Source organism: Pradoshia sp. Z5_111, from assembly GCF_058267535.1.
Window position 1 is genome coordinate 1 of record NZ_JBZCPQ010000015.1, and the last position, 55,307, is coordinate 55,307.

Genomic DNA, 55,307 nt, shown 5'->3' on the forward strand with positions numbered 1-55,307 from the left:
TATGACTTCCAATGTCGGAGCTCATAGTTTGAAAAAGAATCGATATGTTGGGTTCAATATGCAGGATCAAGGCCAGGTCATGGAAGAATTAAAACGCGCTTTCCGTCCGGAATTCCTAAACAGAATTGATGAGATTATTGTGTTCCACTCTCTGGAAAAAGAGCATTTGAAATCAATTGTTACGCTGCTGGGTGACCAGTTAATCAAACGCTTAGCTGAGCAGGAAATTAATCTTAAGTTGACGGAAGCAGCAAAAGAAAAAATTGTAGAAGAAGGCTATGATCCTGATTATGGAGCACGTCCTTTGAGAAGATCTATTCAAAAACATGTTGAAGACTTCTTATCAGAACAACTGTTGAAAGGAAAGATTGAAAAAGGTAAAAAAATTACTATCGATGTGGTTGATGGTGAGTTTACTGCCAAAACAGGGGATGAAGTAATAGCTGGTAAGTAACAAATAGTGGTTTGAGGGCACTGCCATAGGGTTGTGCCCTTTCCTTACAGATAGCTATAAATACTTTATAATGACAAATAATAAGAATAAGAATAGCGATATAATCCGTAAAATAAAAGAGTAAGTATATAATTAGTTAATTTATTCCCCGGAGAGGATTAAAAGAAATATGGCAAAAAAGAAAACGAAATTTATCTGCCAAAGTTGTGGTTACGAATCAGCGAAATGGATGGGGAAATGCCCTGGCTGTAATGAATGGAATACCATGACAGAGGAAATTGAAATAACAGCTAATAAAAATCAGAGACGTACAGCTTTTACCCATTCGGATCAATCAATGGCGAAACCTACATCGATTACTTCCATAGGTACGGAGCAGGAACCACGCGTTTTGACAGATTCAAATGAACTCAATCGTGTTTTGGGTGGAGGAATTGTACCAGGATCCTTGTTATTGATAGGTGGAGATCCGGGAATTGGAAAATCCACTTTATTGCTGCAAGTTTCATCCCAGCTAGCGAATAATAATTATGATGTTTTGTACATATCTGGTGAAGAATCAGTGAAGCAAACAAAATTAAGGGCTGTTAGGCTGGGTGTATCTTCAGATCATCTCTATGTTTATTCTGAAACAGATATGGGGATGATTGAACAAGCTATCAATGAAATGAACCCTAATTTCGTCATAATCGACTCTATTCAAACGGTGTTCCATCCTGATGTAACATCTGCTCCAGGCAGTGTATCACAGGTTCGTGAATGTACAGCTGAATTAATGAGATTGGCTAAGACAAAGGGAATTGCAATATTTATTGTTGGCCATGTTACAAAAGAAGGTAATATTGCCGGACCGAGACTATTGGAACATATGGTGGATACTGTACTCTATTTTGAAGGGGAACGTCATCATACTTTCCGCATTCTAAGGGCAGTCAAAAACAGATTTGGTTCTACAAATGAAATGGGTATTTTTGAAATGAAGGAAGAAGGACTGGAGGAAGTTTTGAATCCTTCGGAGATATTCCTCGAAGAACGTTCTCAGGGTGCAGCTGGTTCAACAGTCGTAGCTTCGATGGAAGGAACACGGCCCATACTTGTAGAGATACAAGCCCTCATTTCTCCATCTATTTTTCCTAATCCAAGAAGGATGGCAACAGGAATTGACCATAACCGTGTCTCTTTGTTAATGGCTGTGCTGGAGAAAAGAGTAGGTCTCTTACTTCAAAACCAAGATGCATATTTAAAGGTCACTGGTGGAGTAAAGCTGGGTGAGCCTGCTGTAGATTTGGCCGTAATAGTCAGTATAGCTTCAGGCTTTAGAGATGTACCTACTAGAGCAACGGATTGCATTGTTGGTGAAGTTGGATTAACCGGTGAAGTTAGAAGGGTATCGCGTATTGAACAAAGAGTAAAGGAAGCAGCAAAGCTTGGATTTGAGCGTATTATCGTGCCTGCCAATAACTTGGGCGGCTGGAGACCTCCATCAGAAATCAAAGTGATTGGTGTCAATTCGGTAAGCGAAGCTTTAAAATATGCATTAGGGGGTTAAGTTAATGGATAAAAAGGCAGCAGAAAAAGCCAAGGCGCAAATCATTCAATTGGTATCCCCAGGCACCCCCTTTAGAGAGGGATTAGATAATGTTTTGCGTGCCAATACGGGTGGATTAATTGTGGTTGGATATAACGATAAAGTTAAATCCCTTGTAGATGGAGGATTTAAAATCGGCTGCCCTTTTTCACCCAGCTATCTATATGAATTAGCTAAAATGGATGGAGCCATTATCCTTAATGAGAAAGTGGAGACCATTATGCTTGCGAATGCCCATCTTGTACCGGATAAAACGATACCTTCAATGGAGACCGGAATGAGACACCGAACAGCCGAGAGAATTGCTAAAGAGACGAAGGCGTTGGTAATAGCTATTTCTCAACGGAGAAATATCATTACTCTTTATCAAGGCAACTTTCGATACGTACTGAGAGAATTGTCTGTGATATTAACAAAGGCTAATCAAGCGATGCAAACGCTTGAACGGTATCGGTCTGTTTTGCAGGAAAGTATTCATAATTTAAGTAAGCTTGAATTTGAAGAGATGGTAACATATGCGGATATTCTATATGTAATGCAGAGGCTTATAATGGTTATGAGAATTAAAACCGAGCTTTTGATTTATATGAATGAATTAGGTGTTGAAGGAAGGCTGCTGCGTTTGCAATTACATGAAATGCTGCATGTGGTGGAACAGGAAGTAATGCTTGTTTTAAAGGATTACACTATTGATCCGGAGGGCCTTAAGCCAGAACAGGTTTTTCAGGCATTTGTTGATTTATCCTATTCAGAATCTGTTGAGGATACAGCTATTATGAAAACACTTGGATATACAGGGTTTGTACCGATGGAACAAATCGTCTCACCCTGTGGGTATCGTGCGCTTCATAAGATACCTAGGCTGCCCTTCAGTATCATTCATAATCTCGTAAAGAGGTTTGGGAAGCTATCTAATTTGTTGAATGCAAGCGTAGCGGATTTGGATGACGTAGAGGGTATAGGAGAAGTAAGAGCTAAAAAAATCCACCATGGGCTGAGACATATAAAAACAGAAATTGGGCAGCACAGCTTATAAGATAAAATATGGAAGTCCTGACATCTGTTTGACGTATAATCAGGTTATAATAATAGATAATGCATAAAAAAGTCTGATATATGCTTTTTGTTACAGTGTAGTTACATCTTCTTTACATCAAGTTAATTAATGGGTAAAAACTATTAAAGGATGAAAGTCCTCGTTTATAATTATTAATGGGAGGTGAAAGAATGTTAAAAAGAATTATACAACTGTGTTTCTTAATCGTAGGAGGAGCCGTAGGAATCATCGTATTGCCAGATTTATTTTCATTAATTACAGATAATTCATTTATTACTAATCCTATTTTTACTGGTTTCGCAGGTGCAATTATTTTTTATATCATTACTTTCTGGATGGTTGATCATGTAGTACATTTCATTAAATGGGTGGAAGAACAATTAATTATTGCTCCCATCACGGATATTATATTTGGAAGTTTGGGGCTCCTACTTGGCCTTCTATTGGCCTTCCTTATTGGTCTTCCGCTGAATTCAATTCAGGTACCGATCATTAACACAGTCGCTCCAATTCTCTTAACGTTAATATTTGGTTATTTAGGCTTCCAGGTAGGATTTAAAAAACGGGATGAGCTAACCAATCTTGTGACTAACTCGGTTAAAACAAAGAAAAAGGGTACAGAACAAGATGGCGATACAGAAACAGCTCCATCCAATATAAAAAGGAAAGTTCTCGATACAAGTGTGATTATCGATGGACGTATAGCAGATATTTGTAAAACTGGCTTTTTGGAAGGACCTATTGTTATCCCACAATTTGTGCTTGGTGAATTGCAGCATATTGCTGATTCTTCCGATGCTTTGAAAAGAACAAGGGGAAGAAGAGGATTGGATATCCTCAATAAAATCCAAAAAGAACTTCCAATTGAAGTCGAGATGTATGAAGGTGACTTTGAAGATATACAGGAAGTAGATAGTAAGCTCGTCAAATTAGCCAAGGTATTAGACGGAATTGTTGTGACCAATGACTTCAATTTGAATAAAGTTTGTGAATTTCAAAATGTCCAGGTGTTAAATATTAATGATTTAGCAAATGCGGTTAAACCGGTTGTTATTCCAGGTGAAGAAATGCTCGTACAGGTTATAAAAGATGGGAAAGAGCAAAATCAGGGTGTAGCTTATCTCGATGATGGAACGATGATTGTGGTAGAAGAAGGCCGAAATTATATCGGCAAGAAGATTGAGGTCATTGTTACATCCGTTTTACAGACTTCGGCTGGACGTATGATATTTGCGAAACCAAAATTAATGGAAAAAGCATTATAAAAGAAATAGCTTTGAATGATTAGGAGTAGAAGATGGACTATGAAGTGATTATCCCTGCAGCTGGGCAAGGAAAGAGAATGAAGGCAAGTAAAAATAAGCTTTGGATTGAACTGAAAAACAGCCCGATTATCGCACATACCTTGTCTGTGTTCGGCACTGATAAGTGTTGTAAACAAATTATTTTGCCAATCAATCCCGCTGAAAAAGAAGAATTTGATAGGCTGATCAAAACATTATCACTACCGATTCCTGTTGTATTGATAAACGGCGGCAGTGAGCGGCAATATAGTGTCAGCAATGGGTTGGAAGCCTTAAGTGACGAGGCAGAAATCGTCCTCGTGCATGATGGAGCCAGACCGTTTATTAATCATTCAATGTTAAGGAACTTAATTGCTGATGCAAAAGAGTTCGGTGCAAGCGTGTTAGCTGTACCTGTTAAGGATACGATTAAACAAGTCAGAGATACTATGGTAGAGAAAACAATCGATCGATCAAGCTTGTGGGCAATCCAAACCCCGCAAGCTTTTCGTGTGTCCCTATTAAAAGAGGCACATGAGGCAGCGGCTGCCGCAAATTACCTTGGAACAGATGATGCGAGTCTAGTTGAGCAAATCGGGAAGAGGGTAGCCATAACAGAAGGGAATTACGATAATATTAAAATCACCACACCAGAGGATCTATATTTTGCAGAAGCGATTCTGGAGAAAAACGTAAAAGGAGACCGCCATGTTTAGAATAGGACAAGGTTTTGATGTACATCAACTAGTAGAAGGACGACCACTGATTATTGGGGGTATCACAATTCCTCATGAAAAAGGATTGCTTGGACATTCTGATGCGGATGTTCTGCTTCATACTGTAGCAGATGCATGTCTGGGAGCTGTGGCAGAGGGAGATATCGGCAAGCATTTTCCGGATACTGACCCGGCTTTTAAAGATGCCGATTCTAAAAAGCTTTTAACTCATGTATGGGAACTTGTGAAGCAAAAGGGATATAAACTGGGCAATATTGATTGCACAATTATTGCAGAGCGGCCAAAAATGCGCCCTTATATTGACCAAATGCGTGAAGTGATCGCCGGTCTACTTGAAGGTGACATGGAACAAGTAAACGTAAAAGCTACTACAACTGAAAAGCTCGGATTTCCGGGCAGAGGTGAGGGCATAGCGGCTCAAGCTACGGTTCTTTTAATAAAAGAATAGAACTGGTGGTTTTAAACAAGATTAAAATAGTGGTAAAATGAATCCTACTTAGGTACTTTATCATTTGGGAGGAAATATTAATGACTAGCAGTATACGTGTTCGGTACGCTCCAAGTCCGACTGGACATCTTCATATCGGTAATGCCAGAACAGCTTTATTTAACTATTTATTTGCACGCAGCCAGGGTGGCAGCTTTGTTATAAGGATTGAAGATACAGACCAAAAAAGAAATATTGCCGGTGGAGAAGAAAGCCAATTAAAGTATTTGAAATGGCTGGGCATGGATTGGGATGAAAGTGTCGATGTACCAGGTGCATATGGACCTTATCGCCAATCTGAACGTACTCATATTTATGAGGAATATTATCGTGATCTTATTAAAAGAGATATGGCTTATAAATGCTATTGCACAGAAGAAGAACTAGAACAAGAACGTGCGGAACAGATGGAACGTAATGAAACTCCGGCTTATTCGGGTAAATGTCGCCATCTGACAGAAGAAGACCATGCAAGGCTCGAAGCAGAAGGCAGAAAACCAAGCATTCGCTTTGTTGTTCCAAAAGGTAAAGTATATACATTCAATGATATGGTTAAAGGTGATGTGTCGTTTGAATCTGATGGCATCGGAGACTTTGTCATTATCAAAAAAGATGGAATTCCTACGTATAACTTTGCAGTAGCAATTGATGATCATTTGATGGAAATATCTCATGTACTTCGTGGAGATGACCATATTACTAATACACCTAAGCAACTGATGGTCTATGAAGCCTTTGGATGGGAGCCCCCTGTTTTTGGCCATATGACATTGATTGTCAATGAAAGCCGTAAAAAATTAAGTAAGCGTGATGAATCTATTATCCAGTTTATCGAGCAATATGAAGAACTTGGCTATTTGCCTGAGGCTCTATTTAATTTTATTGCGCTTTTGGGATGGTCTCCAAGCGGCGAAGAAGAAATCTTCTCGAAGGAAGAGTTTATTTCAATCTTTGATGCAGACCGATTATCTAAATCACCAGCTTTGTTTGATAAACAAAAGCTTACGTGGATGAATAATCAATACATGAAAAAGGTTGATACGGAACGAGTGCTTGAATTGGCGTTGCCTCATTTACAGGAAGCAGGTCTTGTACCAACTGAAATGTCTGAGGAAGAACATCATTGGGTACAAAAGCTTATAGCTTTATATCAGGATCAAATGAGCTACGGAGCAGAAATCGTGGACCTATCAAACATCTTCTTTAAGAAAGAGATTGTTTATAATGATGAAGCGAAGGAAATACTGGGGGAAGAACAGGTTCCTGAGGTATTGAAGGCCTTCCTTGAAGAAGTAAAGAGTATGCCTGAATTTGTTGACAGTGAGATTAAGGCAGCAATTAAACGAGTGCAAAAAGAAACAGGTCATAAAGGCAAAAAATTATTTATGCCTATCCGTGTAGCGGTTACTGGACAAGCTCATGGTCCTGATCTGCCAAAAGCAATCGAGCTTTTCGGCCGTGATCGAGTGATTTCTCAAATAGAAGAACTTTTACGTTAACATTTTAACTGTAATATAATATAGTATAATTAAACATTTATACTTAAAGTGATGAATGGGGATAAGTAGGATTAAAGAAGATGTTTATTAGAGAATAACCATCATTGGCTGGAAATGGTTATAACCTCTCTTAATCTGAATGCACCCCTGAGCCCTTCTTTGAACGTCTGATAATAAGGTCAGTAGAGGAAGGCGGCATACCCATTGTCGTTATAAAGGGGAAAGTTGGAGCTCGATACTTAAGCTCAAACAGAGTGGAACCGCGCTTATAAGCGTCTCTGTCTTTTGGACAGGGCGCTTTTTTTATGCAAAAAATGGCCGGTGGTATAGAAACAGGATGTTTATTATACGATCTTTAGGGAGGAAGTTACCGTGTTCCCATCTTTCGTAAAGTACATCTCTAGATAGAGAATGTTTTTGCTTTTATGCGTTTAAGGAGGGGTAACATCATGTGGAAACGGTTAAAAGAAGATATAGATGTTATATTTGAACAGGATCCTGCAGCAAGATCGACAATTGAAATCATCCTGACCTATTCAGGTTTACATGCTATCTGGAATCATCGAATTGCTCATTTTTTTTATAAGAGAAATTTCAAATTTATTGCCAGGGTCATTTCCCAGTTTAGCCGATTTTTAACCGGTATAGAGATACATCCGGGAGCGACAATCGGCAGGCGCTTTTTTATTGATCATGGCATGGGTGTCGTTATTGGAGAAACTTGCGAGATTGGTGATAATGTGACTGTATACCAGGGGGTTACACTTGGAGGTACAGGTAAAGAGTCAGGCAAACGTCATCCAACAATTGAGGATAATGTATTGATTGCAACGGGGGCTAAAGTGCTCGGCTCCATCGTCATAGGGGAAAACTCGAAGGTTGGAGCGGGTTCAGTGGTTTTAAAAAATGTCCCTGCCAACTCAACGGTAGTCGGCATTCCCGGTAAGGTAGTTATCAAAGACGGCGTACGATTAAAACAAGATTTAAATCATCGGGACCTTCCTGACCCTGTAGAAGATCATTGCAATCGAATGGAACAGGAAATTGATATATTAAAGAAAGAGTTAATGGAATTGCGAAAGGAGTTAAATAAACGTGAGCGTTCAAATTTATAATACACTGACAAGAAAAAAGGAAACCTTTCAGCCAATTGAAGAGGGAAAGGTTAAGATGTATGTATGCGGTCCGACTGTATACAACTATATTCATATAGGGAATGCAAGGCCGGCGATCGTATTTGATACGGTCCGCAATTACTTACAATATAAAGGCTATGATGTAAAATTTGTTTCTAATTTTACAGATGTGGATGATAAGTTAATCAAAGCAGCTCGTGAACTGGGAGAAGAAGTACCGGCTACAGCTGACCGGTTTATTAAAGCTTATTTTGAGGATGTAGGGGCACTTGGATGCAAAAAGGCGGATGTGCATCCAAGGGTAATGGAAAACATGGATTTAATCATTGAATTTATTCAGGCTCTAATAGATAAAGGAATGGCTTATGAATCCAGTGGGGATGTGTACTACCGTACAAGAGATTTTAAAGATTATGGAAAGCTTTCGCACCAGTCCATAGATGAGCTGCGGGTAGGCGCGAGAATAGAAGTAGATGAACGGAAGCAGGATGCACTTGATTTCACTTTGTGGAAAGCGGCTAAAGATGGTGAAATTTCTTGGGATAGCCCATGGGGCAAAGGAAGACCGGGTTGGCATATCGAATGCTCTGCGATGGCTAAAAAATACTTAGGTGATACGATTGATATTCATGCTGGAGGTCAGGATTTAGCATTCCCTCACCATGAAAATGAAATTGCACAGACAGAAGCTTTAACCGAAAAGCCATTCGCAAATTATTGGATGCATAATGGCTATATTAATATTGATAATGAAAAAATGTCTAAATCTCTCGGTAATTTTGTAATGGTACATGATATTATTAAGCATCATGATCCGGCAGTATTAAGATTCTTTATCCTGTCCGTCCATTACAGAAATCCAATTAATTACAGTGAAGAGTTATTAGAGTCCACGAAGATTTCATTGGACCGCTTGCGAACTACTTACGAAAACTTAAAACACCGCCAAACGGCAAGCACGAATATTACTCATAACGATGCGGAATGGTTCGAGAAAATCGGAGAATTGCATGGAATGTTTGAAGAAGCAATGGATGATGATTTCAATACTGCAAATGCTATTTCGGTATTGTTTGAATTATCAAGGCAAGGTAATTATTATCTGTTGGAAAAAGTGACCTCTGATGCGGTTATTGAAGCATTTTTGAATGAGTTTCGCATTTTATTTGATGTACTGGGTATTCAGCTTGAAGTTGAACAATCGCTTGATGCTATGGTAGAAAAATTAATTGAAGAACGTAATCGGGCAAGAAAAGAACGTAACTTTACTCGCTCTGACGAGATTAGAGATGAGCTAAAAGCAATGAATATTATTTTGGAAGATACTGCCCAAGGTACACGCTGGAAACGGGGATAAAAAGAATGCTTGAGGACTTAAAGAAATTAGATGTAACGGCTTTGGGAAGTTTGGCCCTGGCCTATATTGGAGATGCGGTATATGAAGTATATATCCGCCATCATCTGCTATCTATTGGACAAGTAAAACCAAACAGGCTTCATAAAGAAGCGACTAAGTATGTATCTGCCAAATCACAGAGTGCAGTTGTACATTATTTATTAAACGAGCATCTTCTGACCGAAGAGGAAGAAGCTGTTATACGCCGAGGGAGGAATGCTAAGTCAGGCACAATCCCCAAAAATACAGATGTGCAAACATATCGATACAGTACAGCTTTTGAAGCATTAATTGGTTATCTATATGGGAACAAGAATCAGGAACGTCTTGATGAAATTATAGAGTTGGCGATTCAATTTAAAGAGAGGAGTGAAGTGCAGAGATGAGCGATGATTTAATTATGGGACGTAATACCGTCTTGGAAGCATTGCGGTCAAAACGCGATATCCATAAGATTTGGATTGCAGAAGGAGCCACGAAAGGGCAGATTCAGCAGGTAATCGCGGTTGCAAAAGAAAATAAGATTATGATACAAACAGCACCAAAGAAAAAACTGGATCAAATGATTGAGGGGAATCACCAAGGAGTTATTGCTCAGGTGGCTGCCTATCAATATGCAGAAATTGATGACATGTTTAAGTTGGCGGAATCGAGACAGGAAGACCCGTTCATTCTATTGCTTGATGAATTAGAGGATCCGCACAATCTGGGTTCTATCTTAAGGACAGCTGATGCATCCGGTGTTCATGGTATCATTATTCCGAAGCGGAGAGCGGTTGGGTTAACAGCTACAGTTGCTAAATCATCGACTGGGGCAATTGAACATATCCCGGTTGCACGCGTAACGAATTTATCACGCACGATAGAAGATTTAAAGGAACGCGGTGTATGGATTGCTGGTACAGATGCGAAGGGAAGCCAGGATTATCGGTTGATGGATGGAACGATGCCTCTTGGAATTGTGATTGGTAGTGAAGGGAAAGGAATCAGCCGAGTAATTAAAGAAAAATGCGATTTCTTATATCACTTGCCAATGGTGGGGCATGTTACCTCTCTCAATGCAAGTGTGGCGGCCAGCTTGCTGATGTATGAAGTATATCGAAAGCGATATCCGCTAGAGGGATAAAGATGGAAACCATACTGGTGGTAGATGGCTATAATATCATAGGAGCATGGCCTGATTTGCGCAAGCTGCGCGATCAGGACCTTGCTGCCGCTAGAGACCGTTTAATTGAAATGATGGCTGAGTTTCAAGGTTTTTCCGGACACCGGGTCATAATAGTATTTGATGCTTACTTCGTACAGGGAATGGAGAAAAAGTATAGAAATTCAAAAGTTGATGTTATTTTTACAAAGGAAAATGAAACAGCTGATGAATGTATCGAAAGGCTGGCTTCTAAATTAATAAAAATAAATACTCGTGTGTATGTTGCGACATCAGATTACACGGAGCAGCGAACCATCTTTGCGCAGGGGGCTTATCGGAAATCTGCCCGTGAACTGTTGCAGGAGATGGAATATGTAGAAAAAGAGATTGAAAAAAAGGTCGTGCAAACAAAGGATGAACAGCCTGTATCAAGGATCCCGTTAAGTCGAGAAGTGTCGGAAATGTTCGAAAAATGGAGAAGAGGAAATCTGTGAGGGCATTGACGCTATAAAAACGCTTACTGTATAATATTGCTATCTTTGGTATCTTACGGAGGGATCGGTGTGGCAATTTCTATCGGGGTAATGCTGGATGATGATTATGGTCATATGGAAGATGAACTGCTAGTCGACCGGGTTCATCAAGGGGACAGCGGGGCCCTGGATTTTTTGATCCACAAATACAGAAACTTTGTAAGGGCTAAAGCGAGAACTTATTTTTTAATAGGTGCAGATAAAGAAGATATTGTACAGGAAGGTATGATTGGTTTATTCAAAGCTATCCGAGATTATAAGGAGGACAAGCTTACATCCTTTAAAGCGTTTGCCGAGCTCTGTATTACCAGGCAAATTATTACGGCTATTAAAACTGCGACAAGGCAGAAACATATACCGCTCAATTCCTATGTTTCTTTGGACAAGCCTATCTATGATGAAGAATCAGATCGTACATTGATGGATGTTATAACAGGTGTTAAAGTCATGGATCCAGAGGAATTAATTATTAATCAAGAAGAATTTGATTATATTGAGCTTAAAATGAGCGAGCTGCTAAGTGATCTGGAACGAAAAGTCCTGTCTCTGTACTTAGATGGACAATCCTATCAAGAGATATCAGAGGAATTGGATAGGCATGTCAAATCAATTGATAATGCATTGCAAAGAGTAAAGCGTAAATTGGAGAGGTATCTAGAAGTCCGTTAATTTAGTATATTCATAGGGTTATATCTTTACCCCGCTTATTGACAGACAATTTCCTACATGATAAATTTGTAGTGGACTTCTTAATTAAGATAAAGGTGCATTTTATGAATAAAAAAGTTATCATCGCATGTACAAAATGCGGTTCAAGGAATTATTCAACGAATCATAACCAGTCTAACCAAGAAAAGGTGCGGCTGGAGCTTAATAAATTTTGTAAAACTTGTAATACGCACACACCTCATAAACAAACAATCTAATGACTAGGATTGTAAAACTGTATTGGCTGGAGGTTTCAAATTAATGCGACGCATTCTAGAATTCTTCCGAGGCGTTTCTCGAGAAATGAAAAAGGTAAGCTGGCCTAAGAAAAAAGAGCTTACAACCTATACGATAACTGTATTATCAACGGTCATCATTATGGCAGTGTTTTTTGCGGTTGTTGATCTAGGGCTATCCGAACTTATTCGTGTCATTCTTAAATAGTGAATAAACGACATAAAACATGGTATAATGAAAACTAGCATAAGAAAAGACTTGAAAGCCCGGAAACGGGTTTTTTAATTTGTCTAAAAAATAGATTCGATACAGAGCATTAATCTGCTGGATTTAAAATTTGCGCAAAAATTAAAAAATAACAGCTGACAAGATATATTTGAATATCACTGTTTACAAGGAGGGAAGGACGTTTAGTCCTAATAGAATATGGAGAAAAATTGGTATGTTGTTCATACGTATTCCGGATATGAAAATAAAGTTAAAGCAAACTTAGAAAAACGTGTAGAATCAATGGGTATGCAAGATAAAATCTTCCGTGTCATTGTTCCGGAAGAAGAAGAGACTGATTTCAAAAATGGTAAAAAGAAAGTAGTTAAGAAAAAAGTATTTCCAGGATATGTACTCGTGGAAATTGTTATGACAGACGATTCTTGGTATGTTGTCCGCAATACACCAGGCGTAACTGGGTTTGTAGGTTCAACTGGATCAGGCTCCAAGCCGGTTGCTTTAATGCCTGAAGAAGCAGCAGTGATTCTGAAAAGAATGGGTATGGACGAAAAAAGAATTGAAATCGATTTGTTTATTGGTGATTCAGTTAAAGTTAAGGAAGGTCCTTTCGCTGAATTTGCTGGTACAATAGAAGAGTTGGACAAGGCTAAGGGTAAACTGAAAGTTCTTGTTAATATGTTTGGCCGCGATACCCCGGTTGAATTGGATTTTGACCAGGTGGAAAAATTATAATCCTGAAAAACTTGCCTTTCATATTAAAAAGTGATAATATTTCTAGGGTCAGTATGTCTCAAGACAGAGACCTGAACTAATGGTAAATTCTTTATGAGTGAAATAAAGAATGATTGTATATTTGAGTGGGAGGGCAAAGCCCAATTACCACATCACGGACGATAAGGAGGTGTGTCTCGTGGCTAAAAAAGTAATTAAAATCGTGAAATTGCAGATTCCTGCAGCTAAAGCTAATCCAGCTCCACCGGTTGGTCCAGCATTGGGTCAAGCAGGTGTTAACATCATGGGTTTCTGTAAAGAGTTTAATGCTCGTACAGCAGAACAAGCAGGTCTAATCATTCCTGTTGAAATCACAGTATTTGAAGACCGTTCTTTCACTTTTATTACAAAAACTCCTCCAGCGGCTGTTCTTCTTAAGAAAGCAGCAGGAATTGAGTCTGGTTCTGGTGAACCAAACCGTAATAAAGTGGCAACAGTTAAGCGTGACAAAGTACGTGAAATCGCTGAATCCAAAATGCCTGACTTAAATGCAGCAAGTGTTGAATCAGCTATGCGTATGGTAGAAGGTACTGCACGCAGTATGGGAATTGTCATCGAAGACTAATTGTTGTATGGAGGTTGCGAATGTACGGTACTTCGCAACCTTTTTCGTGGGAGGTCAATTCCGTTAAAACCACAATATTAGGAGGATATAATAATGGCTAAGAAAACTAAAAAATACGCTGAAGCTATTCAGCTTATCGATCGTACAAAAGCTTATTCCGTAACAGAAGCAATTGAATTAGCGAAGAAAACAAGCTTCACTAAATTCGATGCAACTGTAGAAGTAGCATTCCGTCTTGGAGTTGATCCTAAGAAAGCTGATCAACAAATCCGTGGAGCGGTTGTACTTCCAAACGGTACTGGTAAAACACAACGTGTATTAGTATTTGCTAAAGGTGAAAAGCTTAAAGAAGCTGAAGCTGCAGGTGCTGATTATGTTGGAGATACTGACTACATCAACAAAATCCAACAAGGTTGGTTTGACTTTGATGTTATCGTAGCAACACCTGATATGATGGGTGAAGTTGGTAAATTAGGTCGTGTATTAGGACCTAAAGGTTTAATGCCAAACCCTAAAACAGGAACTGTTACATTTGATGTTGAAAAAGCAATCAATGAAATCAAAGCTGGTAAAGTAGAATACCGCGTTGATAAAGCAGGTAACATTCATGTTCCTATCGGAAAAGTTTCCTTTGAAGATAGCAAGCTAGTTGAAAACTTCACTACAATTTTTGAAACTCTTCAAAAAGCGAAGCCAGCAGCAGCTAAAGGAACTTACATGAAGAATGTAGCAGTGACTACAACTATGGGACCTGGAATCAAGGTAGATCCTTCTTCTTTCTAAGCTAAAAAATAAAATTTGACAACAGGGTATTTATTTAATATAATTACAAATGTTGTTATAAATAAATTTAACATTTATGCCATAGACAGCAGGTGCTGGTTAAAGCTTAATTTCCTGCCGAGGTATTCGATCATAATAGAACTATTTTGTTCGGACTATCATCGTACCTCCATGTCTGTCATGATATGGAGGTTTTTTTACGGGTGTGAATGGTAACATTCTACAGGAGGTGTTAATATGAGCAATGCGAATAATGTTAATGCAAAGAAACAAATTGTTGATGAAATCGCTGGTAAACTGAAAGACAGTGTATCCACAGTTGTTGTTGACTACCGTGGTTTAAACGTTGCTGAAGTTACAGAACTTCGTAAACAATTACGTGAAGCTGGCATCGAGTTCAAAGTTTACAAAAACTCCATGACTCGCCGTGCTGCTGATCAAGTTGAACTTTCTGACCTTAACGAAGCTCTTACTGGACCAAATGCGATTGCATTCAGTACTGAGGACGTTGTAGCTCCGGCTAAAATCTTGAACGACTTCGCTAAAAAACACGAAGCTCTAGAAATTAAAGCAGGTGTAATCGAAGGAAACGTTGCAACTGTTGAAGAAGTTAAAGCTCTTGCAGAACTTCCATCTCGCGAAGGTTTGCTTTCTATGTTGCTCAGCGTGCTTCAAGCACCTATCCGCAACTTGGCACTTGCTACAAAAGCAGTGGCAGAACAAAAAGAAGAACAAGGAGCTTAATTGCTTCTTGATTAGAAATACGTATACAACGATTTATTAAAAACTAAGGAGGAACTTATAATGACTAAAGAACAAATCATTGAAGCAGTTAAAAATATGACTGTTTTAGAACTTAACGATCTTGTAAAAGCAATTGAAGAAGAATTTGGCGTAACTGCAGCTGCTCCTGTAGCTATGGTTGGTGCTGCTGGCGGAGAAGCTGCAGCTGAAAAAACTGAATTTGATGTTGTTCTAGCTAGCGCTGGAGATCAAAAAATCAAAGTTATCAAAGTAGTACGTGAAATCACTGGCCTTGGTCTTAAAGAAGCTAAAGAAGTTGTTGATAACACTCCTAAAGCTATCAAAGAAGGCGTTTCTAAAGACGAAGCTGAAGAAATCAAAGCTAAACTTGAAGAAGTTGGCGCTGGTGTAGAAGTTAAGTAATTTTACACACTCATATGAAAAGGCTCGCTGCAAATACAGCGGGCTTTTTCTGACTTTAGAAATAAAAGTTGGAATTTAGGTTTTCGTTAAAACGATCCGAAATGCAATTGGTCAGGAGGGATCTGGGTTGTCAGATCATTATTTTTCCCGCAATCCTCAGGTTGATAGTAATCCTGATGAATGGAGCTATACTTTAAGAGGGAAGACATTTCGTTTTAAAACAGATGCTGGTGTTTTTTCTAAACGTGAGGTTGATTTTGGTTCAAGATTGTTAATAGAGGCCTTCGTGGAACCTGAGGCTTCCGGCAAACAGCCAATCATTGATGTCGGCTGCGGTTATGGCCCGATAGGTTTATCTTTGGCTGATTCTTTTTCTGACAGAACAATTCATATGGTAGATGTGAATGAAAGAGCTCTCCATTTGTCAGGGGAAAATGCTCGAATCAATGAGATCAAAAATGTTAAGATTTATGAGAGTACTGTTTATCAAAATGTTACGGAAACTGAGTTTGCAGCGGTTGTTTCGAACCCGCCCATCAGAGCCGGAAAAAAAGTGGTACATGAAATACTTGAAAGAAGTAAGAGTGTTTTACAGGATGGCGGCGAGTTGTGGATTGTCATTCAAAAGAAACAGGGAGCTCCATCCGCAATGGCTAAAATGGAAGATGTTTTTGGAAACGTCGAGGTCATTATAAAGAAAAAAGGGTACTATATTTTGAAGTCTAAAAAAGTTTGACTTGACAATATGCCTATGTTAATATTAAAAAATGCATATATATAATTTGGGACACCCTGCACATTTTGGTAAAGAAACAAATAAATGTGTATATGTTCTGGAAAATATGGAAAAAATAAACCAATACTATGCGTTTTTGAAATTGAGGTTTTCAGATTGAAACCCTTTTTCTTTTTTGTTCTATCAGCTTGTATATGGCTGTTAGAATATAAATTCTATCATAAACGCTTTATTTGAGGGGTGAATCAGTTGACAGGTCAACTTGTTCAGTATGGACGACATCGCCAACGCCGGAGCTATGCGCGCATTAGCGAAGTGCTCGAATTACCGAATTTAATTGAAATTCAAACCTCTTCCTATCAATGGTTTCTTGATGAGGGCTTAAGAGAAATGTTCCAGGACATTTCCCCTATCGAGGATTTTACAGGAAATCTGTCTCTGGAGTTTATCGATTATAGCCTTGGAGACCCGAAATATCCTGTGGAAGAATCTAAGGAGCGGGATGTAACCTACTCCGCCCCATTACGGGTTAAAGTAAGACTTGTAAACAAAGAGACGGGAGAAGTTAAAGACCAAGATGTCTTTATGGGTGATTTCCCTCTCATGACGGAAACGGGAACGTTTGTTATAAACGGTGCCGAACGTGTTATCGTATCCCAATTAGTACGATCCCCGAGTGTATACTACAGCGGGAAGGTTGACAAAAACGGAAAGCGTGGATTCACGGCTACCGTAATTCCAAACCGCGGAGCATGGTTGGAATATGAAACTGACGCGAAAGATGTAGTTTACGTAAGAATCGATCGTACAAGGAAGTTGCCGGTAACGGTTCTTTTGCGTGCTCTTGGATTCGGCTCTGATCAAGAAATCATCGATCTAATCGGTGATAACGAGTACATCCGTAACACATTGGAAAAAGATAATACTGAAAGTACAGAAAAAGCTTTGCTTGAAATCTATGAGCGTCTTCGCCCAGGTGAACCGCCTACGGTCGAAAATGCGAAGAGTTTGCTTGTTTCACGTTTCTTTGATCCGAAGAGATATGATTTGGCAAATGTAGGACGCTATAAAATTAACAAGAAACTTCATATAAAAAATCGTCTTTTCAACCAAAAAGTAGCTGAAACTTTGGTGGACCCTGAAACAGGAGAAATCTTAGTTGAAAAAGATACTTTGTTGGATCGCCGTACTCTCGATAAAATCATCCCTTACTTAGAAAATGGGATTGGCTTCAAAACGTACAACCCTGTTGGGGGAGTCGTAGAAGAAGATGTACTGGTTCAAAATGTTAAAATCTATGCACCGAGCGATGCTGAAGGTGAAAAGGTAATTAACGTTATCGGCAATGCTTATGTAGAAAAGAAAGTTAAAAACATTACACCTGCTGATATTGTATCTACTATCAGTTACTTCTTTAACTTACTGCATGGTGTTGGCGACACAGATGATATCGATCATTTAGGTAACCGACGTCTGCGTTCAGTTGGTGAGCTATTGCAAAACCAATTCAGAATTGGTTTATCCCGTATGGAGCGTGTGGTTCGTGAGAGAATGTCCATCCAGGATACAAACACGATTACACCGCAGCAGCTTATTAACATTCGCCCGGTTATTGCTTCTATTAAAGAATTCTTTGGAAGCTCCCAGTTGTCTCAGTTTATGGATCAAACAAATCCACTTGCTGAATTGACACATAAACGGAGATTGTCTGCACTTGGACCTGGTGGTTTAACAAGGGAACGTGCCGGAATGGAAGTTCGTGACGTTCACTATTCCCACTATGGACGTATGTGCCCAATTGAAACACCTGAGGGACCAAACATTGGTTTGATTAACTCATTATCTACATTCGCAAAAGTAAACCCATACGGTTTCATTGAAACGCCATATAGAAGGGTAGACCCTGCGACAGGCAAAGTAACTGATCGAATGGATTACTTGACTGCTGATGAAGAGGATCTTTATGTAGTGGCACAGGCAAATGCCCCGCTAACTGAAGATGGTGGATTTATGAACGAGGAAGTTGTGGCTCGTTTCCGTGGTGAAAATACAGTTGTTAAACGTGATCGCGTTGACTATATGGACGTATCACCTAAACAGGTTGTATCGGCTGCAACAGCTTGTATCCCGTTCCTTGAAAACGATGACTCCAACCGTGCCCTTATGGGAGCGAACATGCAACGTCAAGCGGTTCCGCTTATTCGTCCGCAGGCTCCAATTGTTGGTACAGGTATGGAATATGTATCAGGTAAAGATTCCGGTGCTGCTGTTATTTGTAAGCACGATGGAATCGTAGAACACGTGGAAGCCAGAGAAATCTGGGTAAGACGTGTTAGTGAAGTAGATGGTGAAGAGGTAAAAGGTAATCTTGATAAATACCGTACCCTTAAATTCATCCGTTCTAACCAAGGAACATGTTATAACCAACGTCCGATCGTCAAATCGGGTGACCGTGTTGTTAAAGGAGAAATCCTTGCAGATGGTCCATCCATGGAGCTTGGCGAATTGGCATTAGGCCAAAACGTACTTGTTGCCTTCATGACATGGGATGGTTATAACTATGAGGATGCCATCATTATGAGTGAACGTCTTGTAAAAGACGATGTATATACTTCTATTCATATTGAAGAATATGAATCTGAAGCTCGTGATACTAAACTTGGACCGGAAGAAATTACACGTGACATTCCAAATGTTGGGGAAGATGCCCTGCGCAATTTGGATGACCGTGGAATCATTCGCATCGGTGCCGAAGTTAAAGACGGTGACCTTCTAGTTGGTAAGGTAACTCCTAAAGGGGTTACGGAGCTGACTGCTGAAGAAAGATTGTTACATGCAATCTTTGGTGAGAAGGCTCGTGAAGTTCGTGACACATCTCTCCGTGTACCGCATGGCGGCGGAGGTATTGTCCATGATGTTAAAGTCTTTACACGTGAAGACGGTGATGAACTGCCACCAGGTGTAAACCAGTTGGTACGTGTATACATCGTTCAGAAACGTAAAATCCATGAAGGAGATAAAATGGCCGGTCGTCACGGTAACAAAGGGGTTATCTCCCGAATTTTACCTGAAGAAGATATGCCTTTCCTTCCGGATGGAACACCTGTCGATATCATGTTGAACCCATTAGGGGTACCATCACGTATGAATATCGGTCAGGTATTGGAATTGCACTTAGGTATGGCTGCAAGACAGCTTGGAATCCATGTGGCAACTCCTGTATTTGACGGTGCTCGTGAAGAAGATGTTTGGGATACAATCGAAGAGGCTGGTATGTCTCGCGATGCGAAAACAATTCTTTATGACGGCAGAACTGGAGAACCATTTGATAACCGTGTTTCCGTTGGTGTCATGTATATGATCAAACTGGCACACATGGTTGATGATAAACTTCATGCCCGTTCAACAGGACCTTACTCACTTGTTACGCAACAGCCATTGGGTGGTAAAGCTCAATTCGGTGGTCAGCGTTTTGGTGAGATGGAGGTATGGGCGCTTGAAGCATATGGTGCTGCATACACACTTCAAGAAATCCTTACAGTTAAATCTGATGATGTTGTTGGTCGTGTGAAAACTTATGAAGCAATTGTAAAAGGTGACAATGTACCTGAACCGGGCGTTCCGGAATCTTTCAAGGTTTTAATCAAGGAACTTCAAAGTTTAGGTATGGATGTTAAGATTCTTTCTGGTGATGATAAAGAAATTGAAATGCGTGATCTGGAAGATGATGACGATATTCACCAAGCAGATACATTAACCATAGATCCTGATGTGAAAAGTCCCGAATCAGAAACAGTTGGTACAATCGAGTAACCTTAGTGATATTGGGATACGGAAAGGGAGGTAGGCCCCTTGTTGGATGTAAACAATTTTGAATATATGAAAATAGGCCTTGCTTCACCGGATAAGATTCGCTCTTGGTCTTTCGGAGAAGTGAAAAAGCCAGAAACTATAAACTACCGTACACTTAAACCTGAAAAAGATGGGTTGTTCTGTGAGCGCATTTTCGGTCCTACAAAGGACTGGGAATGCCACTGCGGTAAATATAAAAGAGTACGCTACAAAGGTGTAGTTTGTGACCGTTGTGGTGTTGAAGTAACTAGAGCTAAAGTGAGACGTGAGCGTATGGGCCATATTGAATTGGCTGCTCCGGTTTCTCATATTTGGTACTTTAAAGGAATTCCAAGCCGTATGGGTCTTTTACTTGACATGTCTCCGCGTGCCTTGGAAGAAGTAATTTATTTTGCTTCTTACGTTGTTACAGAAGCAGGAGATACTGCTTTAGAGAGAAAGCAGCTTCTTTCTGAGAAAGAATACCGTGCATACCGTGATAAATACGGCAACAAGTTCCAAGCTGGGATGGGTGCAGAATCCATTAAAAAGCTTCTTCAGGATATCGATCTTAACAAAGAGGTAGAATCCTTGAAAGAAGAGCTTAAAACAGCTCAGGGACAACGCCGCACACGTGCGATTAAACGTCTTGAAGTATTGGAAGCATTCCGTCATTCAGGTAACGAACCTTCTTGGATGATTCTGGATGTACTTCCGGTTATTCCTCCTGAACTTCGTCCAATGGTTCAATTGGATGGTGGTCGTTTTGCAACGTCTGACTTGAATGACCTGTATCGCAGAGTAATCAACCGTAACAATCGTTTGAAACGTCTGCTTGATTTAGGTGCTCCAAGCATCATTGTTCAAAATGAAAAGCGTATGCTTCAGGAAGCAGTTGACGCATTGATTGATAACGGTCGACGTGGCCGTCCTGTAACAGGACCTGGTAACCGTCCGCTTAAGTCTTTGTCTCATATGCTTAAGGGTAAACAAGGACGTTTCCGTCAAAACTTACTAGGTAAACGTGTTGACTACTCTGGTCGTTCCGTTATCGTTGTAGGACCAAACTTGAAAATGTACCAATGTGGTTTGCCGAAGGAAATGGCAATCGAACTATTCAAGCCTTTCGTGATGAAAGAACTTGTTGAAAAAGGATTGGCTCATAACATCAAATCAGCTAAGAGAAAGATCGAAAGACATTCTCCTGATATTTGGGATGTGCTTGAAGAAGTAATTAAGGAGCACCCGGTATTATTAAACCGTGCCCCAACACTTCACCGTCTAGGAATCCAGGCGTTCGAACCAACATTAGTTGAAGGTAGAGCTATTCGACTTCACCCGTTAGTATGTACAGCTTATAACGCTGACTTTGACGGTGACCAAATGGCTGTTCACGTACCTTTATCTGCAGAAGCACAAGCGGAAGCCCGTCTATTGATGCTAGCTGCACAAAACATCCTTAACCCTAAGGATGGTAAACCGGTTGTAACTCCATCCCAGGATATGGTTCTTGGTAACTATTATCTGACAATGGAAAGACCAGGTGCAGTTGGAGAAGGTATGATCTTCAACGACACTAATGAAGCAGTACTTGCCTATCAAAACGGATATGTTCACTTACACACTCGTGTAGCTGTACATGCTAGTTCTTTAAATAACGAAACGTTTACGGAAGAACAGAATAAGCAATTATTGCTTACTACTGTTGGTAAATTGATATTCAATGAAATTCTTCCTGAAACTTTCCCTTATATTAACGAACCAACAAGATCCAATCTGGAAGAAAAAACACCAGAGAAATATTTTGTTGAAAAGGGAGCAAATGTGAAGGAGATCTTGGCGAATCGCGAAAGAATCCAACCATTTAAGAAGAAAATTCTTGGTAACATTATTGCTGAAGTCTTTAAACGTTTTAAAATAACTGAAACATCCAAAATGCTTGACCGCATGAAGGATTTAGGATTTAAATATTCGACTCGTGCAGGTATTACTGTAGGGGTTGCAGATATCGTCGTTTTACCTGAAAAACAAGAAATTCTTGAAAAAGCTCAAGGTAAAGTAGACAGTGTTATGAAACAATTCAGACGTGGTTTAATCACAGAAGAAGAACGTTATGACCGTGTTATCTCAATTTGGAGTGAAGCGAAGGATGATATCCAAAGTAAGCTAATGGCATCCTTACATCACTTGAATCCAATCTTTATGATGAGTGATTCCGGAGCCCGTGGTAACGCATCTAACTTTACGCAGCTTGCGGGTATGCGTGGATTGATGGCCAACCCGGCTGGTCGTATTATTGAGCTCCCAATCAAATCAAGTTTCCGTGAAGGCTTAACGGTATTGGAGTACTTCATCTCCACTCACGGTGCGCGTAAAGGTCTTGCCGATACAGCACTGAAAACAGCCGATTCCGGTTACTTAACAAGACGTCTGGTTGATGTTGCACAGGATGTTATCGTTAGAGAAGATGACTGTGGAACAGACCGCGGCTTAGAAGTAAGAGCTTTGAAAGATGGTACAGAAACGATCGAAAGCCTTGAAGAACGTCTGGTAGGACGTTATGCAAGGAAGAAAGTTAAACACCCTGAAACAGGCGAAGTTCTGATTAATGAGAACGAAATCTTCACTGAAGATCTTGCTCAAAAAATTGAAGAACTTGGTATTGAAGAAGTTACAATTCGCTCTGCGTTTACATGTAACACTCGCCATGGTGTATGTAAGAAATGTTACGGACGTAACCTTGCAACTGGTCAAGAGGTTGAAGTTGGTGAAGCAGTCGGAATCATTGCTGCTCAATCCATCGGTGAACCTGGTACACAGTTGACAATGCGTACTTTCCATACAGGTGGGGTTGCCGGAGACGATATTACACAAGGTCTTCCGCGTATTCAGGAGTTGTTTGAAGCACGTAACCCTAAAGGGCAGGCAGTTATTGCTGAAATCGAAGGTACGGTTACAGCGATTAACGAAGTCCGTGACAAACAACAGGAAATTACAATCCAAGGTGCAGTGGAAAGCCGTTCTTATACAGCTCCGTATTCTGCACGCTTGAAAGTGAATGTAAATGACACTGTTGTTCCTGGTCAGGAGCTTACAGAAGGATCTATTGATCCAAAAGAACTTCTTAAAGTTACAAATGTACGTACAGTACAGGAATACCTGTTAAAAGAAGTGCAAAAAGTATACCGTATGCAAGGGGTAGAAATTGGCGATAAACACGTAGAGGTTATGGTTCGTCAAATGCTTAAGAAAATTCGTGTTATCGATGCTGGAGAAACCGATGTATTGCCAGGAACATTACTGGATATTCATCAGTTCACAAAAGCAAACCATGATGCGTTGCTTCAAGGTAAAAATCCAGCTACTGGACGCCCGCTATTGCTTGGTATTACAAAAGCATCTCTTGAAACGGATTCCTTCCTGTCCGCCGCATCCTTCCAGGAAACTACTCGTGTTCTTACAGATGCAGCGATTAAAGGAAAACGCGATGAATTGCTTGGACTTAAAGAGAACGTTATTATCGGTAAGTTAATACCTGCTGGTACAGGTATGCATCGTTACCGTAAAGCTGTTCCGGTTCTAACTGAACAAAAGGAAGAAACGGTTCCAGCTGAGTAATCAATCTACATCAGAAGAGGTAGCCGGATGATCAATCCGGCTAATCTTCTGTATATATATAAAGTAAATAAGGGTAACAAATTAATTTTTTTCGTGCGATTGTTGACATTTATGTTTTATAAATGGTACTATAGCAAAGGTGCTCCTATTAACCTGTTACTTTGGAGGATATTAATGATGTCTTATGAAAAAGTATCTCAGGCAAAGAACCTGATAATAGGGACGAAACAAACAGTGAAAGCTCTCCGAACAGGAAATGCCGAAACAGTTATTATTGCTCTTGATGCTGATTCAACAATCACATCAAAAGTAATTGATGCTGCTAAAGAGTATTCCGTTCCAATCGATTATGTAGACTCGATGAGGTTGCTCGGAAAAGCATGCAAAATAGATGTTGGAGCAGCAGCTGTTGTCATTATGAAATAGAAAAACTGTTTTTGCAGTTGATGCAAAAACTTTGTTTTTACCCTTTTATGAACCACCTGGATGTGTGGGACTAGGGGAACCAATTTTGAAGGGAGGAAACATCATGCCAACTATTAACCAATTGGTACGTAAGCCACGTAAATCTAAAGAAGAAAAATCAAAGTCTCCAGCTTTGAATAAAGGTTACAATAGCTTCAAGAAATCCCAAACAAACGTATCATCTCCACAAAAACGTGGGGTATGTACTCGTGTTGGTACAATGACTCCAAAGAAACCAAACTCCGCGTTACGTAAATATGCGCGTGTACGTTTGACTAATGGAATCGAGGTTACTGCTTACATTCCTGGTATCGGCCACAACTTGCAAGAGCACAGTGTTGTATTAATCCGTGGAGGACGTGTAAAAGACCTTCCAGGGGTACGTTACCACATCGTGCGTGGCGCACTTGATACTGCAGGCGTTAACAACCGTATGCAAGGTCGTTCTAAATACGGTACGAAAAAACCTAAAGCAGCTAAAAAATAATTATCAACCAAAAATAATTACTTCTTTGAAAGGAGGAACAAAATATGCCTCGTAAAGGACCTGTTTCAAAAAGAGATGTATTACCTGATCCGATATATAATTCCAAGCTTGTAACAAAATTGATCAACAAAATGATGATCGATGGAAAAAGAGGGACTTCCCAAAAAATCCTTTATGCTTCTTTTGATATCGTAAGAGAGCGTACTGGTAATGATCCAATGGAAGTTTTCGATCAAGCTTTAAAAAATATCATGCCAGTTCTAGAAGTTAGAGCACGCCGTGTAGGTGGAGCTAACTACCAAGTACCAGTTGAGGTTCGCCCTGACAGACGTACTACTCTAGGACTTCGTTGGTTAGTAAACTATGCTCGTCTTCGTGGTGAAAAAACTATGGAAGAGCGTTTAGCTAACGAAATCATGGATGCAGCTAATAACACTGGCGCTTCTGTTAAGAAACGCGAAGATACACATAAAATGGCTGAAGCTAACAAAGCTTTCGCTCACTATCGTTGGTAAAATCAAAAATACTAAAAATCTATATTCACAAGGAAGGAGAAAGACCCAATGGCTAGAGAGTTCTCCTTAGAAAAAACTCGTAATATTGGTATCATGGCTCATATCGATGCTGGTAAAACGACGACTACTGAGCGCGTTCTTTACTACACAGGTCGTATCCACAAAATTGGAGAAACTCATGAAGGTGCATCACAAATGGACTGGATGGAGCAAGAACAAGAACGTGGAATCACGATCACATCTGCTGCAACAACAGCAGCTTGGAAAGAACACCGCGTAAATATCATCGACACACCAGGACACGTAGACTTCACAGTTGAAGTTGAACGTTCCCTTCGTGTACTAGATGGTGCGGTAGCAGTACTAGATGCACAATCCGGTGTTGAACCACAAACTGAAACAGTTTGGCGCCAAGCTACAACTTACGGAGTACCACGTGTTGTTTTTGTTAACAAAATGGACAAAATCGGTGCGGATTTCTTATACTCCGTAAAAACTTTACATGAACGTCTTCAAGCGAATGCACATCCAATTCAGATACCAATCGGTGCTGAAGATGACTTCGAAGCAATCATTGACCTAGTGGAAATGAACGCAGTATTCTATGGTAACGACCTTGGTACTGATATCGAAGTTCGTGAAATTCCTGAAGAGCACATGGCAATAGCAGAAGAATACCGTGAGAAGTTAATAGAAGCAGTAGCAGAACTTGACGAAGAATTAATGGAAAAATACCTTGGCGGTGAAGAAATCACTAAAGAGGAATTGAAAGCAGCTATCCGTAAAGGTACTGTAAACGTTGAATTCTACCCAGTTATCTGTGGTTCTGCATTCAAAAACAAAGGTGTTCAGTTAATGCTAGATGCTGTAATCGACTACCTTCCATCTCCATTAGATGTACCTGCAATCAAAGGTATTCTACCGGATACAGATGAGGAAGTTGAACGTCATGCTGATGACAGCGAGCCATTCTCTGCGCTTGCTTTCAAAGTTATGACTGACCCTTATGTTGGTAAATTAACATTCTTCCGTGTATACTCTGGTACTTTGAGCTCCGGTTCATACGTACAAAACTCTACTAAAGGAAAACGCGAGCGTGTAGGACGTATCCTGCAAATGCATGCGAACTCCCGTCAAGAGATCTCAGAAGTACACGCTGGGGATATCGCCGCTGCTGTAGGTCTAAAAGATACTACAACTGGAGATACTCTATGTGAAGAAAAGAACCTGGTTATCTTGGAATCCATGGAATTCCCTGAGCCAGTTATCTCTCTTTCAATTGAACCTAAATCTAAAGCAGACCAAGACAAAATGTCTACTGCTCTTCAAAAGCTTCAAGAGGAAGATCCAACTTTCCGCGCTCATACTGACCAAGAAACTGGTCAAACGATTATCGAAGGTATGGGTGAGCTTCACTTAGATATTCTTGTAGACCGTATGCGTCGTGAATTCAAAGTAGAAGCTAATGTTGGTGCACCTCAGGTTGCTTACCGTGAGACTTTCCGTACACCTGCACAGGTTGAGGGTAAATTTGCTCGTCAATCCGGTGGACGTGGACAATACGGTCACGTTTGGATCGAATTCTCACCTAACGAAGAAGGTAAAGGCTTCGAATTCGAAAATGCTATCGTTGGTGGTGTAGTACCACGTGAATACGTTCCTGCTGTACAAGCTGGTCTAGAAGACGCTCTTGACCGCGGTGTGCTTGCTGGCTACCCATTAATCGATATTAAAGCAAAACTATTTGATGGTTCTTACCATGACGTAGACTCCTCTGAGATGGCATTTAAAGTAGCAGCATCTTTAGCTCTTAAAAATGCAGCGAAAAAATGTAATCCAGTTATCCTTGAGCCAATGATGAGCGTTGAAGTTGTTATCCCTGAAGAGTACATGGGTGACATCATGGGTAATATCACAGCTCGTCGTGGACGTGTAGAAGGTATGGAAGCACGCGGTAACGCACAAGTTGTACGTGCTATGGTACCTCTATCTGAAATGTTCGGTTACGCAACAACATTGCGTTCCAACACTCAAGGACGCGGCGTATTCTCTATGACTTTCGATCATTACGAAGAAGTTCCTAAGAGCATCGCTGAAGAGATTATCAAAAAAAATAAAGGTGAATAATTGATTTTCATTCTTTATTAAAGTATAACTACTTATGTAAGCCAAGATAGAAGACATTGTCAACTGTCTTGGCACATAGTATAAAAAAACCAATTTTCTTATATTAAAGGAGGAAATTCCTAAAATGGCAAAAGCTAAATTTGATCGTTCTAAACCACACGTTAATATCGGAACAATCGGTCACGTTGACCATGGTAAAACAACTTTAACAGCTGCAATCACTTCTGTACTTGCAAAAGTAGGTGGAGCTGAAGCTCGCGCTTACGACCAAATCGATGGTGCTCCAGAAGAAAGAGAACGTGGTATCACAATCTCTACTGCACACGTTGAGTATGAAACTGAAACTCGTCACTATGCACACGTTGACTGCCCAGGACATGCTGACTATGTTAAAAACATGATCACTGGTGCAGCACAAATGGACGGCGGTATCTTAGTAGTATCTGCTGCTGACGGCCCAATGCCACAAACTCGTGAGCACATCCTTCTTTCTCGTCAAGTAGGTGTACCTTACCTTGTTGTATTCATGAACAAATGTGACATGGTTGATGATGAAGAACTTCTTGAACTAGTTGAAATGGAAATTCGTGACCTTCTTTCTGAATACGAATTCCCTGGCGATGATATCCCAGTAATCAAAGGTTCTGCTCTTAAAGCTCTTGAAGGCGAAGCTGAGTGGGAAGAAAAAATCAACGAGCTTATGACTGCAGTTGACGAGTACATCCCAACTCCAACTCGTGACACTGAAAAACCATTCATGATGCCAGTAGAGGACGTATTCTCTATCACTGGTCGTGGTACAGTTGCAACTGGCCGTGTTGAACGTGGTCAAGTTAAAGTTGGTGACGTTATTGAAATCATCGGTCTTGCTGAAGAACCAAAATCTACAACTGTTACTGGTGTAGAAATGTTCCGTAAGCTTCTTGATTACGCTGAAGCTGGTGACAACATTGGAGCTCTTCTTCGTGGTGTAGCACGTGAAGAAATCCAACGTGGACAAGTACTTGCTAAACCAGGTACTATCAACCCACACACTAAATTCAAAGCTGAAGTTTACGTATTGTCTAAAGAAGAAGGCGGACGTCACACTCCATTCTTCTCTAACTACCGTCCACAATTCTACTTCCGTACAACTGACGTAACTGGTGTTGTAAACCTTCCAGAAGGAACTGAAATGGTTATGCCTGGAGACAACATCGAAATGTCTGTTGAACTTATCGCTCCTGTTGCGATCGAAGAAGGAACTAAGTTCTCTATTCGTGAAGGCGGACGTACAGTAGGCGCAGGCGTAGTTGCTAGCATTCAAGAATAATTTTACTTATTAAAACAGGCGGGTGTACAACCGCCTGTTTTTTTATGTTTATGTTCCGCAAAAATTGCAGAATTGGTTTACACTACACCGTTCGTTCATTTAGAACTTTATAATCAGCAACTCTCCGCTAACAAAAAATAATACATCCTCTCATACTCCCTTGTTTACAATATCCTGCTAATTACTGACAAAAAATCGAAACTAAATAACATCCATAAACTTCCTACGATGTAAAAAATCAGATACAATAGATATATGCGAATTTTTTATTGGGGGACAAAGGATGATAGGAACGTTAAAATCTATGCTTCACCCTCGAGAAACAAACATCGAGTTGAGAGGCGTAATGACAAAAACTCAATACATACTTTTGTTTGGTGGATTACTTTTCTATAGTATGGTCTTGTTTGGTGCCTATGGATATCTAGGTTTGGGCAGTGAAAACTTGTCTGTGTATATGGAGACTCTAAAAGAAGTCAGATGGGAAACGACCAAGTTTTTATACTTTATTGGTAAACTAGCTGCTGGTCTCTTATATCCGTTGTTGTTCACATTATATTTTACAGTGCTATTTTGGATCGTTTTTGAGGACCTCTCTTTTCGAAGAGTGTGGAAACATCAGCTTATACCTTTAATGGTGATGCTCGTAGCGAAGACAATGGAACTAATATGTATGCTGCTACTAAGGGTTCCTGAACATTCATCTCCCTTTAGTCTAGGAGTCATTACACAAATGCTTACACCACAGATCTTTTGGGTGGAATTAGCTGCAAACATTACGATATTTATACTGTTGGCAGGCTATCTTCAATATCGAATTTTCCACAAGTCACTTGATTATAGTAAAAAGAGAGTGATTATAACTGTATCTTTATCCTGGATTTTATTTATAATGCTGGATGGGGCAACGGATACATTATTTAGAGTCATGAAGGTGATTATATGAATTCTAGCCTTGGGAAGAAAAAATGGTCTCTTGTGTCATTAGCCGTTCTCTTATTTATACTTACAAATAGCATTATTATTTACAAAATAGATAAAATTGATCGGACAGTCCTTATTACAGATCCTCATACCACCAAAAAAGGTACATTAAAAGAAACACTTCAAACTGAAGGGGAGGCTGAGCCATCTGAAATATATAAGGTCTTTTATGAAGAACCAAGGGGGATGCTCGATGAAATCTTGGTTGAAGAGGGTCAGCAGGTCCAAGTAGGTACACCATTGCTAAGTTATTTAACTAATACTGATAGTAGCGATGTCATAACTGGATTAGAAGAAGCTAACAAACGCCTTTCTATGAAAATAGAAAAATTGAATGAGGATATTTCCTTGCTTCAGTCGGAGGTCGAAGAGTATAACAGCTTACAAACTGCCGACAACGATGATGAGAAGGCGGAACCAGATTTAGATAACACACGTATATTGGAGTATGAGATAAAAAACATAGAATATGAAATTAAGATGACTGAGCTGCAAATAGAGGAAAATCAAACACAGATAGATCTGGCCAACAGTGCTGAAGATCAAATTACAATAGAAAGTAAAATTGATGGAACTATCGTGCAAAGAAATGACTTTAGCAGGACAGCAGATAATCCGTTACTAACTATTATGAATCAAGCCTCTATAGTGGTGAATGTATTAGTTGGCGAAGATGATATCCAGCGAATAAAATTTGATCAGGAAGTTATGATTAAACCGAAACATTTGGATTCGGGATTGATTAAAGGCAAAGTAATAAAAATAAGTGATATTCCGTTTAGTAAAAATGATAAGAATGATAAAAGCTTCTATAATATATCGGTTCAGCCAGAAGATCCAAGTGAATCATCAGAAGAGGCTGCAGAGAGTCAGTTATTAATCGGATCCCATGTAGCTGCCGCTATCACATTGAAGGAGCTTAACAATGTAGTTGTCTTACCAAAGAAAAGCCTGGCAGGTAATCATGTGGTACTTCTTGAAAAGGGAGAGCTAAAACAAAAGAAGATTAAGGCTGGATTAGTATTTGGTGATAAAGTGGCCGTGACTAAGGGGCTCAAAGAAAAACAACGTATACTACCTTTAGCCGATGCTAGCATAAATGGGGATACTAGGTACATAAAGTCCGTTGACTTCGATTATGTAAATAAGAAGACGTATAAACAATTTAATGTGGAAGAAAAGTTATGGCTAGTAGCAAGAGGTATAATACAATGATTATGAGATAAATATGATAAGTGATGAGAGAGGGGAAGGTGCATACTTTCCTCTTTTTGTTATGTTTGAGAGAGAAAGCTAGTATATTAATGGAAAGAAGAACGATAACTTGAAAAAGTAGAAGTGAGATTGTATACTAATATTCGTGTGATAGAAGAAATTATTTTTAACTGTTGCATACCCAGAAAGTATAATGTATAATAGACAATGTTGGTCTTTTCATTGCGATGATGTGGAAGGTTGCTGACACACCCGGCCGCTTTGCCATGGCGCGTGTGTAAGGAGATTTCCACGGAGAATGTCTATTACAAAATAGGCGATAAAGGAGGGAAAATAATGGCAAAACAAAAGATTCGCATTCGTTTAAAAGCATATGATCACAGAATTCTTGATCAATCTGCTGAGAAAATTGTAGAAACTGCAAAACGTTCTGGTGCAGCTGTTTCCGGTCCGATTCCACTTCCGACTGAGAAAAACGTGTACACGATCCTACGTGCGGTTCATAAATACAAAGATTCTCGTGAGCAGTTCGAAATGCGCACGCACAAACGTCTAATCGACATTGTAAATCCTACACCACAAACTGTAGATTCACTAATGCGTTTAGATTTACCATCTGGCGTAGATATCGAAATCAAATTATAATCGTTTCATAAAAATAAAAAGAAAACACTAGGAGGTGTGACTCATGACCAAAGGAATCTTAGGTAGAAAAATCGGTATGACTCAAGTATTTGCTGAGAACGGTGAACTTATCCCGGTAACAGTTGTTGAAGCAGTACCAAACGTAGTTCTTCAAAAGAAAACTGCTGAAAACGATGGCTACGAAGCTATCCAACTAGGCTACGAAGATCTTCGTGAAATGCTTTACAACAAACCACAACAAGGGCACGCTGCTAAAGCGAACACTGCTCCTAAGCGCTTCGCTCGCGAAATTCGCGATGCAGACCTCAATAACTATGAGGTAGGTCAAGAAGTCAAGGTAGATCTTTTCGCTGAAGGCGAAATCGTTGATGTAACAGGAATCTCAAAAGGTAAAGGTTTCCAAGGACCAATTAAACGTCACAACCAATCTCGTGGTCCAATGTCTCACGGATCTCGTTACCATCGTCGTCCTGGTTCAATGGGACCAGTTGCTCCAAACCGCGTATTCAAAGGCAAAAAACTTGCTGGACGTATGGGTGGAACTCAAATCACTGTACAAAACCTTGAAATCGTTAAGGTTGATGCAGAACGTAACGTAATCCTTATCAAAGGTAACGTTCCTGGACCTAAAAAAGCTTTACTAAAAATCAAAAGTGCGGTTAAAGCGAACTAATCTATCGAGAAAGGAGGAAAATCGCAATGCCGAAAATTGCTCTTTTAAACCAAGCTGGTTCTCAAGTAGGCGATATAGAGCTTAACGAATCAGTATTTGGTATTGAACCAAATGAGAGTGTTGTAACTGAAGCAATCCTTATGCAAAGAGCGTCTTTGCGCCAAGGAAATCATAAAGTTAAAAATCGTTCTGAAGTAAGAGGCGGCGGCCGTAAACCATGGCGTCAAAAAGGAACTGGACGTGCTCGTCAAGGTTCTATCCGTTCCCCACAATGGCGTGGTGGTGGTGTGGTATTCGGACCAACACCAAGAAGCTACTCTTACAAACTTCCTAAGAAAGTACGTCGTTTAGCTATTAAATCTGTACTTTCCGCTAAAGTGAACGAAGAAAACGTAATCGTTCTTGATGCTTTAACTTTTGAAGCACCAAAAACTAAAGAATTCACAGCTGTATTAAAAGGCTTGAATACTGAAAACAAAAAAGCGTTGATCGTAACTGCGGATGTAGACGAAAACGTTGCGCTTTCCGGCCGTAACATTCCGGGAGTAACAATCGTTGAAGCTAACGCTATTAACGTATTGGATGTTGTAGGACATGAGAAGTTAATCATGACTAAAACAGCTGTTGAAAAAATAGAGGAGGTGCTTGGATAATGGAAGCACGTGATATTATTAAGCGCCCCGTCATTACTGAAAGCTCAGCTGACATCATGGCCGATAAAAAATATACTTTTGAAGTTGACGTAAGAGCTAATAAAACTCAAATCAAAGATGCTGTTGAAGAAATCTTTGAAGTTAAAGTTGAAAAAGTTAACGTTATGAACTACAAAGGTAAATTCAAACGCATGGGTAAACATGCTGGATATACAAACAAACGCCGTAAAGCGATTGTTAAACTAACTGCTGATAGCAAAGAAATCGAATTCTTTGAAGCATAATTTTTAAAGAAAAGGAGGGACACAACATGGCGATTAAAAAGTATAAACCTACCAGTAATGGTCGTCGCGGAATGACTGTTTCCGATTTCGCTGAAATTACAACGGATCAACCGGAAAAATCATTATTAGCACCTTTACACAGAAAAGGTGGCCGTAACAACCAAGGTAAGTTAACTGTTCGTCATCAAGGTGGCGGTCACAAGCGCCAATACCGTATCATTGATTTCAAACGTGATAAAGATGGCATTCCAGGACGCGTTGCTACTATCGAGTACGATCCAAACCGTTCTGCTAACATTGCACTAATCAATTATGTTGATGGGGAAAAACGTTACATTCTTGCTCCGAAAAACTTGGTGGTGGGCATGGAAATCATGTCTGGACCAGAAGCGGATATCAAAGTAGGTAATGCTCTTCCATTAATTAATATCCCAGTGGGTACTGTTATCCACAATATCGAGTTGAAACCTGGTAAGGGAGGACAATTAGTTCGTTCCGCAGGTACTTCTGCTCAAGTACTAGGTAAAGAAGGACGCTACGTACTAGTACGTCTTAATTCCGGAGAGGTTCGTATGATTCTTGCTACTTGCCGTGCAACAATCGGTCAAGTTGGTAACGAGCAACACGAACTTATCAACATCGGTAAAGCGGGACGTTCTCGTTGGTTAGGTAAACGCCCTACTGTACGTGGTTCTGTAATGAACCCAGTAGATCACCCACACGGTGGTGGTGAAGGTAGAGCACCTATCGGACGTAAGTCTCCAATGACTCCTTGGGGCAAACCAGCTCTTGGATTCAAGACTCGTAAAAAGAAAAACAAATCAGACAAATTTATTGTTCGTCGTCGTAAAAAATAACGCGGTTGTACTACGGTTCGCGTGTAGAACCGTAGAGCAATCACGAAGGGAGGCACAAACATGGGTCGCAGCCTAAAAAAAGGACCATTTGTTGACGATCATCTCATCAAGAAGGTTGAAGCATTGAATGAAGCTGACAAGAAACAAGTTATCAAAACTTGGTCAAGACGTTCTACAATCTTCCCACAATTCATCGGACACACAGTTGCTGTATACGATGGACGCAAACACGTACCAGTTTATGTAACGGAAGACATGGTAGGCCACAAGTTCGGTGAATTCGCACCAACTCGCGCTTACAAAGGTCATGCCGGAGACGATAAGAAAACAAGACGTTAATCAGAGAGGAGGGCATAAATATGCAAGCAAAAGCTGTTGCTAGAACAGTTCGTATTGCTCCTCGTAAAGCTCGTTTAGTATTAGATCTAATCCGAGGTAAGCAAGTAGGCGAAGCAGTTGCTATTCTTAACTTAACTCCGAAAGCAGCTTCCCCTGTTATCGAAAAAGTATTAAAATCTGCCGTTGCAAACGCAGAACACAACTACGATATGGACGTTAACTCGCTTGTCATTTCTGAAGCCTATGCTAACGAAGGACCAACACTTAAACGTTTCCGTCCACGTGCAATGGGTCGTGCAAGCGCGATTAACAAACGCACAAGCCACATCACAATCGTTGTATCAGAAAAGAAGGAGGGATAATCCGTGGGTCAAAAGGTAAATCCGGTCGGTATGCGTATCGGGATCATCCGTGATTGGGAATCCAAATGGTTCGCAGAAAAGGACTACGCTAAACTTTTGCATGAAGACATTAAAGTACGTGAGTACATTATGAAACGTCTTCACGATGCATCTGTTTCTAAAATCGAAATCGAACGTGCTGCAAACCGCGTGAACATTTCTATCCACACTGCAAAACCTGGAATGGTTATCGGTAAAGGTGGTACAGAAGTTGAAGCGCTTCGTAAAGCACTTAATCAATTAACTGAAAAACGTGTTCATATCAACATCATTGAAATCAAGAGAGCTGATTTGGACGCTAAATTAGTAGCGGAAAATATCGCGCGTCAATTAGAAAACCGTGTATCTTTCCGTCGTGCACAAAAACAAACTATCCAACGTGCAATGCGCGCTGGTGCAAAAGGTATCAAAACTCAAGTATCTGGACGTTTAGGTGGAGCTGATATCGCTCGTGCTGAACACTACAGTGAAGGAACTGTTCCACTTCATACTCTTCGCGCTGACATCGACTATGCTACAGCAGAAGCGGACACTACTTACGGAAAGCTTGGAGTAAAAGTATGGATCTATCGTGGAGAAGTCCTTCCTACCAAGAAGAAGTCTGTGGAAGGAGGAAAATAATATGTTATTGCCTAAACGCGTAAAACATCGCCGTGAACACCGCGGAAAGATGAGAGGCCGTGCAAAAGGCGGTACTGAAGTAGCATTCGGCGAATACGGTCTTCAAGCTCTTGAAGCTTCTTGGATCACAAACCGTCAAATCGAAGCAGCTCGTATCGCAATGACTCGTTATATGAAACGTGGCGGTAAAGTTTGGATTAAAATTTTCCCTCACAAACCATACACTGCAAAACCTTTAGAAGTACGTATGGGTTCCGGTAAAGGGGCACCTGAAGGTTGGGTAGCAGTAGTAAAACCTGGTAAAATTATGTTCGAAATCGCTGGAGTATCTGAAGAGGTAGCACGTGAAGCCCTTCGTCTTGCAGCTCACAAACTTCCAGTAAAATGTAAGTTTGTAAAACGTGAAGAAATTGGTGGTGAAGCAAATGAAATCTAATGAGATCCGTGATTTAACCACTGCCGAAATAGAACAAAAACTTAAAGCACTTAAAGAAGAGCTTTTTAACCTTCGCTTCCAGCTTGCTACAGGACAATTAGAAAACCCTGCACGTATTCGTGAAGTTCGCAAAGCGATTGCACGTATGAAAACAGTTGTGCGTGAAAGAGAGCTCAACGTAAACAATTGATAATGAGAGGAGGTTCACACAATGAGTGAACGCAACCAGCGCAAAGTATACACTGGCCGTGTTGTTTCTGACAAAATGGATAAAACAATCTCTGTTGTCGTTGAAACAAAGAAAACACACCCTTTGTATGGCAAACGCGTGAAATACTCCAAAAAATATAAAGCTCATGATGAAAAGAATGAAGCAAAAGTTGGCGATATCGTTAAGATTATGGAAACTCGCCCATTATCCGCAACAAAACGCTTCCGTTTAGTAGAAGTTGTAGAAAAAGCGGTTATCATTTAATATAAATGTTTCGGATTTAGTAATTCCGAAGGGAGGTTACGCAGATGATTCAACAGGAATCTCGTTTGAAAGTAGCTGACAACTCTGGTGCTCGTGAAGTACTTACAATCAAAGTTCTTGGCGGTTCCGGTAGAAAAACAGCTAATATTGGTGATGTAATCGTATGTACGGTCAAACAAGCAACACCAGGAGGCGTTGTTAAAAAAGGTGACGTTGTGAAGGCAGTTGTTGTTCGTACTAAACGCGGCGTTCGTCGTACAGATGGTTCATACATTCGATTCGACGAAAATGCATGCGTGATTATTCGTGATGACAAGAGCCCTCGTGGAACACGTATTTTTGGACCTGTTGCTCGTGAACTTCGCGACAGCAACTTCATGAAAATCGTTTCACTAGCTCCTGAAGTTCTTTAATAAACAGTGATATAGACTTTTCAAGGAGGTGCGAATCTCGTGCATGTAAAAAAAGGTGATAAAGTAGTTGTCATCTCCGGCAAGGATAAAGGGAAACAAGGCGTAGTTCTTGAAGCATTCCCTAAGAAAGATCGTGTTCTTGTTGAAGGTGTAAATATTGTAAAGAAACACGCTAAACCTTCTCAAGCGAACCCACAAGGTGGTATTTTCGAACAAGAAGCAGCGATCCATGTTTCTAACGTTATGATTATTGATCCTAAGACTGGTAACCCTACTCGCGTAGGCTATCAAACAGTCGACGGCAAAAAAGTACGTGTAGCAAAAAAATCAGGTGAATCTTTAGATAAATAAGTCAGAAACGAAGGGAGGTACAACAAGTGAACCGCCTTAAGGAAAAATATCAAAAAGAAATTACTCCTGCTCTAATGAGCAAGTTTGAATACAATTCAGTAATGCAAGTTCCTAAACTTGAAAAAATCGTTGTGAACATGGGTGTCGGCGATGCCGTTTCAAACGCGAAAGCATTGGACACTGCTGTAGAAGAATTAGCAACTATCACTGGTCAAAAACCAGTTGTAACAAAAGCTAAAAAATCTATCGCAGGTTTCCGTCTTCGTGAAGGCATGGCAATCGGTTGTAAAGTAACTTTACGCGGAGAGCGTATGTATGAGTTCCTTGATAAATTGATTGCAGTTTCCCTACCACGTGTACGTGACTTCCGTGGAATCTCCAAAAAAGCATTCGACGGTCGTGGTAACTACACATTAGGTGTTAAGGAACAGTTGATTTTCCCTGAAATCGACTACGATAAAGTAAACAAAGTCCGCGGCATGGACATTGTTATCGTAACGACAGCTAATACTGATGAAGAAGCTCGTGAGCTTCTAACTCAATTCGGAATGCCATTCCAAAAGTAATCGCTAAATAAGGGAGGCGAAAAAGTGGCTAAGAAATCAATGATCGTGAAACAACAACGTACACCAAAGTTTAAAGTACAAGAGTACACACGTTGCGAACGCTGCGGCCGTCCGCATTCTGTATACCGCAAATTTAAACTTTGCCGTATTTGTTTCCGTGAACTAGCATATAAAGGACAAATTCCAGGCATTAAAAAAGCTAGCTGGTAAAACCCGAAAACGGGAAGGAGGTTATCATTGTGGTAATGACAGATCCAATTGCAGATTTGCTAACTCGCATTCGTAATGCGAACATGGTTCGTCACGATAAATTGGAAGTTCCAGCTTCCAAAATGAAAAAGGATGTAGCTGATATCTTAAAACGTGAAGGTTTCATCCGTGACGTTGAATTTATTGAAGATAATAAACAAGGTATCTTGCGTATCTTCTTAAAATATGGTGCTAACAACGAGCGCGTAATTACTGGTATCAAACGTATCAGTAAACCAGGTCTTCGTGTATACGCAAAAGCAGGAGATGTTCCTCGCGTATTAAACGGACTTGGAATCGCAATCGTATCTACTTCTCAAGGTGTTATTTCTGATAAAGAAGCACGCGCTAAGAAAATTGGCGGAGAAGTAATCGCGTACGTATGGTAATAAACATTTCACTGATGAATGGAGGTGCACGAAATGTCCCGCGTAGGTAAAAAACCTGTAGAAATTCCAGCTGGAGTTACAGTTACTTTGAACGGAAATACAGTAACTGTTAAAGGACCAAAAGGTGAATTGACTCGTACTTTTCACTCTGATATCGAAATCAAAGTTGAAGATAATATCGTAAATGTATCCCGTCCAACTGATGAAAAACTTCATCGTTCATTGCACGGTACTACACGCGCTATCATCGCTAACATGGTTGAAGGTGTCTCCCAAGGCTTCGAAAGAAATCTTGAGTTAATCGGGGTTGGTTATCGTGCTCAAAAACAAGGTAAGAAACTTGTATTGAATGTAGGATACTCTCACCCAGTTGAGATCGAACCAGAAGAAGGACTTGAAATCGAAGTTCCTGCTAACACAAAAATCACAATCAAGGGTACTGACAAGGAGCGCGTTGGAGCTTTAGCTGCTAACATCCGCGATGTACGTCCTCCTGAACCTTACAAAGGTAAAGGTATCCGTTATGCTGGCGAACAAGTTCGTCGTAAAGAAGGTAAAACTGGTAAGTAAAGGCCCTAAAGCTTAGGAAAGGAGTGTCGTAAATGATCACGAAGGCTAACAAAAACGCTACTCGTAAGAAAAGACATGCACGTGTCCGCGCTAAATTAGCGGGTACACCGTCTCGTCCGCGTTTAAATGTTTTCCGATCCAATAAGCACATTTATGCACAGCTTATTGATGATGCTAATGGTGTTACTTTAGCTAGTGCATCAACACTTGATAAAGAAATTAGCCTTGAGTCCACTAGTAACGTGGATGCAGCTAAAAAAGTTGGCGAAGTTATCGCTAAACGTGCTGTAGAAAAAGGTGTTTCCGAAGTTGTTTTTGACCGTGGAGGATACTTATATCACGGACGTATACAAGCACTTGCAGATGCTGCACGTGAAAACGGATTACAATTCTAATAGACAAAGGAGGGACATATTAGATGCGTCGCATTGATCCAAATAAATTAGAACTTGAAGAACGCGTAGTTACAGTCAACCGCGTAGCGAAAGTTGTTAAAGGCGGACGTCGTTTCCGTTTCACAGCGCTAGTGGTTGTCGGAGATAAAAATGGACATGTAGGATTCGGTACTGGTAAAGCACAAGAGGTGCCAGATGCAATCCGTAAAGCTGTTGAGGATGCGAAGAAAAACCTGGTTACTGTACCAATGGTTGGAGTTACAATTCCTCATGAAGTTATCGGACGTTTCGGATCTGGTGAAATCTTAATGAAGCCAGCTTCTGAAGGTACTGGAGTTATCGCTGGTGGACCAGTTCGTGCCGTGCTAGAATTAGCAGGTATCGCTGACATCCTTTCCAAATCTCTAGGCTCTAACACACCTATCAATATGGTACGTGCTACTATTGATGGCATTAAACAAATGAAAAGTGCGGAAGAAGTTGCAAAATTGCGCGGTAAATCTGTAGAGGAACTGTTAGGATAAGGAGGGAAATCAAATGGCTAACAAATTAGAAATTACCCTCACGCGTAGCTTAATCGGTCGTCCTGAAGATCAACGCGTAACAGTAAATACTCTTGGTCTTAAAAAAATGCACCAAACTGTAGTGCATAACGACAATGACGCTATTCGCGGTATGATTAACAAGGTATCTCACCTTGTTACTGTTAAAGAAATCTAAGCTTACTAACGTTTATATAAGGAGGTGCCAGCATGAAACTTCATGAATTAAAACCTGCAGAAGGTTCTCGTAAAGAACGCAAACGCGTAGGCCGCGGTATTGGTTCAGGTCATGGTAAAACTGCCACTAAAGGACATAAAGGTCAAAATGCCCGTTCCGGCGGTGGAGTAAGACCAGGATTCGAAGGGGGTCAAACTCCTTTATTCAGACGTTTACCTAAACGCGGATTTACAAACATTCATCGTAAAGAATACGCAGCAGTTAACCTTGAAAAATTAAATCGCTTTGAAGATGGTACTGAAGTAACACCTGAATTGTTAATCGAAACAGGTGTTGTGAAAAGCGAAAAAGCAGGAATCAAAATTCTTGCAAAGGGTAATGTAGAGAAAAAATTGACAGTTAAAGCACACAAATTCTCTGCAGCTGCTAAAGAAGCGATTGAAGCCGCAGGCGGTAAAACTGAGGTGATTTAATGTTCCGTACATTGCGTAATTTCATGCGAGTGAAAGATATCAGGAATAAAATTCTCTTTACTCTTGCAATGCTGGTTATCTATCGCATCGGGTGCTTTATACCTGTTCCCGGTGTGAATGCAGACATTCTTGCAATGAACGATGAGTTAAGTGTATTTGGAGTCTTGAACTTCTTCGGTGGTGGAGCTTTAAGTAACTTCTCTATCCTTGCAATGGGGATCATGCCATATATTACGGCTTCGATCATCATCCAGCTATTGCAAATGGATGTTGTTCCTAAATTTGCAGAATGGGCAAAGCAAGGTGAAGTTGGAAGGCGTAAATTAGCTCAGTTTACCCGCTATGGAACCATAGTTCTTGGATTTATTCAAGCACTTGGAATGTCATATGGTTTTAATAACATGGCTAATGGAGCTTTGATTGATAATCCAGGAATTACGACATATCTGTTAATAGCTACTGTATTAACAGCCGGTACCGCATTTCTTTTGTGGCTCGGTGAACAAATCACTTCTAAGGGAGTAGGAAATGGAATTTCGATCCTTATCTTTGCGGGTATTGTATCGGCAATTCCTTCTACGCTCAACCAGATATATGCATCCATGTTCGAAGATGCTGGAGATGCATTATTCCTTAATATAGCAATCGCTGTATTGATTGTACTTGCAATCATCGCTGTAGTTGTTGGTGTAATATTTATTCAACAGGCAAACAGAAAAGTACCTATCCAATACGCTAAACAGGTTTCAGGTAAAGGTCCAGTCGGTGGACACAACACACATTTACCTTTAAAAGTAAACTCTGCTGGTGTTATTCCGGTTATCTTTGCAGTTTCCTTTATTATTACTCCGCCAACAATTGCATCATTTTTCGGTGAGAATAGTGTAACAACATGGATTACTAAAACATTTGATTACACACAACCCGTTGGAATGATCCTTTACGTTGCTTTGATTATTGCATTCTCCTATTTCTATGCTTTTATTCAAGTGAATCCGGAGCAATTATCCGAGAACTTGAAAAAGCAAGGTGGATATGTACCAGGAATACGTCCAGGCAAAGCCACTCAGGAATACTTCACGAGAGTATTATATCGATTGACTTTTGTTGGGGCTCTATTCCTTTCATTCATCGCAGTGCTTCCTGTAATATTTATCAAGCTAGGCAATCTTCCATCATCTGCCCAAATAGGTGGAACGAGTCTCTTGATTATAGTAGGGGTAGCCTTGGATACAATGAAGCAATTAGAATCGCAACTTGTAAAAAGACATTACAAAGGTTTTATTAAATAAAAGGTTTCGGGGACTATTATGCTCCCCAAGCCTATTATTGTTTAGGGGGAAAAAGTGTGAATCTTGTATTAATGGGACTGCCAGGAGCCGGTAAAGGTACTCAGGCAGAAAGAATAGTAGAAGAATACAACATCCCTCATATCTCTACTGGAGATATGTTTCGGGCAGCTATGAAAGAGGAAACACCACTTGGTTTAGAAGCTAAATCATATATGGATAAAGGTGAACTGGTACCGGATGCAGTTACAATCGGTATCGTACGTGAACGTTTAGCTAAGGATGATTGTCAAAAAGGCTTTTTGCTAGATGGATTTCCACGCACTGTTGCTCAGGCTGAAGCACTTGAACAGCTTTTAGCTGAAATGGATCGTCAATTAGACTATGTCATTAATATACAAGTCAATAAAGATAGCTTGTTAGAACGATTGACAGGTCGCCGCATTTGTAAAGATTGCGGAGCTACCTACCACCTAGTATTTAATCCTCCTGCCAAAGAAGGCGTGTGCGACCGCTGTGGTGGAGAGTTGTACCAAAGAGCTGATGATAACATCGATACGGTGCAAACCCGTCTCGAAGTAAACATTCAACAGTCGCAGCCACTGATTACCTTCTATGAAGGAAAAGGATATTTACGAAATCTTGACGGACAACAACCGATTGATAAAGTCTTCGCGGATATAGAAGAGCTTCTCGGGAGCTTGTCTCGATGATCATTTGTAAAACCCAACGCGAGATTGAAATCATGCGTGAAGCTGGGCGTATTGTTGCTCTAACACATCAGGAACTGCAAAAATACATTAAACCCGGTGTTTCAACAAAGGAACTGGATGCTATTGCGGAAAAGTTTATACGCAAACATAATGCAATTCCGTCCTTTAAAGGGTATAATGGTTTTCGTGGCAGTGTTTGTACATCCGTTAACAACGAACTTGTACATGGCATTCCTGGGGATAAGACATTAAAAAACGGCGACATTATCAGCATTGATATTGGTGCACAACTTAATGGCTATCACGGCGATTCAGCATGGACCTATCCAGTTGGAGACATTGATGATGAAACCAGGAGACTGCTTCAAGTAACAGAAACATCCCTCTATAAGGGGATTTCGGAAATAAAGCCAGGCCAACGTCTCTCTAATATCTCACATGCTATTCAAACATATGTCGAGGAAAACGGCTTTTCTATAGTAAGAGAGTATGTCGGACACGGTATCGGTCAAGACTTACATGAAGCACCGCAATTGCCTCACTTTGGTCCGCCGAATAAAGGCCCAAGATTGAAGCCGGGAATGGTGCTGTGTGTTGAGCCAATGGTGAATGCAGGAAGCCGCTATGTTCAAACATTAGCCGACAACTGGACAGTTGTTACAGTTGATGGGAAGAATTGTGCTCACTTTGAGCATACCATTGCGATTACCGAAGAAGGCTATGAAATCTTAACATTAGTTTAAATGTAGGTGATCTTGATTGGTCCAAAAGGATAGATCTCCCCGGTTGGGACAATTTGTTCGGGTCACTCAAGGCAGGGATACCGATCAATATGCCATAATTGTAAAAATTGTTGATGAAAAATTTGTTTGTATCGCTGACGGAGATAAACGAAAGTTTGATTCTGCAAAGCGTAAAAACATACTTCATCTTCATTTGTACGAGGACTGGTCTCAGGAAGTGGAGAGCAGTTTAGGGGAAACAGGTCGCGTAACGAACGGAAAGCTCCGTTTCGCTTTGACTTATTTTATGAAAAGCTTAGAGAAGAAGGGAGAAGAACTGTAATGGCAAAAGATGATGTTATTGAAGTTGAGGGTACAGTTACTGAGACTTTACCAAACGCTATGTTTAAAGTTGAATTAGAGAATGGCCATACTGTCCTTGCCCATGTATCAGGCAAAATCAGAATGCATTTCATTCGTATTCTGCCAGGTGATAAAGTGACGGTAGAGCTATCTCCTTATGACTTGACCCGCGGAAGAATTACGTATCGTTTTAAATAATCTCGGTTGCACTCCGCATTTTATAAGGAGGGAAAACAATGAAAGTCAGACCATCAGTAAAACCAATCTGCGAAAAATGTAAAGTTATCCGTAGAAACGGTAAAGTAATGGTTATTTGTGAAAACCCAAAACATAAGCAAAAACAAGGGTAATATTTGAAGGAGGTGCACATAAATGGCACGTATTGCAGGTGTAGATATTCCTCGTGAAAAACGAGTTGTTATTTCTTTAACTTATATTTTCGGTATTGGTAGACCAACTGCTGAAAAAGTACTTGCAGAAGCTGGAGTTTCTCAAGATACTCGCGTACGCGATCTTACTGAAGATGAATTGAACAAAATCCGTGATATTATCGATGGATACAAAGTAGAGGGTGACCTACGTCGTGAAGTTTCCTTAAACATCAAACGTTTAATGGAAATCGGTTGCTACCGTGGATTACGCCACAGAAGAGGACTTCCTGTTCGTGGACAAAACACTAAAAACAACGCACGTACTCGTAAAGGCCCACGTAAAACTGTAGCTAACAAGAAAAAATAATAAGTAAGGAGGTTTTGTCGATATGGCACGCAAAACGAACACACGCAAACGCCGCGTGAAAAAGAATGTAGAGTCAGGTATTGCTCACATTCGTTCTACTTTCAATAACACAATTGTTACAATTACTGATGCACACGGAAATGCTATTTCTTGGTCAAGTGCTGGTGCACTTGGTTTCAGAGGTTCCCGTAAATCTACACCATTTGCAGCGCAAATGGCAGCAGAAACTGCAGCTAAAACTTCTATGGAACACGGTATGAAAACTTTAGAAGTTACTGTTAAAGGCCCAGGATCTGGTCGTGAAGCAGCTATTCGTGCATTACAAGCAGCTGGTCTTGAAGTTACTGCAATCAAAGACGTAACTCCAGTACCTCATAATGGTTGCCGCCCGCCTAAACGCCGTCGTGTATAATATTGTTTGAATAGAATTTATTTCCCTGTCTATAATGGGGTAATATAGTGATTTTCCTTTTTCTTAGAAAATCACAAATATGTTGCGCACATTGGGAGTATATATTGGGGAATTTCGGTTAGATGCAAAACACTACCTTCTTCTAGCCGGGGTTTCGACGTTACGAAGGAGGGTATTGTTGAATGATCGAGATAGAAAAACCAAAAATTGAAACGGTTCAAATCAGCGAAGACGGAAAATATGGTAAGTTCATCGTTGAACCACTTGAGCGTGGATATGGAACAACTTTGGGTAACTCCTTACGTCGTATCCTACTATCCTCATTGCCTGGTGCTGCCGTTACATCTATTCAAATAGATGGTGTGCTCCATGAGTTCTCTACTATTGAGGGTGTAGAAGAAGATGTAACTGCTATTATCCTAAATATTAAGAAGCTCGCATTAAAGATTTATTCTGATGAAGAAAAGACTCTTGAAATTGATGTTCAGGGGGAAGGGGCAGTAACGGCTGCAGATATTACACATGATAGCGATGTGGAAATTCTAAACCCGGATTTACTGATAGCTCACCTTTCTAAAAAAGCTCACTTGCGTATGCGCTTGGTAGCTAGAAGAGGAAGAGGCTACACGCCAGCTGATCAAAACAAACGTGATGATCAACCAATCGGTGTAATCCCTATTGATTCCATTTACACACCAGTATCTCGGATGACATATCAAGTTGAAAACACTCGTGTAGGTCAACTGACAAACTATGATAAACTTACAATCGATGTATGGACTGATGGAAGCACTGGTCCAAAAGAAGCTATAGCTTTAGGTGCGAAGATCGTAACAGAACATCTGAACATCTTTGTTGGTTTAACAGATGAAGCTCAAAATGCTGAAATCATGGTTGAAAAAGAAGAAGATCAAAAAGAAAAAGTATTGGAAATGACAATTGAAGAGCTTGATCTTTCTGTTCGTTCTTACAACTGTTTGAAGCGTGCTGGCATTAATACAGTACAAGAGCTTGCTAATAAGACTGAAGAAGATATGATGAAAGTTCGTAATCTTGGCCGTAAATCACTTGAAGAAGTGAAAGCTAAGCTAGAAGAACTAGGTCTTTCCCTACGTAAAGACGATTAATGAATGAATAGATAGAATCAGTTATTTCAACAAAGGAGGGAAACTTTCATGGCATACAGAAAGTTAGGACGTACAAGCGCACAGCGTAAAGCAATGCTTCGCGATTTGGCTACTGATTTAATTATCAACGAGCGTATCGAAACGACTGAAACTCGTGCGAAAGAATTACGTTCCGTAGTCGAAAAAATGATTACTTTAGGTAAACGCGGAGATTTACATGCACGCCGTCAAGCTGCTGCATACATCCGTCACGAAGTAGCAAACGCTGAAACTGGGCAAGATGCAGTTCAAAAATTATTTGCTGATATCGCGCCTCGTTACGAAGAGCGTCAAGGTGGATACACTAGAATCATGAAAATTGGTCCACGTCGTGGAGACGCAGCACCAATGGTAATTATCGAGTTAGTTTAATGATGTAAGGGTAGGGGTGGACAGAATATCTGACACCCATATCCTATATTAAATACCTTAATCCAATGATTCTGGTATAAGCTAACTAAAGCATTATGCGTTTTACGCATGTGCTTTACTCTTATTTTACTGAATAATCCAAAAAACGATAGAGCGTTACGATAGGCATGGATTGGGTGACGATCCAATTGATGTTTGTCTAGCTCTCGCACCCCTTGTACAGACAAAACGTACGTTGTCTGACATTAAGATAAGTGAATGCTGCTCTTAATTCAGGAAATCCATTGGGATAATCCGGAAGGGGTGCAGCGTTTTTTTATATTCAAAAATAGTTGAGCTAAGCAGAGAATAGAGCAGCACAGGGAGGAAGCTATGAGTAAACCGTTGGCTGAAGTTAGTAATATATCCTTTCAATATGAAGCGAAGACAAATAGAGCTCTGGATAATGTATCGTTTAAAGTCCAGGAGGGTGAATGGCTCGCTATTGTTGGGCATAATGGTTCAGGCAAATCAACATTAGCCAAGCTATTAATAGGGCTCTATTTTGCTAATGAAGGAACGATCATGGTTAATGATTTGGTCATGAGCGAAGACACTGTATGGGATATCCGTCGGCATATTGGAATGGTCTTTCAAAATCCTGATAATCAGTTTGTAGGTACAACTGTGCAGGATGATGTGGCTTTTGGTTTAGAAAACGCTGGCATTGAGAGAGAGGATATGATAAACCGTGTCCAGGATGCATTAAGGAAAGTTCGCATGGATGAGTTTCTCGATCAAGAGCCGCACCATTTATCAGGTGGACAAAAGCAACGTGTTGCAATAGCAGGTGTACTGGCCTTGCGCCCATCTATTATTATTCTGGATGAAGCCACCTCCATGCTTGATCCCTTGGGGAGATCAGAAGTACTTGGCATTATTAGAGAATTGAAGGAAGATAAACAATTGACAGTAATATCAATCACTCATGACTTAGAGGAAGCTGCCCGTGCTGACCGGATGATTGTATTGAATCAGGGGAAAATATTTGCGGAAGGCAGCCCGGCTGAGATATTTAAGTTAGAGGAAGAACTTGTGAAATTAGGACTTGATATCCCGTTTTCTATAAAACTTTCTAAATCATTAAGAGAAAATGGTATCCAAGTATCTGATCAAATCACCGAAGAAGGGCTGGTGAATGAACTATGCAAATATCACTTGAAGAAGTAGAGCATACCTATCAACTGGGCACACCATTTGAGCATCGCGCTTTATATGATATTAATGTTCGTTTTCCAACTAATTCTTTTATAGGTGTAATTGGTCATACTGGCTCAGGCAAATCTACTCTCTTACAGCATTTAAATGCCTTGTTAAAGCCAACAAAGGGGAAAGTCACAATTGGAGAAAGAGTTATCTCCGCAGATAAAAAAGAAAAGAATTTGAAAGCCATCCGTCAAAAAGTAGGAATTGTCTTTCAGTTCCCTGAACACCAGCTTTTTGAAGAAACCGTATTAAAAGATATCTGCTTTGGACCCATGAATTTTGGAGTGAGTGAGGAAGATGCCAAAAATCGTGCATATGCAGCGATCAAATTAGTGGGTCTGGATGATTCGATTATGGAGTCCTCTCCATTCGATTTATCCGGCGGTCAAATGCGAAGAGTAGCGATAGCAGGAGTACTGGCTATGGAACCGGAAGTGATTGTTCTGGATGAACCTACAGCCGGGTTGGATCCAAGAGGGCGAAAAGAAATTATGGATATGTTTCATACCCTTCACAAGGAAAAGGCTCTTACCACCATATTGGTTACACATAGCATGGAAGATGCAGCAAGATACGCAGACGAACTGATTATCATGCATAGAGGAACGATTGTTAAAAAAGCGTCTCCAAATGAAGTGTTCTCTGATCCAGAGGCATTAATGGATTTAGGACTGGCAGTGCCTGATACCATTCGATTCCAGATGGAATTTGAACAAAAGAGTGGTTTAGTTCTCTCCAAGAAACATCTGTCACTGGATGATTTGATTAGCGAGATATCAAATCTCTTGGGGGTGGACAACAATGATGGATAAATTTATAATGGGACGCTATGTTCCAGCTGATTCAGTTGTCCACAGAATGGATCCAAGGGCAAAATTATTATTAGTCTTTTTCTATGTTTGTATCGTATTCCTGGCTAATAACTGGATATCGTATGCTATTTTAATTACATTTACCTTAGTATTGCTAGGATTAACAAAAATTAAACCACTATTCCTATTACAGGGATTAAAGCCGGTAATCTTTTTAATCATTCTAACATTGCTTATACAACTGTTTTTCACAAAAAGAGGAGAAATTGTCTTCTCGCTCGCCGGTATTGATATTTATGATGAAGGAATTAAGATGGGGATCTTTATATCCTTACGTTTTACATTATTAATCTTAGTTACTTCTATCCTTACGCTTACGACAACGCCGATTGAGATAACGGATGGAATGGAATATCTATTGAACCCTTTAAGGAAAATTAAATTCCCGGTTCATGAGCTTGCATTAATGATTTCTATCTCATTACGCTTTATTCCAACGTTGATTGAAGAGACGGATAAAATTATGAAGGCACAAACCTCAAGAGGAGTCGATTTTTCATCGGGCCCGCTGAAGGAAAGATTGAGTGCAGTCGTCCCTCTCCTTGTTCCACTATTTGTAGGCTCCTTTAAACGTGCTGAGGAGCTGGCTACAGCGATGGAAGCAAGGGGATACAGGGGCGGAGAAGGCAGGACGAAATATCGTGCTCTTAAGTGGGAATTCCCTGACACAATCTTAATCATCTCTCTCATCGCCTTATCAATCGCTCTTATCCTCACTAGAAACTAATAGGGAGAGTATTGGAATGATACGTTACAAATGTACAATAGCTTATGATGGGACAAATTTTGCCGGCTACCAAATTCAGCCTGACAAGCGTACAGTTCAATTGGAACTGGAAAAGGTCCTAATGACCATGCATAAGGGAAGAGAGGTCAAGGTGGCTGCCTCAGGGCGTACTGATGCCGGTGTACATGCCAAGGGGCAAGTCATTCACTTTGATTCTCCACTTGAGCTGCCTCCGGAAAGATGGAAAAAAGCACTGGGAACTATGCTGCCTGCAGATATAGCCATCGTAGATATCGAAAAGGCTGATTCTGAATTTCATGCCAGGTTTAATGCGGTTGGTAAAGAATACAGGTATATCATTTCGTTGGCTGAAGTAAAAGATCCCTTTATTAGAAATTATGCCTATCACTATCCCTATAAGCTCGATTTAGCTATGATGGAGAGAGCGTCAGAGTATTTAACCGGGACCCATGATTTTACCAGTTTTTGCTCCGCTAAAACAGAAGTGGTGGATAAAGTAAGAACGGTCAAGTCGATTAATTTTCTTAGAGATGATCAACAATTGGTCATTCGTTTTGTTGGAGATGGTTTCCTGTATAATATGGTAAGGATTATGGTAGGCACTTTATTGGATGTCGGGATTGGCAAACGCCGCCCGGAGGAAATAAAAGACATTATTACTGCCCATGATCGCACGAAAGCAGGGAGAACCGCACCAGGACACGGGTTATATTTATGGAAAGTAGATTATAAATAAAATCTAAATTCCATGACAACTAATCCAGGTGTAACATTTTCTTGACAATGGCCGAAAAACGGTATATCATATCCTTTGGTATGTTAAAACCACGAGAATAGCCCCGGAAACTATTTCGTGTTTAGATAGAGCCACAAATTTTTTTAAAAAAAATGAAACAATGAACTATTTTTAGGAGGGTAAATCAATGCGTACGACGTATATGGCGAAAGCTAGTGATGTAGAACGTAAATGGTACGTTGTAGATGCCGAAGGTCAAACTTTAGGTCGTCTAGCATCACAAGTAGCCTCAATTCTTAGAGGTAAACACAAACCAACTTATACTCCACATGTTGACACTGGTGACCATGTGATTATTATCAATGCATCTAAAATCGAACTGACTGGTAAGAAATTAACTGATAAAATTTACTACCGTCACAGCATGCACCCAGGTGGTTTGAAAACAAGAACTGCTCTTGAAATGAGAACTAACTACCCAGAGAAAATGTTGGAGCAAGCTATCAAAGGAATGCTTCCAAAAGGATCTCTTGGTCGTCAAATGGGTAAAAAATTAAACGTATATGCTGGAGCTGAGCATCCACATCAAGCACAAAAACCTGAAGTTCTTGAGCTTCGCGGTTAATATTAAAGGAGGATATAACATTGGCACAAGTACAATATTACGGTACTGGTCGACGTAAGAGCTCCGTTGCTCGTGTGCGTTTGATTCCAGGTGAAGGCCGCATCATTATCAATGATCGTCAAATCGATGACTACATTCCATTCGCAGCACTTCGTGAAGTAGTAAGACAACCTCTAGTTGTTACTGAAACAACAAACAGCTATGACATTTTAGTAAACGTTAAAGGTGGAGGCTACACAGGTCAAGCAGGCGCTATCCGTCATGGTATCGCTCGTGCATTACTTGAAGTAGATCCAGAATACCGTCCAGGACTAAAACGTGCAGGATTGTTAACTCGTGACCCACGTATGAAAGAACGTAAAAAATACGGTCTTAAAGGCGCGCGTCGTGCACCTCAGTTCTCAAAACGTTAATTTTACAATTGCGTTCAAAAGACTCCCAGACATTTGTCTGGGGGTCTTTTTGTTATGTTTGGAGATATAAATGCAGAGCGGCTGGCTGTGTGAGCAAAGTTGAGTCATGCTGGAATTAGTGCCAGATTGGCTCGGTTACGCGTAAATTCCAAGGATTAATATTCTGGATTGGCTGGATTATGGGCCAATTCGGCTGGATTAAATGCTGGATCGGCTGGATTAAGAAATCGTTTGGCCGGATCAAATAGAAAAATGGCTTGATTTATTAGGTATTTGGCTGAATTGAATAAGAAAACGAGTATATATACAACAAAGCGACCCGAAAAAGAGAAGATGGACTACCCCGACAGCCATACATCGATCCGATTAACACCTCCTTATACACGATGTTTTATAACTCCTCCTTACATTTCCCATTTATCCCATGGCATGAGTATAGGCCATCCATCAAACAATAGAGTATATCTTAATTTTCTATTGATGATTATATTTTAATTTAGAGGTGGTTTAATGAATACAGTTGTAAATCTTGCTGCTTTTCGTAAAGAAAAGCGGTTGAAATATGAGCGTGAGATACTGAAGGATTTTTCGCTTGAACTTTTAGGGAGGCAATATCGCCATCTTGCTAAAGGGTTAAAATGTTTTCCGGGATACTCAATTGAGCCAGCTGAAGAGCATTGTTATGATATTGCAGTGGAGGGTTTTCTTCTAGGTGGATATTATAGTAAGTTTAATCGGTATGGAGAGTCGCCAGAGCGGATAAAAGAGAGAGCGAAAAAAGAAATTGATATGCTCTCACAGCAATTGTTTTACTATCTTTATCAATCGGAGGAAAATGGATCTCCTTTTATACAAGAAACGCTGCGCAGCTTGACGGATGAATATGTGACGGCTTGGTGGATGGAAGGATACGCAAAAGGAATTAATCGATATAAAATGAGGATGAAATAGATCTAGCATGTTCTATCTAAACTCCTTGTCCCATAAGATACAGTAATAGTGGATTATGGGGTAAAGGGGATAAGCTATGAATGTTCAAAAGAAGGTTCTCACGACCTGTTTTGTGGTTGGGGTGGTTCTTCTGTTTTTATTGATGTCATACAGGATGAACCAGCGTGTATCATTTCAGCAGTGGAATCTGCCCTTGGCTGGAAAAGTTATTGTCATTGACCCAGGACATGGAGGGATAGATGGCGGGGCGACCTTTAATGGTGTAATCGAGAAAAATGTAACATTGCCAATTTCGTTAAGACTAAGGGATTACCTGCAGGAACAAGGTGCCCTTGTTTTAATGACAAGAGAAAAAGACGTAGATCTTGCTGATTCTGATTCGAGAAGTATACGGGAAAGGAAGCGGACGGATTTAATTACAAGGACTAAATTTATAAACAATTCTGAGGCGGATTTGTATATTAGTGTGCATGCCAATGCCTTTCCACAGGTGAATTCGAAGGGAGCCCAGACGTTTTATTCGCCAAAGTTTACGGAAAATAAACAAGCGGCTAAATTGATCCAAGCAGAGTTTATTCGTAATTTAAGAAATACGAAAAGATATGCTAAACCTATGGAAAGTGTATATTTAGTCAAGCATGCAAATAAACCGGGAGTTCTGGTAGAAGTCGGCTTTCTTTCAAATGATGAAGAAAGACGCAATTTACAAAGTAAAGTGTATCAGGATGATATCGCACTCTCAATCTATACGGGAGTAATTAGATATTTTTTAAAGGAACATGAAGAAGATTGAAAATACAGAATCAAATTAGCAATTGATACCTATTGAATATGTTATACTAATAGCGTTTACAAATACATACAAGGTAGGTGTCGTTCGTGCTTACAGAAGTAAAGGTAAGAGAATTACTTGGAGAAATTAAAGATCCATTTTTAAATAAAACCCTTAAAGAAACAAACGGTATTATAGAGATAAAGATTAAAGAAGAAAAGCAGCATGTGAGCGTGAAAATAGCGATTGCTAAAACAGGTACGGCTGAACAGCTGCAAATCCAGCAAACGGTTGTAAATACATTAAAGGAGGCTGGAGCGAATACAGTAGGCATTCGTTTTGCTGACTTGCCAGAGGAAGCCTTGGCTAAATTCCGTGAGTCTTTGCCGAAAGAAGAAAAAGGCTTACTCGATAGTGACACTACCTTTATTGCAATTGCCAGTGGAAAAGGAGGAGTCGGTAAATCCACCGTCTCTGTAAATCTGGCAGTGGCTTTGGCACGCCTTGGTAAAAAGGTTGGTCTGGTGGATGCTGATATTTATGGTTTTAGTGTTCCGGATATGATGGGGATTGATAAGCGTCCAACTGTTAAAGAGGAACGTATATACCCAGTCGATCGTTTCGGTGTAAAAGTGATCTCTATGGGGATGTTCGTTGAGGATAATGCACCGATTATATGGAGAGGTCCGATGCTTGGAAAGATGCTGAATAACTTTTTCCAGGAAGTAGAGTGGGGAGATTTGGATTATTTATTGCTTGACCTTCCTCCTGGAACTGGAGATGTAGCTTTGGATGTTCATTCCATGCTGCCAACCTGTAAAGAAATTATCGTTACCACTCCACATCCTACAGCTGCGTTTGTTGCCGCTAGAGCGGGTGCTATGGCAATTCGTACAGAGCATGAGGTAATTGGTGTGGTTGAAAACATGTCTTACTTTGAGAGTAAAACAACCGGCGAAAGAGAATACGTCTTCGGTAAAGGTGGCGGCGAAAAGCTGGCTGAAGAGCTTAATACAGAATTATTAGGCAAGCTTCCTCTTGGACAGCCTGATTGGAATGATGAGGAGTTTGCGCCATCAATCTACGCAGAAGATCACCCGACCGGAAGGATGTTTACAGAAATAGCTGAGAAAGTAACTGAAATGGTTAATAAATGATAAGTAAACGCCTCCGTTCGATAGGAGGCGTTTTATTTATGGTTGACCTGCTTTCTTATTGTTTGAAGTATTTTCTTTAGATTTTTCATCAGCTGCTTTTAGTAGGATATCTTCTATTTTTGCTTTATAGAGCGGGCTATCAATGACCTCTGTTAAGACGGATTGAAGTTCTTTGCGATAGTCCTTTCCTTGCATGATTTCGGTGAATTCTTTTCTCATATCTGAATCCTTTAGGACATTTGTTAATAATGTCATATATTCCGGATCAGTCATTAAATCTTTAAGAATCTGTTTATGAGAGGATTCCAGGCCATTTGCAAGAGACTTCACAAACTTCGGATCCTTGAAGGCATTCTCCCAGAATTGTTTCTCTTTATCAGAAGTTAATACTTTCTCAATAGTTTTTGAAACATCCTCCTGATTCATAATCAATTCAGTTTTAACTGATTCATCTTGAAGAATATCCTCAATTGCTTTCTTCCCTTCATCTGACTTTAAAACATCTACAATAATTTTTTTAGTATCACTATAGTTTTCTTCTCTTGATTCTGTATTTGTTTCACTGCAGCCGGTTAAGGTGATTAGGCATAAAATAAGACCAAAAGCACATCTGAATATAGTTGTCATTAATTTAATCCTCCTCTAATAAATCTACATTGATAATATGAATCGAGAATAAAAAAATATACGTGTTTATATGAATTAATAGATTTTCATGACAACGGTTGGTACAATTTAGTAGAACATACATAGAGGGTGGGGAAAAATGAGCAGTCGATATTGGGTGAAGCTATTTATGAATACCTTGCTGATAGGCGGTTTTACAGCGGGGGTCGTTGGTTTAATTGCAAAATGGAATGAGTTTTCACTTAAGACACCAGTTGAATTACTAGTTGGCTTCTTGTGGATGGCTGGCGTTGGATTAATATTCAGTGTTATTAGCCAGATGTGTTTTTTTGCGTATTTAACCGTTCACAGACTTGGGATGGAAATGTTTAGATCTGTTTTTGTATGGCATGCCATACAATTGGTGCTTACTGTATTTGTTTTAGTTGATTTAGGTTATTTGCGGTTTGTGTTTTTTGGAAATGAAACAGAAGGTGCCATTTCATATGTCTGGTATCCTGTCTTAATTTTAGTAGTAGCCTTAATAGTAGCTGTGCTGAAAGTTAAACAAACAAATAAAAGTGCCTTTATACCTACCTTGTTTTTTATGGTCGTAGTAACAGTAATAGAATGGTTCCCGGTGCTCAGGGTAAATGATGAAAGCTATATGTATTTCATGTTAATTCCTTTGCTTATCTGTAACACCTATCAACTGTTGATTTTGCCAAAATATCATGAAAAATCAAAGGAAGCTGCGAAGGAACGTATGAAGCGCACGCAGCAAAAAGCCGCACACTCGTAAAGGAGTGCGGCTTTTTTAGTTTAATTGAA

Annotated in this window: 73 protein-coding genes and 2 other annotated features (1 of these 75 running past the window's edge); of the genes, 71 read left to right on the forward strand and 2 right to left on the reverse strand. The window is 40.1% G+C overall.

All coding sequences use genetic code 11. The features are described 5' to 3' along the window. From AC4D4A_RS18155 to AC4D4A_RS18500, 70 genes are all read left to right on the forward strand, one after another. A partial coding sequence (locus AC4D4A_RS18155; RefSeq protein ID WP_490997158.1) for a ClpB D2-like domain containing protein occupies nt 1-454 on the forward strand: 454 nt, incomplete at its 5' end. A gap of 169 nt (nt 455-623) precedes the next feature. Further along, nucleotides 624-2,003, forward strand: a complete 1,380-nt coding sequence (radA, locus tag AC4D4A_RS18160) for a DNA repair protein RadA (protein ID WP_490997159.1) — start codon at nt 624-626, stop codon at nt 2,001-2,003. Between the two features lie 4 nt (nt 2,004-2,007). Continuing rightward, nucleotides 2,008-3,078, forward strand: a complete 1,071-nt coding sequence (gene disA, locus AC4D4A_RS18165) for a DNA integrity scanning diadenylate cyclase DisA (RefSeq protein WP_490997160.1) — start codon at nt 2,008-2,010, stop codon at nt 3,076-3,078. Between the two features lie 191 nt (nt 3,079-3,269). Further along, nucleotides 3,270-4,364, forward strand: coding sequence for a PIN/TRAM domain-containing protein (locus AC4D4A_RS18170; RefSeq protein ID WP_490997161.1), 1,095 nt, complete (start codon nt 3,270-3,272; stop codon nt 4,362-4,364). A gap of 32 nt (nt 4,365-4,396) precedes the next feature. Continuing rightward, nucleotides 4,397-5,098 carry a 2-C-methyl-D-erythritol 4-phosphate cytidylyltransferase gene (ispD, locus tag AC4D4A_RS18175; RefSeq protein ID WP_490997162.1) on the forward strand — a complete coding sequence of 234 codons (702 nt, stop codon included), beginning with the start codon at nt 4,397-4,399 and terminating at the stop codon, nt 5,096-5,098. After that, the gene (gene ispF, locus AC4D4A_RS18180; RefSeq protein WP_490997163.1) at nt 5,091-5,567 is read left to right on the forward strand and encodes a 2-C-methyl-D-erythritol 2,4-cyclodiphosphate synthase; all 477 of its coding nucleotides are present in this window, start codon (nt 5,091-5,093) and stop codon (nt 5,565-5,567) included. Before ispD ends, ispF begins: the two co-directional genes overlap by 8 nt. A gap of 80 nt (nt 5,568-5,647) precedes the next feature. Further along, nucleotides 5,648-7,105 (forward strand): glutamate--tRNA ligase, encoded by a 1,458-nt coding sequence (gltX, locus tag AC4D4A_RS18185; protein WP_490997164.1) that lies wholly within the window; start codon nt 5,648-5,650, stop codon nt 7,103-7,105. Between the two features lie 42 nt (nt 7,106-7,147). Beyond that, nucleotides 7,148-7,388 (forward strand) — a binding site (T-box leader). A 166-nt stretch (nt 7,389-7,554) separates the two neighbouring features. Continuing rightward, nucleotides 7,555-8,220, forward strand: a complete 666-nt coding sequence (gene cysE, locus AC4D4A_RS18190; RefSeq protein WP_490997165.1) for a serine O-acetyltransferase — start codon at nt 7,555-7,557, stop codon at nt 8,218-8,220. Continuing rightward, nucleotides 8,201-9,598 carry a cysteine--tRNA ligase gene (gene cysS, locus AC4D4A_RS18195; RefSeq protein WP_490997166.1) on the forward strand — a complete coding sequence of 466 codons (1,398 nt, stop codon included), beginning with the start codon at nt 8,201-8,203 and terminating at the stop codon, nt 9,596-9,598. Before cysE ends, cysS begins: the two co-directional genes overlap by 20 nt. A gap of 5 nt (nt 9,599-9,603) precedes the next feature. After that, nucleotides 9,604-10,023, forward strand: a complete 420-nt coding sequence (locus AC4D4A_RS18200; protein ID WP_490997167.1) for a Mini-ribonuclease 3 — start codon at nt 9,604-9,606, stop codon at nt 10,021-10,023. Further along, complete coding sequence (gene rlmB / locus AC4D4A_RS18205; protein WP_066103041.1) at nt 10,020-10,763, forward strand: 23S rRNA (guanosine(2251)-2'-O)-methyltransferase RlmB; 744 nt, start codon at nt 10,020-10,022, stop codon at nt 10,761-10,763. Before AC4D4A_RS18200 ends, rlmB begins: the two co-directional genes overlap by 4 nt. A gap of 2 nt (nt 10,764-10,765) precedes the next feature. Beyond that, nucleotides 10,766-11,278, forward strand: a complete 513-nt coding sequence (locus AC4D4A_RS18210; RefSeq protein ID WP_066103038.1) for an NYN domain-containing protein — start codon at nt 10,766-10,768, stop codon at nt 11,276-11,278. A 90-nt stretch (nt 11,279-11,368) separates the two neighbouring features. After that, entirely contained in the window at nt 11,369-11,986 is a 618-nt protein-coding gene (sigH, locus tag AC4D4A_RS18215; protein ID WP_066103081.1) for an RNA polymerase sporulation sigma factor SigH, read from the forward strand. Between the two features lie 104 nt (nt 11,987-12,090). Then, the gene (gene rpmG / locus AC4D4A_RS18220) at nt 12,091-12,243 is read left to right on the forward strand and encodes a 50S ribosomal protein L33 (RefSeq protein ID WP_077248002.1); all 153 of its coding nucleotides are present in this window, start codon (nt 12,091-12,093) and stop codon (nt 12,241-12,243) included. A gap of 43 nt (nt 12,244-12,286) precedes the next feature. Further along, nucleotides 12,287-12,469, forward strand: a complete 183-nt coding sequence (secE, locus tag AC4D4A_RS18225) for a preprotein translocase subunit SecE (RefSeq protein ID WP_490997168.1) — start codon at nt 12,287-12,289, stop codon at nt 12,467-12,469. Between the two features lie 219 nt (nt 12,470-12,688). After that, nucleotides 12,689-13,222, forward strand: coding sequence for a transcription termination/antitermination protein NusG (gene nusG, locus AC4D4A_RS18230; RefSeq protein ID WP_066103031.1), 534 nt, complete (start codon nt 12,689-12,691; stop codon nt 13,220-13,222). 178 nt (nt 13,223-13,400) lie between these two features. Next, nucleotides 13,401-13,826 (forward strand): 50S ribosomal protein L11, encoded by a 426-nt coding sequence (gene rplK / locus AC4D4A_RS18235; protein ID WP_066103028.1) that lies wholly within the window; start codon nt 13,401-13,403, stop codon nt 13,824-13,826. A 93-nt stretch (nt 13,827-13,919) separates the two neighbouring features. Continuing rightward, on the forward strand, nt 13,920-14,609 hold the full coding sequence (rplA, locus tag AC4D4A_RS18240; protein WP_066103025.1) for a 50S ribosomal protein L1: 690 nt from the start codon (nt 13,920-13,922) through the stop codon (nt 14,607-14,609). A gap of 61 nt (nt 14,610-14,670) precedes the next feature. Continuing rightward, nucleotides 14,671-14,816 (forward strand) — a sequence feature (ribosomal protein L10 leader region). A 30-nt stretch (nt 14,817-14,846) separates the two neighbouring features. Then, nucleotides 14,847-15,353, forward strand: a complete 507-nt coding sequence (gene rplJ / locus AC4D4A_RS18245; protein ID WP_066103022.1) for a 50S ribosomal protein L10 — start codon at nt 14,847-14,849, stop codon at nt 15,351-15,353. A 60-nt stretch (nt 15,354-15,413) separates the two neighbouring features. Next, nucleotides 15,414-15,776, forward strand: a complete 363-nt coding sequence (gene rplL / locus AC4D4A_RS18250; RefSeq protein WP_066103019.1) for a 50S ribosomal protein L7/L12 — start codon at nt 15,414-15,416, stop codon at nt 15,774-15,776. Between the two features lie 127 nt (nt 15,777-15,903). Further along, nucleotides 15,904-16,512: a class I SAM-dependent methyltransferase gene (locus AC4D4A_RS18255; RefSeq protein ID WP_490997169.1), complete on the forward strand. Its 609-nt coding sequence runs from the start codon at nt 15,904-15,906 to the stop codon at nt 16,510-16,512. A gap of 249 nt (nt 16,513-16,761) precedes the next feature. Further along, nucleotides 16,762-20,325, forward strand: coding sequence for a DNA-directed RNA polymerase subunit beta (rpoB, locus tag AC4D4A_RS18260; RefSeq protein ID WP_066103012.1), 3,564 nt, complete (start codon nt 16,762-16,764; stop codon nt 20,323-20,325). 39 nt (nt 20,326-20,364) lie between these two features. Next, nucleotides 20,365-23,961, forward strand: a complete 3,597-nt coding sequence (gene rpoC / locus AC4D4A_RS18265; RefSeq protein ID WP_490997170.1) for a DNA-directed RNA polymerase subunit beta' — start codon at nt 20,365-20,367, stop codon at nt 23,959-23,961. A 177-nt stretch (nt 23,962-24,138) separates the two neighbouring features. Next, complete coding sequence (locus AC4D4A_RS18270) at nt 24,139-24,387, forward strand: 50S ribosomal protein L7ae-like protein (protein ID WP_066103006.1); 249 nt, start codon at nt 24,139-24,141, stop codon at nt 24,385-24,387. 103 nt (nt 24,388-24,490) lie between these two features. After that, the gene (gene rpsL / locus AC4D4A_RS18275; protein ID WP_049672552.1) at nt 24,491-24,913 is read left to right on the forward strand and encodes a 30S ribosomal protein S12; all 423 of its coding nucleotides are present in this window, start codon (nt 24,491-24,493) and stop codon (nt 24,911-24,913) included. Between the two features lie 44 nt (nt 24,914-24,957). Continuing rightward, complete coding sequence (rpsG, locus tag AC4D4A_RS18280) at nt 24,958-25,428, forward strand: 30S ribosomal protein S7 (protein WP_066103004.1); 471 nt, start codon at nt 24,958-24,960, stop codon at nt 25,426-25,428. A gap of 48 nt (nt 25,429-25,476) precedes the next feature. Then, nucleotides 25,477-27,555 (forward strand): elongation factor G, encoded by a 2,079-nt coding sequence (gene fusA / locus AC4D4A_RS18285; protein ID WP_066103001.1) that lies wholly within the window; start codon nt 25,477-25,479, stop codon nt 27,553-27,555. Between the two features lie 124 nt (nt 27,556-27,679). Continuing rightward, nucleotides 27,680-28,867 carry an elongation factor Tu gene (gene tuf, locus AC4D4A_RS18290; protein WP_490997171.1) on the forward strand — a complete coding sequence of 396 codons (1,188 nt, stop codon included), beginning with the start codon at nt 27,680-27,682 and terminating at the stop codon, nt 28,865-28,867. A gap of 283 nt (nt 28,868-29,150) precedes the next feature. Then, nucleotides 29,151-29,813, forward strand: a complete 663-nt coding sequence (locus AC4D4A_RS18295; protein ID WP_490997172.1) for a hypothetical protein — start codon at nt 29,151-29,153, stop codon at nt 29,811-29,813. Continuing rightward, complete coding sequence (locus AC4D4A_RS18300) at nt 29,810-31,066, forward strand: efflux RND transporter periplasmic adaptor subunit (RefSeq protein ID WP_490997173.1); 1,257 nt, start codon at nt 29,810-29,812, stop codon at nt 31,064-31,066. The genes AC4D4A_RS18295 and AC4D4A_RS18300 overlap by 4 nt, the downstream gene beginning before the upstream one ends. A 336-nt stretch (nt 31,067-31,402) precedes the next feature. Beyond that, entirely contained in the window at nt 31,403-31,711 is a 309-nt protein-coding gene (rpsJ, locus tag AC4D4A_RS18305) for a 30S ribosomal protein S10 (RefSeq protein WP_066102989.1), read from the forward strand. Between the two features lie 43 nt (nt 31,712-31,754). Further along, the gene (rplC, locus tag AC4D4A_RS18310) at nt 31,755-32,384 is read left to right on the forward strand and encodes a 50S ribosomal protein L3 (protein WP_490997174.1); all 630 of its coding nucleotides are present in this window, start codon (nt 31,755-31,757) and stop codon (nt 32,382-32,384) included. 26 nt (nt 32,385-32,410) lie between these two features. Next, nucleotides 32,411-33,037 carry a 50S ribosomal protein L4 gene (gene rplD, locus AC4D4A_RS18315; RefSeq protein WP_490997175.1) on the forward strand — a complete coding sequence of 209 codons (627 nt, stop codon included), beginning with the start codon at nt 32,411-32,413 and terminating at the stop codon, nt 33,035-33,037. Then, nucleotides 33,037-33,321, forward strand: coding sequence for a 50S ribosomal protein L23 (gene rplW, locus AC4D4A_RS18320; protein ID WP_066102977.1), 285 nt, complete (start codon nt 33,037-33,039; stop codon nt 33,319-33,321). The genes rplD and rplW overlap by 1 nt, the downstream gene beginning before the upstream one ends. Nucleotides 33,322-33,347: 26 nt before the next feature. Beyond that, on the forward strand, nt 33,348-34,178 hold the full coding sequence (gene rplB, locus AC4D4A_RS18325; RefSeq protein WP_066102974.1) for a 50S ribosomal protein L2: 831 nt from the start codon (nt 33,348-33,350) through the stop codon (nt 34,176-34,178). A 60-nt stretch (nt 34,179-34,238) separates the two neighbouring features. Next, a complete protein-coding gene (rpsS, locus tag AC4D4A_RS18330) occupies nt 34,239-34,517 on the forward strand; it encodes a 30S ribosomal protein S19 (RefSeq protein ID WP_066102971.1) in 279 nt (92 codons plus the stop codon). A 20-nt stretch (nt 34,518-34,537) separates the two neighbouring features. Continuing rightward, the gene (gene rplV / locus AC4D4A_RS18335; protein ID WP_066102967.1) at nt 34,538-34,879 is read left to right on the forward strand and encodes a 50S ribosomal protein L22; all 342 of its coding nucleotides are present in this window, start codon (nt 34,538-34,540) and stop codon (nt 34,877-34,879) included. Between the two features lie 3 nt (nt 34,880-34,882). Beyond that, a complete protein-coding gene (gene rpsC, locus AC4D4A_RS18340) occupies nt 34,883-35,539 on the forward strand; it encodes a 30S ribosomal protein S3 (RefSeq protein ID WP_066102964.1) in 657 nt (218 codons plus the stop codon). 1 nt (nt 35,540) lies between these two features. Further along, on the forward strand, nt 35,541-35,975 hold the full coding sequence (gene rplP, locus AC4D4A_RS18345) for a 50S ribosomal protein L16 (protein ID WP_066102961.1): 435 nt from the start codon (nt 35,541-35,543) through the stop codon (nt 35,973-35,975). Further along, nucleotides 35,965-36,165 (forward strand): 50S ribosomal protein L29, encoded by a 201-nt coding sequence (gene rpmC, locus AC4D4A_RS18350; protein ID WP_066102959.1) that lies wholly within the window; start codon nt 35,965-35,967, stop codon nt 36,163-36,165. The genes rplP and rpmC overlap by 11 nt, the downstream gene beginning before the upstream one ends. A 21-nt stretch (nt 36,166-36,186) precedes the next feature. Further along, nucleotides 36,187-36,450 (forward strand): 30S ribosomal protein S17, encoded by a 264-nt coding sequence (gene rpsQ / locus AC4D4A_RS18355; protein WP_490997176.1) that lies wholly within the window; start codon nt 36,187-36,189, stop codon nt 36,448-36,450. Nucleotides 36,451-36,494: 44 nt separating this feature from the next. Next, complete coding sequence (gene rplN / locus AC4D4A_RS18360) at nt 36,495-36,863, forward strand: 50S ribosomal protein L14 (RefSeq protein WP_066102954.1); 369 nt, start codon at nt 36,495-36,497, stop codon at nt 36,861-36,863. Between the two features lie 39 nt (nt 36,864-36,902). Beyond that, nucleotides 36,903-37,214 (forward strand): 50S ribosomal protein L24, encoded by a 312-nt coding sequence (gene rplX / locus AC4D4A_RS18365; RefSeq protein WP_066102951.1) that lies wholly within the window; start codon nt 36,903-36,905, stop codon nt 37,212-37,214. Between the two features lie 26 nt (nt 37,215-37,240). Beyond that, a complete protein-coding gene (rplE, locus tag AC4D4A_RS18370; protein WP_066102948.1) occupies nt 37,241-37,780 on the forward strand; it encodes a 50S ribosomal protein L5 in 540 nt (179 codons plus the stop codon). Between the two features lie 24 nt (nt 37,781-37,804). Then, complete coding sequence (gene rpsN / locus AC4D4A_RS18375) at nt 37,805-37,990, forward strand: 30S ribosomal protein S14 (RefSeq protein ID WP_490553529.1); 186 nt, start codon at nt 37,805-37,807, stop codon at nt 37,988-37,990. Nucleotides 37,991-38,019: 29 nt separating this feature from the next. Beyond that, on the forward strand, nt 38,020-38,418 hold the full coding sequence (gene rpsH / locus AC4D4A_RS18380) for a 30S ribosomal protein S8 (protein WP_066102945.1): 399 nt from the start codon (nt 38,020-38,022) through the stop codon (nt 38,416-38,418). Between the two features lie 33 nt (nt 38,419-38,451). Then, nucleotides 38,452-38,988 carry a 50S ribosomal protein L6 gene (gene rplF, locus AC4D4A_RS18385; protein WP_490997177.1) on the forward strand — a complete coding sequence of 179 codons (537 nt, stop codon included), beginning with the start codon at nt 38,452-38,454 and terminating at the stop codon, nt 38,986-38,988. Nucleotides 38,989-39,020: 32 nt separating this feature from the next. After that, complete coding sequence (gene rplR, locus AC4D4A_RS18390) at nt 39,021-39,383, forward strand: 50S ribosomal protein L18 (RefSeq protein WP_066102942.1); 363 nt, start codon at nt 39,021-39,023, stop codon at nt 39,381-39,383. Nucleotides 39,384-39,406: 23 nt separating this feature from the next. Next, complete coding sequence (gene rpsE / locus AC4D4A_RS18395; RefSeq protein ID WP_066102939.1) at nt 39,407-39,907, forward strand: 30S ribosomal protein S5; 501 nt, start codon at nt 39,407-39,409, stop codon at nt 39,905-39,907. A 13-nt stretch (nt 39,908-39,920) separates the two neighbouring features. Continuing rightward, a complete protein-coding gene (gene rpmD / locus AC4D4A_RS18400) occupies nt 39,921-40,103 on the forward strand; it encodes a 50S ribosomal protein L30 (RefSeq protein ID WP_066102935.1) in 183 nt (60 codons plus the stop codon). Nucleotides 40,104-40,135: 32 nt separating this feature from the next. Further along, nucleotides 40,136-40,576, forward strand: coding sequence for a 50S ribosomal protein L15 (gene rplO, locus AC4D4A_RS18405; RefSeq protein WP_066102932.1), 441 nt, complete (start codon nt 40,136-40,138; stop codon nt 40,574-40,576). Continuing rightward, nucleotides 40,576-41,868, forward strand: a complete 1,293-nt coding sequence (secY, locus tag AC4D4A_RS18410; protein WP_490997178.1) for a preprotein translocase subunit SecY — start codon at nt 40,576-40,578, stop codon at nt 41,866-41,868. The genes rplO and secY overlap by 1 nt, the downstream gene beginning before the upstream one ends. 56 nt (nt 41,869-41,924) lie before the next feature. Then, complete coding sequence (locus AC4D4A_RS18415; RefSeq protein ID WP_066102927.1) at nt 41,925-42,578, forward strand: adenylate kinase; 654 nt, start codon at nt 41,925-41,927, stop codon at nt 42,576-42,578. Further along, nucleotides 42,575-43,321, forward strand: a complete 747-nt coding sequence (gene map, locus AC4D4A_RS18420) for a type I methionyl aminopeptidase (RefSeq protein WP_066102924.1) — start codon at nt 42,575-42,577, stop codon at nt 43,319-43,321. The genes AC4D4A_RS18415 and map overlap by 4 nt, the downstream gene beginning before the upstream one ends. Nucleotides 43,322-43,337: 16 nt before the next feature. Beyond that, nucleotides 43,338-43,643: a KOW domain-containing RNA-binding protein gene (locus AC4D4A_RS18425; RefSeq protein ID WP_490997179.1), complete on the forward strand. Its 306-nt coding sequence runs from the start codon at nt 43,338-43,340 to the stop codon at nt 43,641-43,643. Beyond that, nucleotides 43,643-43,861 carry a translation initiation factor IF-1 gene (gene infA, locus AC4D4A_RS18430; protein ID WP_040372572.1) on the forward strand — a complete coding sequence of 73 codons (219 nt, stop codon included), beginning with the start codon at nt 43,643-43,645 and terminating at the stop codon, nt 43,859-43,861. The genes AC4D4A_RS18425 and infA overlap by 1 nt, the downstream gene beginning before the upstream one ends. Nucleotides 43,862-43,899: 38 nt before the next feature. Continuing rightward, on the forward strand, nt 43,900-44,013 hold the full coding sequence (gene rpmJ / locus AC4D4A_RS18435; protein ID WP_017473641.1) for a 50S ribosomal protein L36: 114 nt from the start codon (nt 43,900-43,902) through the stop codon (nt 44,011-44,013). A 22-nt stretch (nt 44,014-44,035) separates the two neighbouring features. Beyond that, nucleotides 44,036-44,401: a 30S ribosomal protein S13 gene (gene rpsM / locus AC4D4A_RS18440; RefSeq protein WP_066102920.1), complete on the forward strand. Its 366-nt coding sequence runs from the start codon at nt 44,036-44,038 to the stop codon at nt 44,399-44,401. 22 nt (nt 44,402-44,423) lie between these two features. Beyond that, nucleotides 44,424-44,813, forward strand: a complete 390-nt coding sequence (gene rpsK / locus AC4D4A_RS18445) for a 30S ribosomal protein S11 (protein WP_049672521.1) — start codon at nt 44,424-44,426, stop codon at nt 44,811-44,813. Between the two features lie 182 nt (nt 44,814-44,995). Then, nucleotides 44,996-45,940: a DNA-directed RNA polymerase subunit alpha gene (locus AC4D4A_RS18450; protein WP_066102914.1), complete on the forward strand. Its 945-nt coding sequence runs from the start codon at nt 44,996-44,998 to the stop codon at nt 45,938-45,940. 48 nt (nt 45,941-45,988) lie between these two features. Next, nucleotides 45,989-46,351, forward strand: coding sequence for a 50S ribosomal protein L17 (gene rplQ / locus AC4D4A_RS18455; RefSeq protein WP_066102910.1), 363 nt, complete (start codon nt 45,989-45,991; stop codon nt 46,349-46,351). A 372-nt stretch (nt 46,352-46,723) separates the two neighbouring features. Further along, nucleotides 46,724-47,560 (forward strand): energy-coupling factor ABC transporter ATP-binding protein, encoded by an 837-nt coding sequence (locus AC4D4A_RS18460; RefSeq protein ID WP_490997180.1) that lies wholly within the window; start codon nt 46,724-46,726, stop codon nt 47,558-47,560. After that, on the forward strand, nt 47,536-48,408 hold the full coding sequence (locus tag AC4D4A_RS18465; RefSeq protein ID WP_490997181.1) for an energy-coupling factor ABC transporter ATP-binding protein: 873 nt from the start codon (nt 47,536-47,538) through the stop codon (nt 48,406-48,408). Before AC4D4A_RS18460 ends, AC4D4A_RS18465 begins: the two co-directional genes overlap by 25 nt. Beyond that, entirely contained in the window at nt 48,398-49,195 is a 798-nt protein-coding gene (locus tag AC4D4A_RS18470; RefSeq protein WP_490997182.1) for an energy-coupling factor transporter transmembrane component T family protein, read from the forward strand. Before AC4D4A_RS18465 ends, AC4D4A_RS18470 begins: the two co-directional genes overlap by 11 nt. Before the next feature lie 16 nt (nt 49,196-49,211). After that, the gene (gene truA, locus AC4D4A_RS18475; protein WP_490997183.1) at nt 49,212-49,952 is read left to right on the forward strand and encodes a tRNA pseudouridine(38-40) synthase TruA; all 741 of its coding nucleotides are present in this window, start codon (nt 49,212-49,214) and stop codon (nt 49,950-49,952) included. A gap of 187 nt (nt 49,953-50,139) precedes the next feature. Then, the gene (gene rplM, locus AC4D4A_RS18480) at nt 50,140-50,577 is read left to right on the forward strand and encodes a 50S ribosomal protein L13 (protein ID WP_066102895.1); all 438 of its coding nucleotides are present in this window, start codon (nt 50,140-50,142) and stop codon (nt 50,575-50,577) included. A 20-nt stretch (nt 50,578-50,597) separates the two neighbouring features. Continuing rightward, nucleotides 50,598-50,990 carry a 30S ribosomal protein S9 gene (gene rpsI / locus AC4D4A_RS18485; protein WP_066102893.1) on the forward strand — a complete coding sequence of 131 codons (393 nt, stop codon included), beginning with the start codon at nt 50,598-50,600 and terminating at the stop codon, nt 50,988-50,990. Between the two features lie 510 nt (nt 50,991-51,500). Further along, nucleotides 51,501-51,941, forward strand: coding sequence for a DUF2521 family protein (locus AC4D4A_RS18490; RefSeq protein WP_490997184.1), 441 nt, complete (start codon nt 51,501-51,503; stop codon nt 51,939-51,941). Between the two features lie 76 nt (nt 51,942-52,017). Next, nucleotides 52,018-52,734: an N-acetylmuramoyl-L-alanine amidase CwlD gene (gene cwlD, locus AC4D4A_RS18495; protein ID WP_490997185.1), complete on the forward strand. Its 717-nt coding sequence runs from the start codon at nt 52,018-52,020 to the stop codon at nt 52,732-52,734. A gap of 86 nt (nt 52,735-52,820) precedes the next feature. Next, on the forward strand, nt 52,821-53,870 hold the full coding sequence (locus AC4D4A_RS18500; protein WP_490997186.1) for an Mrp/NBP35 family ATP-binding protein: 1,050 nt from the start codon (nt 52,821-52,823) through the stop codon (nt 53,868-53,870). 36 nt (nt 53,871-53,906) lie between these two features. On the opposite strand, the gene gerD is transcribed toward AC4D4A_RS18500, so the two are convergent. After that, nucleotides 53,907-54,497 (reverse strand): spore germination lipoprotein GerD, encoded by a 591-nt coding sequence (gene gerD, locus AC4D4A_RS18505; protein ID WP_490997187.1) that lies wholly within the window; start codon nt 54,495-54,497, stop codon nt 53,907-53,909. Nucleotides 54,498-54,636: 139 nt separating this feature from the next. Here gerD and AC4D4A_RS18510 point away from each other — a divergent pair, with 139 nt between their 5' ends. Continuing rightward, complete coding sequence (locus AC4D4A_RS18510; protein ID WP_490997188.1) at nt 54,637-55,278, forward strand: KinB-signaling pathway activation protein; 642 nt, start codon at nt 54,637-54,639, stop codon at nt 55,276-55,278. A gap of 15 nt (nt 55,279-55,293) precedes the next feature. On the opposite strand, the gene AC4D4A_RS18515 is transcribed toward AC4D4A_RS18510, so the two are convergent. After that, nucleotides 55,294-55,307: the end of a polysaccharide deacetylase family protein gene (locus AC4D4A_RS18515; protein ID WP_490997189.1), read on the reverse strand. The gene runs 799 nt beyond the window's last position; only the last 14 of its 813 coding nucleotides appear in the window; the start codon falls outside the window, past its right edge — the gene reads right to left on this strand; its stop codon occupies nt 55,294-55,296.

What these genes read in the sequence shown, in the direction of transcription:
- AC4D4A_RS18470 (WP_490997182.1), top strand. Translation starts at nt 48,398, where the DNA reads ATGATGGATAAATTTATAATGGGACGCTATGTTCCAGCTGATTCAGTT.
- AC4D4A_RS18510 (WP_490997188.1), top strand. Translation starts at nt 54,637, where the DNA reads ATGAGCAGTCGATATTGGGTGAAGCTATTTATGAATACCTTGCTGATA.
- AC4D4A_RS18300 (WP_490997173.1), top strand. Translation starts at nt 29,810, where the DNA reads ATGAATTCTAGCCTTGGGAAGAAAAAATGGTCTCTTGTGTCATTAGCC.
- rplW (WP_066102977.1), top strand. Translation starts at nt 33,037, where the DNA reads ATGGAAGCACGTGATATTATTAAGCGCCCCGTCATTACTGAAAGCTCA.
- rplP (WP_066102961.1), top strand. Translation starts at nt 35,541, where the DNA reads ATGTTATTGCCTAAACGCGTAAAACATCGCCGTGAACACCGCGGAAAG.
- rplF (WP_490997177.1), top strand. Translation starts at nt 38,452, where the DNA reads ATGTCCCGCGTAGGTAAAAAACCTGTAGAAATTCCAGCTGGAGTTACA.
- AC4D4A_RS18295 (WP_490997172.1), top strand. Translation starts at nt 29,151, where the DNA reads ATGATAGGAACGTTAAAATCTATGCTTCACCCTCGAGAAACAAACATC.
- rplC (WP_490997174.1), top strand. Translation starts at nt 31,755, where the DNA reads ATGACCAAAGGAATCTTAGGTAGAAAAATCGGTATGACTCAAGTATTT.
- nusG (WP_066103031.1), top strand. Translation starts at nt 12,689, where the DNA reads ATGGAGAAAAATTGGTATGTTGTTCATACGTATTCCGGATATGAAAAT.
- gltX (WP_490997164.1), top strand. Translation starts at nt 5,648, where the DNA reads ATGACTAGCAGTATACGTGTTCGGTACGCTCCAAGTCCGACTGGACAT.
- disA (WP_490997160.1), top strand. Translation starts at nt 2,008, where the DNA reads ATGGATAAAAAGGCAGCAGAAAAAGCCAAGGCGCAAATCATTCAATTG.
- cwlD (WP_490997185.1), top strand. Translation starts at nt 52,018, where the DNA reads ATGAATGTTCAAAAGAAGGTTCTCACGACCTGTTTTGTGGTTGGGGTG.
- secY (WP_490997178.1), top strand. Translation starts at nt 40,576, where the DNA reads ATGTTCCGTACATTGCGTAATTTCATGCGAGTGAAAGATATCAGGAAT.
- rpsE (WP_066102939.1), top strand. Translation starts at nt 39,407, where the DNA reads ATGCGTCGCATTGATCCAAATAAATTAGAACTTGAAGAACGCGTAGTT.
- rplJ (WP_066103022.1), top strand. Translation starts at nt 14,847, where the DNA reads ATGAGCAATGCGAATAATGTTAATGCAAAGAAACAAATTGTTGATGAA.
- rpmG (WP_077248002.1), top strand. Translation starts at nt 12,091, where the DNA reads ATGAATAAAAAAGTTATCATCGCATGTACAAAATGCGGTTCAAGGAAT.
- rplB (WP_066102974.1), top strand. Translation starts at nt 33,348, where the DNA reads ATGGCGATTAAAAAGTATAAACCTACCAGTAATGGTCGTCGCGGAATG.
- AC4D4A_RS18200 (WP_490997167.1), top strand. Translation starts at nt 9,604, where the DNA reads ATGCTTGAGGACTTAAAGAAATTAGATGTAACGGCTTTGGGAAGTTTG.
- infA (WP_040372572.1), top strand. Translation starts at nt 43,643, where the DNA reads ATGGCAAAAGATGATGTTATTGAAGTTGAGGGTACAGTTACTGAGACT.
- AC4D4A_RS18490 (WP_490997184.1), top strand. Translation starts at nt 51,501, where the DNA reads ATGAATACAGTTGTAAATCTTGCTGCTTTTCGTAAAGAAAAGCGGTTG.
- rplA (WP_066103025.1), top strand. Translation starts at nt 13,920, where the DNA reads ATGGCTAAGAAAACTAAAAAATACGCTGAAGCTATTCAGCTTATCGAT.
- secE (WP_490997168.1), top strand. Translation starts at nt 12,287, where the DNA reads ATGCGACGCATTCTAGAATTCTTCCGAGGCGTTTCTCGAGAAATGAAA.
- map (WP_066102924.1), top strand. Translation starts at nt 42,575, where the DNA reads ATGATCATTTGTAAAACCCAACGCGAGATTGAAATCATGCGTGAAGCT.
- truA (WP_490997183.1), top strand. Translation starts at nt 49,212, where the DNA reads ATGATACGTTACAAATGTACAATAGCTTATGATGGGACAAATTTTGCC.
- cysE (WP_490997165.1), top strand. Translation starts at nt 7,555, where the DNA reads ATGTGGAAACGGTTAAAAGAAGATATAGATGTTATATTTGAACAGGAT.
- rpmD (WP_066102935.1), top strand. Translation starts at nt 39,921, where the DNA reads ATGGCTAACAAATTAGAAATTACCCTCACGCGTAGCTTAATCGGTCGT.
- rpsS (WP_066102971.1), top strand. Translation starts at nt 34,239, where the DNA reads ATGGGTCGCAGCCTAAAAAAAGGACCATTTGTTGACGATCATCTCATC.
- rpsG (WP_066103004.1), top strand. Translation starts at nt 24,958, where the DNA reads ATGCCTCGTAAAGGACCTGTTTCAAAAAGAGATGTATTACCTGATCCG.
- sigH (WP_066103081.1), top strand. Translation starts at nt 11,369, where the DNA reads ATGCTGGATGATGATTATGGTCATATGGAAGATGAACTGCTAGTCGAC.
- ispD (WP_490997162.1), top strand. Translation starts at nt 4,397, where the DNA reads ATGGACTATGAAGTGATTATCCCTGCAGCTGGGCAAGGAAAGAGAATG.
- rpmJ (WP_017473641.1), top strand. Translation starts at nt 43,900, where the DNA reads ATGAAAGTCAGACCATCAGTAAAACCAATCTGCGAAAAATGTAAAGTT.
- rplN (WP_066102954.1), top strand. Translation starts at nt 36,495, where the DNA reads ATGATTCAACAGGAATCTCGTTTGAAAGTAGCTGACAACTCTGGTGCT.
- rplV (WP_066102967.1), top strand. Translation starts at nt 34,538, where the DNA reads ATGCAAGCAAAAGCTGTTGCTAGAACAGTTCGTATTGCTCCTCGTAAA.
- rplM (WP_066102895.1), top strand. Translation starts at nt 50,140, where the DNA reads ATGCGTACGACGTATATGGCGAAAGCTAGTGATGTAGAACGTAAATGG.
- rpsQ (WP_490997176.1), top strand. Translation starts at nt 36,187, where the DNA reads ATGAGTGAACGCAACCAGCGCAAAGTATACACTGGCCGTGTTGTTTCT.
- rpsL (WP_049672552.1), top strand. Translation starts at nt 24,491, where the DNA reads ATGCCAACTATTAACCAATTGGTACGTAAGCCACGTAAATCTAAAGAA.
- rlmB (WP_066103041.1), top strand. Translation starts at nt 10,020, where the DNA reads ATGAGCGATGATTTAATTATGGGACGTAATACCGTCTTGGAAGCATTG.
- rplQ (WP_066102910.1), top strand. Translation starts at nt 45,989, where the DNA reads ATGGCATACAGAAAGTTAGGACGTACAAGCGCACAGCGTAAAGCAATG.
- rpsK (WP_049672521.1), top strand. Translation starts at nt 44,424, where the DNA reads ATGGCACGCAAAACGAACACACGCAAACGCCGCGTGAAAAAGAATGTA.
- radA (WP_490997159.1), top strand. Translation starts at nt 624, where the DNA reads ATGGCAAAAAAGAAAACGAAATTTATCTGCCAAAGTTGTGGTTACGAA.
- rpmC (WP_066102959.1), top strand. Translation starts at nt 35,965, where the DNA reads ATGAAATCTAATGAGATCCGTGATTTAACCACTGCCGAAATAGAACAA.
- AC4D4A_RS18210 (WP_066103038.1), top strand. Translation starts at nt 10,766, where the DNA reads ATGGAAACCATACTGGTGGTAGATGGCTATAATATCATAGGAGCATGG.
- AC4D4A_RS18465 (WP_490997181.1), top strand. Translation starts at nt 47,536, where the DNA reads ATGCAAATATCACTTGAAGAAGTAGAGCATACCTATCAACTGGGCACA.
- AC4D4A_RS18450 (WP_066102914.1), top strand. Translation starts at nt 44,996, where the DNA reads ATGATCGAGATAGAAAAACCAAAAATTGAAACGGTTCAAATCAGCGAA.
- rpsM (WP_066102920.1), top strand. Translation starts at nt 44,036, where the DNA reads ATGGCACGTATTGCAGGTGTAGATATTCCTCGTGAAAAACGAGTTGTT.
- AC4D4A_RS18170 (WP_490997161.1), top strand. Translation starts at nt 3,270, where the DNA reads ATGTTAAAAAGAATTATACAACTGTGTTTCTTAATCGTAGGAGGAGCC.
- rplL (WP_066103019.1), top strand. Translation starts at nt 15,414, where the DNA reads ATGACTAAAGAACAAATCATTGAAGCAGTTAAAAATATGACTGTTTTA.
- ispF (WP_490997163.1), top strand. Translation starts at nt 5,091, where the DNA reads ATGTTTAGAATAGGACAAGGTTTTGATGTACATCAACTAGTAGAAGGA.
- rpsJ (WP_066102989.1), top strand. Translation starts at nt 31,403, where the DNA reads ATGGCAAAACAAAAGATTCGCATTCGTTTAAAAGCATATGATCACAGA.
- rplR (WP_066102942.1), top strand. Translation starts at nt 39,021, where the DNA reads ATGATCACGAAGGCTAACAAAAACGCTACTCGTAAGAAAAGACATGCA.
- AC4D4A_RS18460 (WP_490997180.1), top strand. Translation starts at nt 46,724, where the DNA reads ATGAGTAAACCGTTGGCTGAAGTTAGTAATATATCCTTTCAATATGAA.
- rplO (WP_066102932.1), top strand. Translation starts at nt 40,136, where the DNA reads ATGAAACTTCATGAATTAAAACCTGCAGAAGGTTCTCGTAAAGAACGC.
- gerD (WP_490997187.1), bottom strand. Translation starts at nt 54,497, where the DNA reads ATGACAACTATATTCAGATGTGCTTTTGGTCTTATTTTATGCCTAATC.
- tuf (WP_490997171.1), top strand. Translation starts at nt 27,680, where the DNA reads ATGGCAAAAGCTAAATTTGATCGTTCTAAACCACACGTTAATATCGGA.
- fusA (WP_066103001.1), top strand. Translation starts at nt 25,477, where the DNA reads ATGGCTAGAGAGTTCTCCTTAGAAAAAACTCGTAATATTGGTATCATG.
- AC4D4A_RS18270 (WP_066103006.1), top strand. Translation starts at nt 24,139, where the DNA reads ATGTCTTATGAAAAAGTATCTCAGGCAAAGAACCTGATAATAGGGACG.
- rplD (WP_490997175.1), top strand. Translation starts at nt 32,411, where the DNA reads ATGCCGAAAATTGCTCTTTTAAACCAAGCTGGTTCTCAAGTAGGCGAT.